This window comes from Nonomuraea sp. NPDC049152 (assembly GCF_040648355.1).
Lineage (GTDB): Bacteria > Actinomycetota > Actinomycetes > Streptosporangiales > Streptosporangiaceae > Nonomuraea.
The window spans coordinates 57,158-100,442 of record NZ_JBEZDO010000036.1; the positions used below are offsets into that span (position 1 = coordinate 57,158).

Below are 43,285 nucleotides of genomic sequence, written 5' to 3' on the forward strand. Positions count from 1 at the left end.
GCGCGTCGACGGCACCTCGCCCATCAGCAGGGACGGCGCGCAGCTCGGCGGGCGGTTCTTCGGCCAGTCCTCGTTCTCCGAGCTGGCGATCGCCGACCAGCGCAGCGTGGTCAAGGTCGTCGACGACCTGCCCTTCGAGCTGCTCGCGCCGCTCGGCTGCAGCATCCAGACCGGCACCGGCGCGGTGTGGAACACGCTCAAACCCGAGCCCGGCTCCTCCATCGCGGTCATCGGCACCGGCTCGGTGGGCCTGGCGGCCGTCATGGGCGCGGCGCTCATGCCCGTCGCCGAGATCATCGCCGTCGGCCGCAGGCAGGACCAGCTCGAACTGGCGACCAAGTTCGGCGCCACCCACACCGTCGACAGCAGCCAGGCCGACCTCGCCACCGCCCTGCGCGAGATCACCGGCGGCGCGGGCGTGGACTACGTCGTCGAGGCCGTCGGCAACCCCGACGTGCTGCGCGGCGGCATCGAGGCGCTGGCCCCGCGCGGCGCGGTCGCCGTCGTCGGCGCGCCGCCGTACGGGGTGGAGGTCTCCATCGACGTGCACCGCCTGCTGCCGGGGCGGCGCATCCTCGGCGTCTGCGAGGGCGACAGCGACCCCGACAGGCTGATCCCCCTGCTGGCCAGGCTGATCAAGGCAGGCCGCCTGCCGATCGAGCCGCTCGTCAAGGAGTACCGCTTCGCCGACATCCAGTCGGCCGTGGACGACTTCAAGGCCGGCAAGAACCTCAAAACGATCCTGCGATTCGGCTGAGAGGCAACCATGGAGATATTCGAGCTCGGCGACTTCCAGCTCATCTCGGGAACCACGATTCCCGGAGCGCGCCTGGCCTACCAGACCTTCGGCGAGCTCAACGCCGCCAAGGACAACGTGATCGTCTTCCCGACCTTCCTCGGCGCCCCCGCCGAGGTGCTCAACGGGTGGATCGGCGAGGGCAGGCCGCTCGACCCGAGCAAGTACTTCATCGTGCTGCCCGGCCACTTCGGCCTCGCCCCCTCCTCCGCGCCCAGCACCACGCCCGCGCCGTTCGCGGGCTCCGCCTTCCCCGAGGTCACCATCGGCGACGACGTCATCGCCCAGCACAGGCTGCTGGCCGAGAAGTTCGACGTGCACGAGGTCCGCCTGGTGCTCGGCTGGTCGATCGGCGCCATCCAGGTCTACGAGTGGGCGCTCAGGTTCGGCGACGTCGTGCGGCGCATCGCGCCGATCGCGGGCGCGCCGACCCCGCCCCCGTGGACCAAGCTGTGGCTCAAGACCGTCGTGGAGGAGCCCATCACCGCCGACCCCAACTGGAACGGCGGCGACTACCAGGACGCGACCGCCGTCAGCGGCGGCCTGGCCAGGGTCGCGCACGGCTCGGCGCTCACCGCGCCCCCGCGCACCTTCTACTACGGCAGCGCGGAGGTGTGGCGCACGCTCGGCTTCGAGAGCGTCGACGGCTTCGTCCAGGGCTTCTGGGAGGGCTTCTGGCTGCCACAGGACCCCAACGACGTGGTCGTCCAGGCGCGCAAGGCCCGCACCTCGTGGCCCGGCGCCGACGGCGAGACCCTGCAGGAGGTGCTCGGCCGGATCACCGCCAGGACCACCGTGGCGGTGCTCACCGGCGACTCGCTGTTCCCGCCCGCCGAGTGCAGGCAGTACGCGAGCTGGATCCCCGGCGCGCAGTTCAGGGAGATCGACAGCGTCTACGGTCACCTGGCCACGTTCGGGCTCAGCGAGCAGGACGTGAAGGCGATCGACGACGTCATCAGGCACGCCCTCGAAGGCTGAAGGGAGGCCCACCTTGTCCCAGGCAGAGTTCGTCAGGTTCCTGCGGGCCGCTCGCGACAGCCCCGCCATGCTCGAACGCTACGCGCCCATGGACATGTCGCGGATGATGTTCCACGCGCGCGGCGACGGGTTCACCTTCACCATCAGCGAGGTCGGCCAGGTCGTGGGCAGGCTGGAGGTCGACGTCGTCGTCGGGAAGGACGGCGAGCCCTTCGACGGCTCCAGCGCCCTGTGGCGGCAGATGTGGGGCAGGCGCTACCTCGACTACCTGGTCCACGACGTCGTCTCCCGCTTCACCGACGAGGAGCTCTCGTGAGCACATCAGGCCTCATCGACTTCCTGCGCGGGCTGGCCGACCGGCCCGAGCTGCTGGACCGGCTCAAGGACAAGCCGAAGAGCGCAGTGATCGCCGCCGCGGGCGGATCCTTCACCGAGGAGGAGTTCAACTCCTTCGTATGGGACCTCGAGGAGCGCCTGGCCAAGTCGCGCGGCGAGGCCTTCGACGCGGAGTTCTCGCTCTGGCACCTGCTGTGGGGCCAGTACTACCTCGAGTTCCTCGTCCACGACCTCGTGCCCACCCTCGACAGGGAGCATCAGCTATGAACGGGTTGTACCTCGGGCGTGAATGGAACGTCGAGCACGACAGGCGCGCCAAGGTGAGCGACGCCGAACTCCGCTACACGGTGCTCGGCGAGGGCGAACCCGTGCTGTGCATCCACGGCACCAGCATCGCCGACAGCCTCATCACCCCGTTGCGGTTCCACCAGCCGCTGCTGGACGACTACCAGTTCATCAGCTACTACCGGGCCGGCTACAACGGGAGCACGCTGGAGAAGGACGCGCTCAGCATCGAGGAGGGCGCCGAGCACGTCAGGGAGCTCCTCGACCACCTGGGCATCGAGAAGGCGCACATCATGGCCTTCTCCTTCGGCGGCGTGATCGCCTTCCAGTTCCTGCTGTCGCACCCCGAGCGGGTGCGCAGCGCGATCCTGCTGGAGCCGTACCTGCCGCGCGAGGAACCCCAGGCGATCCAGGCCAACATCGACGCCTTCATGGGCGCGATGAAGCTCTACGAGAGCGGCGACAAGCTCGGCGCGGCGCAGCGGTACATGGAGTCGGTGTGCGGGCCGAACTTCCTGTCCGCCGTGGAGATGACGGGGCCGCTGAACGTGTGGGAGAGGGTCGAGGAGTGCGTCGACACGACGTTCACCGTCGACTTCCCCGCGATCTCCCAGTGGGGTTTCAAGCCGTCCGAGGCGGACCGGCTCGTCGACGTCAAACCGGCCATGCCCGTGCTGGCCATGATGGGCCTGGACAGCGAGTCGGCGATGCCGGGGTTCAGGGAGACGCAGCGCTTCCTGATGAACTGGCTGCCCCAGGCCGAGCGGTGCGGGATCCCCAACGCGACGCACGGGATGCAGAGCATGAACCCCGTCGCCGTCGCCGAGGCGGCCCACGCGTTCCTGCGTCGCGTCAGCGCCTCCTAGTCAGGTGCGCGACAGCCGGTCGGCGAGCCTGATCGGTTCGGGCAGGCGGTAGGCGGGCGTCATGCGCAGGACGTGGGCGCAGGCGTTGTCGAGGCCGACCCGGTGGCCCTGGGACACGTAGACCGGTTTCACACCGTGCCGCGTCCGCAGCGCACGGCCGACGACCTCGCCGTCGAGCAGGATCGGGCTCCACGATCCGCGCTCGGCGGCGGGGTCGTCGTGCGTTCCCACGAAGGCGGTCTTGGCCACGCCGATCACCGGCAGGCCGGTCAGCACGCCCAGGTGGCAGGCCAGGCCGAAGCGGCGGGGGTGCGCCAGGCCGTACCCATCGCAGACGAGCAGCCCCGGCGTCACCGTGAGCCTCTCCATGGCGGCCAGCAGCGGCGGCAGCTCGCGGAAGGCGAACAGGCCGGGCACGTAAGGGAAGGCCGCGCGCCTGCGGACGACCGCGCTGTCCACGACCCGCAGCGTGCCGGCCTCAAGGACGACGACGGCCCCTGTCACCTCGTCGCGGTCGGTGGCGTAGCCGACATCGAGCCCGGCCACGAACTCGACCCGCTCGGGCCCCTGGTCGTCCAGGTCGACCAGCGGGCGCAGCCGCTCCTGTACGGCCTCGGCCTCGGCGATCGTGGTGGGCCACGGGTGTGCTGACGTCATCCCGCCATCCAACCGCCTCCCCTGCCCTCCCGCACCTCGCCATGGGTGGTGGCCGCCGGGGACCTCAGCCCGGAGGAGCGGCCAGGCCTTCGGCGAGCGGGCCGTGCGCAGGCTTCCACCGCGGCGGCGGACGAGGGGGAGCCCGATGACTCCGGTCGTGCCTGCCAGCCTTCATCGCGTTCCCGCCTTCGGCGCGGCCTCGTTCGTACGGCGGGCGGCGGCCAGAGCCGGCACCCCGATGACCAGAAGCGCCCAACTGCCCGTGACGGGGAAGTAGAGCACGCACAGCGGGATGCCCATGGCCAGCAGGTACCACCCGATCTGCGCGGGCACCCGCCCCGTCGTCCGTACGGCGTGCAGGGTCAGCGTGCCGAGGGCCGGCAGCGCGATGCCGGACACCATGAACCACACCGTGGACTCACGGGCCCAGAAGTCGGGCGCCTCGGTGTCGGCGACGCTGCCCAAGAAGCCGTCGCCGGCGATGGCGGCCCAGGCGTTGGGCTGGGCGAAGGCCCAGTACGAAGTGGAGATCGCGGCAGCGGGTCAGTCCGTTCATCCGTTCCCTCTCCGATGGTGCGGCGCCAGGCGCAGGGCCAGCGCGTAGATCTCTCGAAGGTCCTCCGCGACCACAGGAGGCACGACCTGCTGGGCCCCGACCAGCACCAGGTAGAGCAGGTGCGCCATCGGCTCGACATCGGCCTCGGGCCCGCCCAGCTCTCGCCACAGGGACTTGACGTAGTCGACGCGCAACCGGTCGACGCGCTGCTGGAGGGCCTGGACCTCGGAGTCCTGCAACGCCCACGCGCGCATGGCGATCTCCAGCTCCTGGTTGCCGCCCTTGTCCTCGAGGATCAGGTTCATGAGGCGGTGCAGCCTGGTGGCCGCGGGACCGCCCCCGATCTCCGCGCCCGCGATGTAGCGGCTGGTGTGCTCGGCCTCGAAGTGTTCGAGCAGATCGGTCTTGAACCCGGACATGCCTTTGAAGTGGTGGTAGAAGGACCCTTTGGTCAGGCCGAGCTCGGCGCACAGCCGCTCGATGGTCAGCGCGGGGGCGCCACCCTCGCTCAGCACCAGGAGCCCTGCTTCCAGCCAGTCACGCTTGCTCGCCATACGTGAACCGTACCATACGGAATGGTGTGGATTTACGTTACGAAAGCGTAATATCTCACCGGGTTGCGTGCATCGAGGAGCCCGGCCTTTAATTCGGCGAGCCATCCAAACTAACTCAGGGGAGTGGCGTGGGTCGCATCGGGAACGGCGCGTACGGCGGGCCTGCCGACCAGGCGACGGTCCGCCGCGCCAACCTCTCGCTCGTCCTGCGCCACGTCAGCGGCAGGGGCCCGCGCTCCCGATCGGCCGTGGCCGCCGAGACGGGCCTGAACAAGACCACCGTCACCAGCCTGGTGGCCGAGCTCCAGGCCGGGCGCCTTCACCGCGACCCTGACCGTCAGGGACCCCCAGGGTCTGACCGGCACCGCCAGCGTGGTGATCAACGCGGGCAACACCGCGCCGACCGTCTCGCTCACCTCGCCCGCCGACGGCCGGCTGTTCTCCTTCGGCGACACCGTGCCCTTCCAGGTGACGGTCACCGACCCCGAGGACGGCACGATCGACTGCGCCAAGGTGAAGGTGAACTACCTGCTCGGCCATGACATCCACGACCATCTGATCACCTCGAGGAACGGCTGCTCCGGCTCCATCGCGGTGCCCGCCGACGGCGAGCACGACACCGCCGCCAACATCTACGGCGTCTTCGACGCCGAGTACACCGACGCGGGCGGTCTGACCGGCCACAGCAGGCGCGTCCTTCAGCCGCGTCACCGGCAGGGCGAGCACTTCGGCGCCCAGCAGGGCGTGCAGGCCGCCGACTTCACCACGGCCAACCTGGCCCAGTACAAGGCGGTGGTCTTCCTCAGCACCACGGGTGACGTGCTGAACGACGCCCAGCAGAACGCGTTCGCGAGCTACGTGGACACGCCGCCGCCGACACCGAGTACGGCTGGCCGTACTACGAGCGCCTCGTGGGCGCCTACTTCGCCAGCCACTCCAACATCCAGCAGGCCACCGTGAAGACCGAGGACCGCGCCCACCCCGCGACCGCTCACCTGGGCCCGACCTGGTCGCGCACCGACGAGTGGTACAACTACCGCACCAACCCGCGCGGCTCGGCCCGCGTCCTGCAGAGCCTCGACGAGGGCAGCTACAGCGGCGTCTCCATGGGCGGCGACCACCCGATCACCTGGTGCCACCCGCAGTCCGCCGGCAGGGCCGTCTACACGGGCCTCGGCCACACCCAGGAGTCCTACGCCGACCCCGCCTTCAGGAGCCTCCTGCTCGGCGGCATCCGCTACGCGGCGGGCGCGATCAAGGCCGGGAGACCGGATACACGCCGATCTACAACGGCTCCACCGGCGGCTGGTCGCAGGCAGGACCCGGCTCGTTCGCCAACGCCGACGGCACCCTCACCTCCCAAGGCGGGATGGGCCTGCTGTGGTGCTCGGCGAAGGAGTACCGCTCCTACTCGCTCAAGCTCGACTGGCGGATGGCGGGCGACGACAACTCGGGCGTCTTCGTCGGCTTCCCCCCGTCGAGCGACCCGTGGTCGGCGGTCAACAACGGGTACGAGGTGCAGATCGACGCCACCGACACCCCCGACAGGACCACGGGCTCGGTCTACGGCTTAAAGTCGGCCGACCTCGCCGCCCGCGACGCCGCGCTGAACCCGCCGGGCCAGTGGAACACCTACGAACTGCTCGTCCAGGGCGAGCGGCTGCAGGTCTTCCTCAACGGTGTGAAGATCAACGACTTCACCAACACCGACCCGGCCCGCAGCCTCGTCCAGGGGCACATCGGCATCCAGAACCACGGCGACGGCGACGACGTCTCCTTCCGCAACATCCGGATCAAGGAACTCGGCGGTGGCGGCCCGATCACCGTGGAGGGAGAGGCATACACCGCGCAGTCCGGCGTCCAGCCCGCCGACCACGCTCCCGCCAGCGGCGGCCGTACCGTCGGCTACATCAACAACGGCGACTGGGCGGCCTACGGCGGCGTCGACAGCGCCGGAGCCACCGGCTTGTCCGCGCGCGTCTCCTCCGCCGGCTCGGGCGGCACGATCCAGATCCGCGCAGGCTCGCCCACGGGCCCGCTGCTCGGCTCGGTGGCCGTCCCCGTCACCGGCAGCTGGGACACCTTCCAGACCGTCTCCACCACGCTGACCGGCTCGGCCTCGGGGCCGGTCCACCTCGTCTTCACCGGCGGCGGCGGCGGCTTCCTGTTCGACGTCGACACCTTCACGCTGGTGCGCTCGTGAGGCGCGCCCTGGCGGTGCTCGTGGCCGTCGTCCTGGCCGTCCTCCTGGCTACGACTCCGCCGACCCCGGTGAGCGCGGTCACCGCCCGCCACGTGCGGCTGAACGTCATCACCTCGACGAACGACTCCGACCACGCGGCCCGCGTCTTCGAACTGGAGGTGCGCGGCCGCTGACCGGATCGCCCTGCGCGGGACATCCTCCACCCCGCGCAGGGCGGTCACCCCGTCCCATCCCTCACGACGCCGCGGCGCTCGGCGAAGGCGTGAGGCTCGACAGGTAGCCCACCTTGTCCTTGATCGGCACCTGTACCCGCACCGTGCCCGCCCTGCTGAAGGTGAACGTCATCGGGACCCACCCCGTCTCGCGCACCCCCGTGACGGTGGCGATCGGCTGGCTGGTCCCGACCGGCTGCTGGGACGGCACCTCGAGCGGTGCGGCCAGCCGTACGGACCCGCCCCCTTCGACGCTGATCCGCTCCAGACGATCGGGCTGTGACTGATCGTTGACGAGCACCGCGTACAGGTGTAGCTCGGCGGGTGGCGGCTGCCCTGGCACGCCGCCGAGCAGGAAGGCGTTGAGCAGGTGCAGGCCGCGCTGGTAGGCGTTGGCCCCCTCGTTCGCCGGCTCGTAGAGGTAGGTGCCCTTGGCGTTGTCGATCGTGTCGCCGGCGCACGCGGCGGTGGCGAGGGCGAGACAGAACGCGGTGGCCCCGATGACGCGAAATCTCGACACGGCAGCCCTCCTGTCACGAGGAGTCGGAACTGTCGCGCTACCCCCGCCGACCCACCTGTAACCCGCCATTCCCGCAGGTCGCACGGGGAAACCGGCCGCCAAGGGGATCCCCGTCGGGATGTTCGCCCGCCTCGACCGCTGATCGGCCGCACCGGTCCGGTGGATGGTGTTCAGTGCGTCGCCGGCGGTCCACCGGTAGTGGGCCTCGAACACATGAGCCGCCCGGCCGCGGCGATCGCGTCGCCCGGCATGCTCGCGTTGACCTGCACCACGACGACGCGGCGGCCGTCCTCGGTGCTCATGGCGGCGCCGCCGTACCCGAGGATCAGGCCGGAGTGGGTGAGCACGTCCACGCCGCAGTAGAGACGCTCGGAGAAGACGCCGTACCCGCCCTCGCGCATCACTCGCCCTTCCAGCCGCGCGCCGCCGAAGAGCGAACGGTAGAAGGCGGCCACGTCCGCGACGGTCGATACGAGCCCGCCTGCGGTCCAGAAGATCGACGCGTCCACTCTGGTGGCGCCGTCCCGCCCGTGTGCGAGGCCGTCGGGTTGCAGGGAGGACGGCAGTTCGGTCGAGGGCAGGGCGATCCGATCGCGAACCAGCTTCTCGTACGGCTCGCGCCGCAGCCTCTCCAGGATCATGCCCAGGAGGATGTAGTTGGTGTTGGAGTAGGAGTAGGTACCGGGTGGACCCGCGGGGCCCGCCTGGGCGACGAGTTCGCGTGGCTGCCACCTCCTCAGGTGCCCGCCGTCCTCCAGCTCCTTGGTGAAGCCGGGAGCGGTCAGGTAGTCGGGGATGCCGCTGGTGTGCGTGAGCAGGTCGGCCACGGTGGCCCTGGTGCTGATCACGCCGGGTAACAGGCTCTCGACCCGGTCGGTGACCGCCAGCCGCCCCTCGCGGACGAGCTGGAGCACGAGCGCCGCGGTGAAGGTCTTGGTGATGCTGGCGATCCTGAACCGGTGATCGGTCCGCATCGGTACCCGCTTCCTGGCGGCGCCCGCGGCGGCCTGCCACACGCGTTCGCCGTCCAGCACGTAGGCGACCGCTCCCGGCGCCCCCGCCCGCACCAGCCGCTCGACCTCCGCCCGCGCATCGGGAGACCCCGCCGGAACCCTGGTGGGGGCGGCCGGGGGAGTGGCCGGAGCGGGCTTGGCGGAGGGAGGGGCCGAGGTCTCGGTCATGGCGGCCGGGGTTCCGATCGGGGTGGGTGTTCCGGAGGCGCAGGCCGATAGCCCCAGCAGCAGGGCGACGGCCGCGGCACGTAATCCCATCCGACGACGATACGTCATTCCACGAAGAAGATCGGCTCTCTGCTAGCAACCTGTGTTGACTAACTTGGGATTAGTCAACTACGGTTGCTTGTATGCCCGCTGATGACATTCCAGCCTCCCAGGAGCCCGCCGACGCGCTGGCGGCGGTGGCGGCGTTGCGGCGCCTGGCCGATCAGATCGAGGACGCCGCCGTCGAGCAGGCGATGCGAGCGGGCTGGAGCTGGCCGCAGGTCGCCGAGGCGCTCGGAGTGACGCGCCAGGCGGTCCACAAGAAGCATGCCCAGCGGCTCATCGCCGCCGGCGTCAAGCTGAGGAGGCGCTGACGATGACCGCCTTCGACGCCCGCTGGCGGTCCATCCGCTCGGCAACCGCTGCCGTGACGTCATCGATTTGGACGCCCTGACGGATGCGGACCTGCTGCAGGACTGTGGTGGTAAACCCGGCAGTCTGAATCAAGCCGGGGAAGGTCCTGGACTGGTAAGCCCGAACGAGGGAGGTGCGATCGTAGATAGGCCGAACCGAAGCTCGCGCCTGGCGAAGGCCCGCGCGGTTCAGCCGTTGGTACGTGACCCACATTCCAGCCGTGGACTGCTGCTCGGCGAGCAGCTCGTTCGTGCGCTGTGGAGAAACACCGCACACCTGACCAGGTACGAACGTCTTCAGCGGACGGTGGGCGGGTACTGTGCTCAATCTTGCTGACCTTCGTGTTGCCATGCCAACCGGCGCGGGCCGCCAGCTCTTGATGTGCTCCGATCTTGCGGTTGCCCGCCCTTGCCCTGACGTGATGAGCTTCAATGCCAGGGGCGAGACGGTCAAGAGGTCCGAGTCAACGGCAGCCATCTCGGGTCAGCACGACGTCAGCACGTGTGCTGGCAGCAGCCACGAAAGTCCATAAACAACAAGAAGCCCCAGACTCGCGGCACTGGCCGTGAGCTGGGGCTCTGTCTCATGTTCGACCAGGTCAGACCCGGTCTGCTCTAGAGCGTGGTGGACGATACTGGGATTGAACCAGTGACCTCTTCCGTGTCAGGGAAGCGCTCTCCCGCTGAGCTAATCGTCCTTGTTGAGTTGGAACTCAGAGCGGAAGACGGGATTCGAACCCGCGACCCTCACCTTGGCAAGGTGATGCTCTACCACTGAGCCACTTCCGCATGTCGCTCGAACTACTTTAGCGGATCCGGGAGGTTCCGCGTGACGCACGAGGTGGAGACGGGATTTGAACCCGTGTGGACGGCTTTGCAGGCCGCTGCCTCGCCTCTCGGCCACTCCACCAGGAGATCTTGCTCCGAGCGGAAGACGGGATTCGAACCCGCGACCCTCACCTTGGCAAGGTGATGCTCTACCACTGAGCCACTTCCGCGTGTTATCCAGCGATTTGCTCGCCGACCACGGGAAAACCATATCGCCTTTGGCGAGTGCACGTGCGCAACGTGCCGCCGTGGGGGGCGATTTTCACGACACCACGCGCACGTCGTCCGCCTTGACGAACATCACCCTGTGCCCGAGCTGGATCTGGTGGTAGCGGAGCCTGCCGCGGACCATGACGTGCTTGTCCGGGTTGAAGTGCGACGCCGCCAGATACGACCCCCGCAGCGTCTGCCCGAGCGAGTAGTACTGCCCTCGGTGCAGCGTGTACGGCAGCGCCGCGTGCTCCTGGAACTTCACCCCTCGCGGGTAGGCCGACCTCTCCGGGTACGCCCTGCCGTACACCTCGACCTTGTCGCGGATGGGGGTGACCAGCGGGCCCGAGGCGCGCACGGCGGTGGGCTGGGAGGGCGGGTTGCGGAACCACGCCTTCTGGCCGAGGTACCAGATGGCCGTCCAGTCGCCCGAGGTGCCGGCGAGGGCGTAGCGCTGGCCGACGGAGGCGCGGGCGCTCTGGTCGTAGACGCTGAAGGTGGAGGCCCCGTTGGGCCGCTTGCCGATGTCGTCGACCAGGGGGGCGTCGTCGCGCGGCTCGGTGTGGAGCCAGACGGTGGTGGCGCCGTGCGGTTCGCACGGCTTGCCGGGGCGCTTGCGCACGCAGCCGACGAAGGCGGGCTGGTGCAGGTCGTAGTCAGGCTTGATGATCACGGACCGGCCGCTCGTCTTGCCCTCGATGGGCGCGTCCATCATGGCGAAGAACCGCGCCCAGTCCCAGTAGGGCCCGGGGTCGTCGTGCATGCCGGGAACGCTGTCGGCGTTGGAGCCGGGCACGTTGTCGTGGCCGATGATGTGCGCCCTGTCGAGCGGCACGTCGTACCGGGTGGCCAGGTAGCGGACCAGGCTGGCGGACGAGCGATACATCGCCTCGGTGTACCAGGTGCCGCCCTGGGCCAGGTAGCCCTCGTGCTCGATGCCGATGGAGCGGGTGTTGACGTCCCAGTTGCCCGCGTGCCACGCCACGTCCTTGGTGAGGACGTGCTGGGCGACGTGCCCGTCGACGGAGCGGATCGTGTAGTGCCAGCTGACGTACTTCGGGTTCTTGACCAGCGAGGGGATGCCGCCGTAGGAGCCCTCGGTGTCGTGGATCACGATGTAGTCGATCTCCCGTTTGGACCTGAGCCTGTCGTGGTTGCCGTAGTCGTCCTTGCCGAAGCGCTTGTAGGCGGCGGGCATCCACTCGCACTCCAGCGTGGCGGGGCACTCGGTGTCCGAGGCGGGCGCGACTCTGAGGGCGGGCACAGGGGTGGCTGGCAGCCGTACGAGCGACCCGTCGTCGGTGCGGCGCTCGACGCCGTCGCGCATCACGTCGAACACCTCGTTCGCGAAGGACGCGCTGGCGTAGCGGACGATGGCCTCGTGCCAGGCGAGGGGGTCGGGGCTGAGCGGGGAGCCGAGCCTGCGCTGCTGGTCGGCCAGGAGGGCGGCGCCGCCCCTGAGATTGGCGGCCCTGTCCTGCCGCAGACGCTCGACCGGCAGTCCGGTCAGCCGCGCGGCCAGCTGCAACGTCTGCTCGTCTTGCCGGATCATCGTCAGGGGCGGGTGGGTGATGCTCATCGGCCGTGAGTCGTCGCCCCGCGGGTCGCCCGTGTGGTGCTGTCCCGCCTCGGGTACGGCCTCGGCGTCCACCAGGTGCATCGGCCCGTACCCGCCCGACACGCTGGGCCGCCAGTCGTGGGAGTCCCAGCGCGACTCGAGATAGGAGACGCCGAGCAGCACGCTCTCCGGCACGCCGTACTCCTTGGCCGCGGCCTGGAAGTCCTCCTGAGCCCCGCCCGATGCGAGCACGGACAGAAGTGCGGCGGCGGCCCAGAGCAGCATGAGAACCCCCTGCTAAACGAGATCAGTCAATTACGTAGCGTAACGGGCGAGTTTCTCGCGGCTTTCGCGCGATATGGCGATCTCTGTGCGCATGTCGGCCTCCCAGGGGTGTGCAAGCACTCCATCCATGGGCGTGTCGCCTTTGAGAGAGTGATTCCTGCCCGATTTCGGGCAGGAATGTTGGCATGCCGTGTGATCCCTGCGTAGGGTCCTCCCCTGTGCATCCTTACGAGGACCTCATCGCGCACCTGACCAGGACGAGCCAGCTCGCCCCCGGTGAGGCTGCGCGCGTGGTGGCCGAGGTGGTGGCGTACTTCTCCGAGCCTGTCGAGGAGTTCGTACGGCGCCGCCACGGTGAGCTGAAATCTCGCGGCCTCACCAACGACGAGATCTTCCCCAGGATCGCGGCGGAACTACCGGCGCGGCGCGTGGCGGCACCCGAGTTGTCGCTGCGTCAGCTGCGCAGGCTCGTCTACGGATAAGAAAGGTTGGCCCATGTGCGGAATCGTCGCCTATGTCGGCAGCAAGGATGCCGCGCCCATCCTGCTGGAAGGGCTGCAGCGCCTGGAGTACCGCGGCTACGACTCGGCCGGGGTGGTGGTGTCCAACAAGGGGCTCAAGCTGCGTAAGGTCAAGGGCCGCGTGGCCGACCTCGCGAAGGCCGTACCCGCCAGGTTCAAGGGAACGCTCGGCATCGGGCACACCCGCTGGGCCACCCACGGCGTGCCGAGCGACGAGAACGCCCATCCGCACCTGTCGTCCGACGAGCGCATCGCCGTCGTCCACAACGGCATCATCGAGAACGCCGACGAGCTGCGCGCCAGGCTCGTCGCCGAGGGCGTGACCTTCGTCTCCGAGACCGACACCGAGGTGCTCGCGCACCTGATCGCCCGGACGGTGACCGAAACCGACACCCTCGAGGAGGCGGTCAGGAAGGCGCTCAAGAGCATCGTCGGCACCTACGGCATCGCGGTCGTCGACTCCGAGCGGCCCAAGGAGATCGTGGTCGCCCGCAACGGCAGCCCGATCGTGCTCGGCCTCGGTGAGAAGGAGATGTTCGCCGCCTCCGACGTGGCCGCCCTCGTCCGCTACACCCGCCAGGTCGTCCACCTGGAGGACGGCGAGCTGGCGGTGCTGACCGCCGACGGCTTCCACACCTTCGCCAGCGGAGGGCGCGAGACCGCCAAGGAGCCGCTGACCGTCGACTGGGACGCCGGCCACTACGACACCGGCGGCTACGAGCACTACCTGCTCAAGGAGATCTCCGAGCAGCCCGAGTCGATCGCCCGCACCCTGCGCGGCCGCCTCGACGAGCGCTTCCACATCGCCCACCTGGGCGGGCTCAACATGGACGCCCGCGAGACCCGCTCCTTCCGCCGCGTGAAGATCATCGGGTGCGGCAGCGCCTACTATTCCGGCCAGATCGGCGCCCAGCTGATCGAGGAGCTGGCCCGCATCCCCGCGGACGCCGAGCCCGCCAGCGAGTTCCGCTACCGCAACCCGGTCGTCGACCCCGACACCCTCTACGTCGCGATCAGCCAGTCGGGCGAGACCTACGACACGCTGGCGGCCGTGCAGGAGCTCAAGCGCAAGGGCGGCCGGGTCATCGGCATCGTCAACGCCGTGGGCAGCGCGATCGCCAGGGAGGTCGACGGCGGCATCTACCTGCACGCGGGCCCCGAGGTGTCGGTGGCCTCCACCAAGGCGTTCACCTCGACCGCGGTCGCCTTCGCCCTGCTCGCCCTGCACTTCGGGCGGGTGCACGACCTGTCGCCCGCCGACGGCCGCCGCATCGTCGAAGGACTGCGCGAGCTGCCGACGCAGATCGAGAAGATCCTCAAGCAGGGCGACCGCATCGCCGAACTGGCCAGGAAGTACGCGGTGCACCCGAGCATGATGTTCGTCGGCAGGGTGCGGGGCTACCCGGTGGCCCGCGAGGGTGCGCAGAAGCTCAAGGAGATCTCCTACATCCACGCCGAGGCCTACCCGGCCAGCGAGCTCAAGCACGGGCCGCTCGCGCTGATCGGGCCCGAGCTGCCGACCGTGGCGATCGTCCCGGACGACGAGCTGCTCGACAAGAACCTCACCACGCTGGGCGAGATCAGGGCGCGCGGCGGGCGGGTGCTCATGATCGGCCATCGCGAGCCCGACGCCAAGCTGGCCGACGACGTGATCGTGATTCCGAAGAACGAGATCGAGCTTGACCCGATCCTGCTCACGATCCCGCTGCAGCTGCTGGCCTACCACGCGGCCGTGGCCCTGGAGCGCGACGTCGACAAGCCGCGCAACCTGGCCAAGAGCGTCACCGTGGAGTAGGCGGAACGAGAGGGAGGCCCTCAGGGGAGCAGCAGGCCCCAGTAGAGGGCCCAGGGGATCATGACCGCGCCCGCCGTGACGAGCAGGCCGAGCCGTACCCGCTCGGAGCGCCGCTCGGCCCTCCGCCAGGCGCGCGCGGTCAGCACGGTGGCGACGGCGACGGCGACCGTCAGCGCCTGCAGCAGCAGCCAGAGCACGGGCCGTCCCGCCAGGACCGGTCCGGGCTCGGCCAGCTTGCCGCCCGTCCTCATCAGGAACATCAGGTAGCCGAAGCCACCGGCCACCACGGCCAGCCCCGAGCCCGCCAGCAGCCTGGGCGCGGCGCTCGACGCCACCCCCGTGCCCCTGATCCGGCGGACGCCGGCGGCGAGCGGATAGCCGAGGAAGGCGACCAGGAACAGCAGGAGCGCGGCGGTCTGCACGGGCGCCGACTCCCACCAGGACGGCGTCGGCACCGCGATGGTCGCCGACGCCTGCTGCGCCCGCGTGGTCGCCTCCGGCGGGCTCGACAGGGGCGCGCGCCCCGCGGCGACGTCCGACACCCATGAGCCCACCAGGTCGGGGTAGCCGGGGGCCAGCTCGGGCAGCCTGGTGACGCCGCCGTCGGGGCTCTGATGGGCGGCATGGTCCGCGCCGGGGAACAGGCGCAGCGTCACGTGCTCGTTGCCGCCCTCCGCCAGGGTCCCCGCCATCAGCGGAGGGCTCTCCTTGGGCGGGGTGAGCAGGTCGTTCGTGCCCCAGATCGCCAGTACAGGCTGCCGGACCCTCCGCAGCACGGGCAGCGGGTCGTACCAGGGCTCGGGGTACAGCCCGCCGTCGGCGATCGCCCGGTACAACGTCGGCACCGCCCTGTCGGGCAGCGAGCCCGACACGCCCGCCTTGCGCAGGCCCGCCGACACCGCCCACGCCTGCTGGCGCAGCGGCTGGTGGGAGTTGGCGCCGACCAGCACCGCGAACGCGACGTCCGCGGAGCGGGAGGCGGCCAGCGGCACCACCCATCCGCCCTCGCTCAGCCCCCACAGCCCGACCCCGGCCGGATTCACACTCGGCTGGCGGCGCAGCGCCGCCACCGCGCCGAGGGCGTCGTCGGCCAGCTGCGAGTAGGACCGCACGAACATCGAGTAGCCCACGCTGCGCTTGTCGTAGACCAGCACCGCCATGCCGCGCCTGGCGAACTCCACGGCCTCGGTCATGAGCTTGGTCCTGGGCGTGCCCTCGCCCGCGCCGTGCACGAGCACCATCCCGGGCCGTGCGCCGCGTCCGTCCTTGGGGGACAGGACCGTCCCGTGCAGGGTGAGACCTCCGCTGCCCGCGAAGCTCACCTCCGTCGCGGCCAGGTCGGCGGGCACCGGCACGGGAGGCGCCGGTGCTCCGGTCGGCGCGGCCTGCGCCGCCGCCGGTACGGCCAGCGCCATCAGCACGGCCATCGCTGTGATCACGAATCGCTTCATGTCGCCGAACATACTCTGCAGAGACTTATCGGCAAAGAGGTGTCTGCAGAAATCCTTCTGGAGGACTAGGGTGATCGTCATGAAGGATGAGGAGCCATGGGTTCTTGACGATCCAGGCAAGCTGAAGGCGCTGGCCCACCCGATGCGCCGGGCCATGCTCCGTCACCTGGGCCTGCACGGTCCGGCCACGTCCACGACGCTCGGCTCGCTGCTCGACGCCAAGACCGGCACGACCAGCTACCACCTGCGCCAGCTCGAGAAGTACGGGTTCATCGAGGAGATCCCCGAGCGGTCGGCCGGACGCGAGCGGTGGTGGCGGAAGGCGGAGACGGGGGACATCAGGCTGCCCCACCCCGCCCAGCTCGCGCCCGAGGACCGCCCGGTCCTGGCCGAGTTCCATCGGATCGGGCTAGAGGAGGACAAGGGGATCCTCCTGGAGCTCCTGCCCGCCGCCTACCAGGCCGACCCGGCGTGGGTGAAGGTGTCGCGCGGCCTCGGCCGAATGACGCTGAGCGAGCTGGAGGCCTTCTTCGAGGAGTACATGCTGCTACTGAAGAAGTACAGCCGTCGCGCCGCCGACGCCCCCCAGGAGGCCAGGCCCCTCCACCTCCGCCTGCTCGCCGTCCCCGCCGACCTTTCCACCCCCGAGGCGTGACTCTCTGTGCCCTGTCAATAACATGGTGTAGCAGTGGTTGGAGGAGACGGGGGAGGGGCCGCGCATGCGCCGTCGGGAGTTCGTGGCGGGAGCGCTGGCCACGCTGGCATGCCTGGCGGGCTGCGGTACGGCCACGCGACAGGCCCCGAGCTTCTCCGTCGTGCCCGGCGGCGAGGCCTGGATCCCCATCGCCAGGGCTCTCGCCGGCCAGCTCAAGCGCGACGGCGTGGTGGCCGGCGGGACCCAGCTCACGGTGACGGGCCTGTCCACGCTCGCCGCCGCAGAGATGGCCAGGTCGAAGACGACGGGAACCCCGCTGGCCAGGCTGGTCGGAGACGTCGAGGTCCTGGTCGTCGCGAGTGCCTCCCTCTTTCGCGCATTCGACGACTTCGCGCGGCGGCTGATCGCCGAGCCCGGCGGCACCGTGCTGGGCGGCAGGCCGCAGGGGGAGTCCGACCACCTGCTGTTCGGGCTGGTCGCGCGCGGTCTCGGCGCGGACGCCAGAGTGCTCGACTACGCGGGCTACCCGACCACGGCCGACGCGGCCGAGGCGCTGCTGGCGGGCAGGGTGGGCGTCGCCGCGGGCCCGCTCGGCGAGTGGCGCAAGCGCCTCGACAAGGGGCGGGTCAGGGCGCTGGCCGTCTCCTCGGCCGAACGGGTCGAGGGTCTCGAGGCGCCGACCCTGCTGGAGTCGGGCGTGCGGGTCGACTTCGCCGACTGGTGCGGGGTGCTCGGGCCCCCGGAGATGGGCGAGCGCGAACGCGCCCAGGCGGTCGAGGTGCTCGACGAGATCGCCGAGTCGGCGCAGTGGCTGGACGCCTGCCGTACGAGGGGATGGAAGCCCCTCCCGCTCAGCGGCGACGACTTCGGGGTGTGGCTCGCGTCCGAGATCTCGAGGACCCGCGAAGTGCTCAAGGACCTCGGCCTGATCGACACAACTTGTTGGGGTAGTTGCGTCCGCGGCCACTAGATGTAGGATCCTGGTCGTCGCTGGTTCGCCCGAGCAGGGCGAAGCAAAAGGGAAGCCGGTGAGATTCCGGCGCTGCCCCGCAGCGGTGAGCGGGAACGACCGCCGTCACGAAGCACTGGGCCCATGGTCTGGGAAGCGACGGCCAGTAGGAAGCTGACGTACGCCCGCGAGTCCGAAGACCTGCCAGCGGTGTGACCTGTCCAAGGCCTCGAGGGAGGGCCAGGGGGCCTCGCGGCATGCCCGCGTGCTCTCCTCGCCTGCCCTCACGGGGGCGAGCTCGCGAGGAGAGAGCGTGACGCAGATCGTAGAGGTGGATCGCCGGCTGGCCATCGAGGAGGCCGCCGCGAGAGTGATCGCCGATCCGGAGAACTCCAGGGTCGCCGCCAGGTTGCTGGCCGAGGAGATCGCGGACGAGGCGGCCGCGCACGGCGTGCGGACCTTCTCCGAGTCGATCGCGGCCACCCACGCCGCGGGCCTGCTCCAGGACGGCCTCGCCGCCTTCGTGGCGGCCAACGCCGCGGCCCTCGACGCGCTGGTGGACGAGAGCGCCGACGACAGGTTCGAGTACTTCGGCCTGCGCACCGTCTACGACCGCTACCTGCTGCGCCACCCCGAGACGCGCGACGTGCTCGAACGCCCGCAGCACTTCATGCTGCGCGTCGCGTGCGGCCTTGTCGTATCGGTGGCCGAGGCCGCAGAGCTGTACGCGCTGATGTCCACGCTGTCGTACCTGCCCAGCTCGCCCACCCTGTTCAACTCGGGCTCCCGCCGCGCCCAGCTGTCGTCCTGCTTCCTGCTGGACTCGCCGCGTGACGAGCTGGAAGGGATCTACGAGCGCTACGGCCAGGTCGCCAGGCTGTCGAAGTACGCCGGCGGCATCGGCATCGCCTGGACCAGGGTCCGCTCGCGCGGCTCGCTGATCCGCGGCACGAACGGCCACTCCAACGGCATCGTCCCTTGGCTGCGCACGCTCGACTCCAGCGTCGCCGCCGTCAACCAGGGCGGCCGCCGCAAGGGCGCGGCCTGCGTCTACCTGGAGACCTGGCACGCCGACATCGAGGAGTTCCTCGAACTGCGCGACAACACCGGCGAGGAGGCCCGCCGCGCCCACAACCTCAACCTCGCCAACTGGGTGCCCGACGAGTTCATGCGCCGCGTCGAGGCCGACCAGCCGTGGTCGCTGTTCGACCCGAAGCAGGTGCCGCACCTCACCGACCTGTACGGCGAGGCCTTCGACGACGCCTACCGGGCCGCGGAGGCGGCGGGCCTCCACACCCGTCAGATCCCCGCGCGCACCCTCTACGGCCGGATGATGCGTACGCTCGCGCAGACCGGCAACGGCTGGATGACCTTCAAGGACGCCGCCAACCGCGCCTCCAACCAGACGGCGCGCCCGGAGAACGTCATCCACCTGTCCAACCTCTGCACCGAGATCCTCGAGGTCACCAGCGACGGCGAGACCGCCGTCTGCAACCTCGGCTCGATCAACCTGGCCGCCCACCTGGCGGGCGGCACCATGGACTGGGTCCGGCTGCGCGCCACCGTCAGGACCGCCGTGCGCTTCCTGGACAAGACGATCGACCTGGGCTTCTACCCGACGCCTGAGGCCGAGACCGCCAACCTGCGCTGGCGGCCCATCGGGCTCGGCGTGATGGGTCTGGCCGACGTGTTCTTCTCGCTGCGCCTGCCGTTCGACTCCCCTGAGGCGCTGGCGCTGTCGACGCGCATCGCCGAGGAGATCGCGCTGGCCGCCTACGACACCTCCGCCGACCTGGCCGTCGAGCGCGGGCGCCACCCCTCCTACGGCGACACCAGGGCTGCGCAGGGCGTGCTGCACCCCGACCACTACGGCGTCGGCGGCACGCCCGAGTGGACGGCCCTGCGCGCCAAGATCGACAGGACGGGACTGCGCAACTCCCTCATGATCGCCATCGCGCCGACGGCGACGATCGCCTCCATCGCGGGCTGCTACGAGTGCATCGAGCCACAGGTGTCGAACATCTTCAAGCGCGAGACCCTGTCGGGTGAGTTCCTGCAGGTCAACCGGTATCTGGTCGCGGACCTGCAGCGCCTCGGCCTCTGGACGCAGGAGATGCGCGACGCGGTGAAGCGCGCCGACGGCTCGATCCAGGACATCCAGGGGATTCCGGCGGAGCTCAAGACGCTGTACCGGACGGCGTGGGAGCTGCCGCAGAAGGCGCTCATCGACCTGGCGGCGGCGCGGACGCCGTACATCGACCAGTCGCAGTCACTGAACCTCTTCATGGCGACGCCGACGATCGGGAAGCTGTCGTCGATGTACGCCTACGCGTGGAAGCAGGGGCTGAAGACCACCTACTACCTGCGCTCACGCCCGGCCACCAGGATCGCGCAGACGACCGTGCAGGCGGCGCCCGAGCAGGCGTTCACGGTGAGCGAGGCGGTCGCCTGCTCGCTGGAGAACCCCGAGGTCTGCGAAGCCTGCCAGTAGGACCCGCGTCGCCGCACGACAGACGATCCGTTCGCAAGGAGAACACATGCTGCTCGACCCCGGTATGGACCTGACGCTGCGCCCGATGCGCTACCCCGACTTCTACGAGCGCTATCGGGCCGCGATCCGCAACACCTGGACGGTCGAGGAGGTGGACCTGCACAACGACCTGGCCGACCTGGCCAAGATGTCGCCCCAGGAACGCCACCTCATCAACCGCCTGGTCGCCTTCTTCGCCACCGGCGACTCCATTGTCGCCAACAACCTCGTCCTCAACCTCTACCAGCACGTCAACGCCCCCGAGGCCCGCCTGTACCTGTCCAGGCAGCTGTTCGAGGAGGCGGTGCACGTGCAGTTCTACCTGACGCTGCTCGACACCTACCTGCCCGACCCCGACGAGCGCGTCAAGGCGTTCGCCGCCGTCGACAACATCCCCTCCATCCGGGACAAGGCCGAGTTCTGCTTCCGCTGGATCGACTCCCTGTCCGACCTGCAACGGCTGGAGACGAAGGAGGACCGCAGGACCTTCCTGCTCAACCTCATCTGCTTCGCCGCGTGCATCGAGGGCCTGTTCTTCTACGGCGCCTTCGCCTACGTCTACTGGTTCCGCTCCCGGGGCCTGCTCGGCGGCCTGGCCACCGGCACCAACTGGGTCTTCCGCGACGAGTCGATGCACATGGAGTTCGCCTTCAGCGTCGTCGACACCGTCAGGGCGGAGGAGCCCGACCTGTTCGACGACAAGCTCGCCGAGCAGGTCACCACGATGCTGGAGGAGGCCGTCGCGGCCGAGCTGGCCTTCGCGAGCGACCTGTGCGGCGACGGCATGTCGGGTATGACCGTCGAGCAGATGCGCGAGTACCTTGAATACGTCGCCGACCAGCGGTTGCGCCGCCTCGGCATGCCGATCAGGTATGGCACCGCCAACCCCTTCGCGTTCATGGAACTGCAGGACGTGCAGGAGCTGGCGAACTTCTTCGAACGTAGGGTTTCCGCATACCAGGTAGCCGTTGAGGGCAATGTGACCTTCGACGAGACATTCTGAGACATTAGGGGGCATGATTGTGTCGCCGGTGAACTGGCTCATCCTGATCGGTTCCGTCGTCGGAGCGATCATCGGTGTCGAGCTGGTTCGCAGGCTCCTCCTCAAAGCGGGCCACACCTGGGACTTCCTCGGGCACCTGGTTCGCAGGTGCACCTGGCCCGGGTTCGCCGTGGCGGCGGTGGTGGCCTTCAACGCCGCCTTCGCCCCCACCATGGTCAGCAGCACGGCGGGCCCCATCGTCGAGCGTCTCACCGGCGTCGTCACCATCGCCGCGTTCACCTGGCTGCTCATCCAGGCCGCCTACGCGGTCACCGACGTCGTCCTCGACCAGCTCGAACGGGTCGAGGAGAACAACCGCAGAGCCAGGCGAGCCAGAACCCAGATCACGCTGGTCCGCAGGGCCGCCGCCGCGGTGATCATCGTGATCTCGTTCGGCGCCGCGCTCTTCACCTTCCCCGAGGTGCGGGCGCTCGGCGCGGGACTGCTCGCCTCGGCCGGCATTGCGGGCGCGATCGTCGGCATCGCGGCCCAGTCGACGATCGGCAACATGCTCGCCGGACTGCAGCTCGTCTTCAGCGACGCGCTGCGGCTCGACGACGTGGTCGTGGTCAACAACGAGTGGGGCAGGATCGAGGAGCTCACGCTGACCTACGTCGTGGTCCGCTCGTGGGACGAACGGCGCCTGGTCTTCCCCGTCTCCTACTTCACCCAGAACCCCTTCGAGAACTGGACCAGGCACGGCAGCAGGGTCATCGGCCACGTCTACATCCGCGTCGACTGGTCGGTGCCGGTGGACGAGGTACGCGAGGAGCTGCACCGCTTCATCAAGGACCACCCGCTGTGGGACCAGAAGGACTGGACGCTCCAGGTCACCGACATCCAGCACAACGGCCTGGTGGAACTGCGCGCGCTGATGAGCGCGGCCGACTCGGCCTCGGTCTGGGATCTGAAGTGCGACGCCCGCGAGCACCTCGTGACCTACCTGAGGGCCCACCACCCGCACGCGCTGCCGCGCTTCAGGGTGGAGGGCTCCTCCCTCGGCGCGTTCGCCGACTCAGGCCCCGGGAGCTGGCCGAAGGACCCGCGTGGCGCCCGCGATCAGCGCGGTGGCCAGGATCCATCCTGACACCACCAGCGTCCACGCCACCCACGCCGTCCACCCGGCGGGCTCGTACGCGCCGCGCACCTCGAACACGCTCACCGGCACCAGCAGATCGAGCGAGTAGACGAACGCGTCGAACGTGCGCACCTCGTCCGGGTCGACCTGGACGGGCGGGACCTGGCCGAAGATGACCGTTCCCGCGGCCAGCAGGACCACCGCCCACAGGCCCGCCAGCCACGAGCGGTAGCCGTACCCGACCATGAGGTCGAGCAGCCGCCCCCACATCCTGCCTGGCACGCGCAGGGTGCCGCGCCGCTCGCGCTGCTTGGCCAGCAGCACCCGCCGCGCGTCAGGCTCGTGCCCGATGCGCCGGTACCACGAGGCCAGCTGCTCGTACGGCTGCGGCCGGTAACCGTCGGGATCGTGGCACAGCCAGCCGAGCCGTTCGGCGAGCGTCCACGGGCCGCGCAGCGACTCGTAGGTCAGGCCGTTGAGCTGCACGGTCTCCGGATAGGCGTCGGGGGAGTCGAGCAGCACCCCGAAGCGGGAGTAGCCGAAGTTCACCCCGCCCTCGACCACGTCGGGACGCATGATCACCTCGTCGGCCTGCATGTGGCTCAGGTGCAGCGCCCTGTCCGGCGACCTCAGCTCGGCGTGGTGGAAGGACAGGACCCCGTCGACGCGCGCGCCGCGCATCCTGATCGTGCCGTCGGCCCTGAACCCGTTGCTGAGCTCCGCGGTGGCCGCGGTCATGAAGTCGGCGTTGATCGCGCCGACGTGCGCCTGCTCGAGATAGAGGCCGCCGGGGAACTCGCCGCCGATCAGCCGCAGCCCGCCGTGGGCGCGCAGGCCGCGCAGGAACGTGCCGCCGCCCACCGACAGGCCGCCCGCCCACAGCGCCCACTCGTGCATGGTGCCGCCCCGGTTGTCCTCCGGCTCGCGCACGTCGCCGTGGGCCGACTCGGACGTGGTCGTGCGCGGCGGCGGCGCGGTGAGCGTCGTCCTGGACAGGCGGCACTGGCCCTCGACGCGGGCGTTGTCCAGGCGCACCCCGGCATGGACGGTCGAGCCGTCCAGCTCCAGCAGGCCGTCCACCTTCATCCGCGAGCCCTTGAACCTGCTCAGCTCGCAGCCGCGCAGCCGGACGCCCTTGGCGGTGGCGTCGGACAGGTCGACGGGCTCGGCGAGGTGGCAGTTGAGCAGGTAGAGCGTGGCGTCGATGGCCGCGCCCGACAGGTCGAGGGAGCCGACCACGCGGGCGCCGGCCAGCCGTACCCCTGGCACCTGCCCGGGGGTGCGCTCGACGGCCCCGAGAAGCAGCGCGGCGATCACCTCGGCCCGCACCTCGCGCTCGCGCCCCCACCGGCCGGCCTGCGAGGGATCGTCGAGTTCCTTGTCGCCCGCGCGCAGATCGACCCACGCACCGCTGGGAAAGGCGCGCCACAGGCGGCGTTCGGCCGGAGATAATCTGCGCACGGGTGAGATTTTAATCTGTGGCGCCCACGCGAATTGCCTTTTACCTTTGTGGTGTTCGCGAGAAAGAAAGCGGTCCAAGCCGTCAGGCTTTTTCTTTCTCAGGTCTGACCGGCGGGAATGGCGCCCCCCGGATGGATGTGAACGCCACTCGCCCCGGGCATGGATCCACGCCGCCCACGCCCGGGGTCACACCGCAGGCGGTACGGCGGGCCGGACCCCGAGCTCGGTGAGGAGCCCGGCGATCTTGCGGGCGCGCAGCGGGTCGACGGGCAGGACATGGCTCGTCCACCAGCGCGCGGCCTCGGGGTTCGGCCCCGCCGGCACCAGATCGAGGTAGTCGTTCAGCGGCGGGTCGTAGATGAACCCGGGGACGACGCCCCGCTGTTCGAGCCGGGCGACGACCGCGTCCCTGTCCTCGACCACGAGCGGGACCCGCAGCAGCGGCTGGGGCTCGGCGTGGCGCACCCCTTCGGCCGCCCACGGAGTGTCGCGCAGCAGCCGAACTCCCGTCAGGCGCGGCTCCCTCTCCCGGTCGATCACGCGGAACCTGGAGTCCTGATACCGGCGCACGAGCGGGCCATGGCGCATCCGCCAGTCGGCCTGGTCGATCGAGAGCCAGTAGTCGAGAGCCGACAGCAGCTCGCCGTCCGCCGCCCGCGCGTCGCCTTTCTGCGACGCCGCCGGTGTCAGCGCGGCCAGCGCCGCCTTGAGCTCGGGCTCGCGGGAGGGCAGGCGGTGCCCCGTCCACCGCATCAGGCCCAGCCGCTTGAGCGCGAGCCAGATCGGGCGCACCAGCCCGGTGCGATAGATCGTCTCCCTGATGACGGGCCGCACGACGGCCGCGAGCTGGCGCCCGGGGACGAGCAGCTCGTCCCTCGCCTCGGTCAGCGCCCGAAGGTCGGCGGGATCTGCGCAGGTGAGGAAGGCGCCGGACATCGCGCGGCCGTGCTTGGCCAGGCTGTAGACGCCCGCCGCCCCGAACGTGCCGGCGAGCCGCCCGCCGACCGTGGTCAGCATGGCGTGGGCGGCGTCGTCGATGAGCGTCACCCCGTGGCGCGAGCAGGCCTCCCGCAGTTCGGCGATCCGGTCGGGCTGGCCGTACAGGTGGGTGGTGAGGACGCCCGACACGCCCGCCCAGTCGACGGCCGGCACGTCGATGTTGCCGTCGCGCCACGAGACCGGCGCCAGCACGGGGGTCAGCCCCGCCGCCAGCACCATGAACAGCACGATCTCGCAGTTGGTCGGCGCGAGCAGCACCTTGTCGCCCGGCTTGAACCAGTGGCGCAGCGCCAGGTAGAGGGCGAACCTGCCCGAGGGCACGTGGAGGCAGTCCTGTCCCACCCTGTCGCGCATCACCGGCGCCTGCCGTACGCGCGCAGCATCTTGTCCACGGCGCCGTAGAGCGCGGGGGTCTCCAGGATGAGCCTGCGCGCGCGGCGGACCGGCTCGTGGCGCAGCTTGTGCAGGGTGGCGCCCAGCGTACGGCGGCGCACGACCCCCTCGGTGACCGGCGCGCCCGTGCTCCGTAACGCGTCCTTGTACTCCGAGCCCGTGCCGATGCCCAGGTCGAGGGCGCGGATACCGATCCCCGCGGCGGCCTCCGCCATGTGCAGATGCTGGATGAGGCCGGGGGAGTACTTCGCGAACTCGGGATCGTAGGCGGGGAACCAGCCGATCAGCACCGAGTCGGAGCGCAGCCCGAAGTGCCCGGCGACCGGGCGGCCGTCGACGTACATCATCGACAGCGGGCCGGCGAAGGCGGGCGCGTCGATGGCGTGCAGCCGGTCGGCCAGCTCCACGACCCATGGCTGCCCGAACCTGTCAGCGCGGCCCATCCGCCGGTACTGCGAGGACTTCCACTCGCGCAGCACGCGGAAGTCGTCGGCGCTGCGCGAGGCGAAGTCGAAGGTGACTTCGCCGAAGTCCCTGCCGAGCTTGCGCTCCTTGTACAGCGTGCTCTTGTAGAACTTCGACGAGCGCTTGGCCAGTTCGGCCGCGTAGTCGGCATAGCCGGACGACAGGTCGAGCACCACGCTCTGCTGCGAGAGGGTCTCATAGGGCTGGAACCACGGCTGGCCCTCCACCAGGCAGCCGAACGCCCAGACGTGCAGTCCCAATCCCTTGAGCAGCGCTTCGGCGTCGAAGCGGGCGCCGGGCCGGTGGATCACGCCCTGGCATAACGAGACCCACGAGCCGATCGCGGCCCCCACGCCGCCCCCTCCGACCTCGAACGGCAGGAAGCCGGCGATGCCTTCCTCGTCGCTGATGATCCCGACGCGTGCCGCCCTGCTCACCTCGCCCATCGCGATCGTGAACTCGGGGCTCAGGAAGGGGTTGGCGAGGTGAGGTTGGGCTGCCTGCATGTCACGCCAGGCAGTGAGCTCGCTGTCGCCGAGCTCGCGGGGTCTGACGACGGCGAAGGTTGAACGTTTCATATCAAGCCGGAACATACCCATCCTCGTTAAGAAACAGCAGCAACCTTACGTAGGTGTGGCAACACGGTCAGAGCGATGATCGCATTGGCAGCCAGCACCGCGTAGCCCACACCGGTGATCCCTGCCAGGGGGAAGAGGACGGCGATCATGCCCAGCATCAGCACGGCCAGCCCGATCTGCACGATCGCCAGCCGCCTGGCCTGGTTCATCGCCCTGAGCGTGCTGAGGTGGATCTCGATCAGCATGCCGGGCAGCACCGACAGCGCCATCAGCCGCAGCAGGGGCGAGGCGGCCTCGGCCATCTCGCCGCTGAACACCGACAGGATCAGCGGCGCGCCCAGCACGGCGATCGCGACGATCGGCACGATGATCAGCACGATTCGGCGCAGCGCGTTGCGGACGCTTCGGGCCAGCTCGGAGGCCTTGAAGGAGCCCTCAACGGTGAGCGAGACGGCCATGTTGGAGGCCAGGAGCCCGATCATGCAGCCCAGCGTGTGAGTGACGGAGAAGTAGCCGAAGACGGTGGCGTCGTTGAGCCAGGCGGCCACCAGGACCGGGACCAGGTAGAGGGTCAGCATTAACGACAGCGCGCCGGGGAAGTCGCCGGCGAGGAACCTGCCGACCTGGCTGAGCGGGGGCGGGTCGCCCGCGTTCTCCTTGACATGCCGGGGGATGGCGACCTTGAAGATGAACCAGTTGATCGGGATCAACGCCATCGCGGTCGGGATGATCCACGACAGGAAGATGCCTCCGGACAGGCCGCCCGTGGGCAGCGCGAAGGCCAGGCCCACCAGCATCGCCATCTTCACCAGGCCGAAGGCCAGGCTGTTGGCCGGCACCCAGACCGCCTTGCGCAGGCCGGCCAGCGTCACGTCCTGGAGCGTGAAGATCGTCCAGACCAGCACGGAGGCCAGGAAGAACAGCCCAGGGCCGAAACCGCCGAGGCCGGCGTAGGCCGGACCCCACAGCGGGAGCGTCAGCAGGAAGGCCAGCGCCCCGACCACACCCGTCGCCCCGGCCACGGCATAGCCGCGCAGCACGAACTCGGAGGTGCGCCGGCCCGCCACCGGGATGAACCTCGCCATGGCCCCCGCGAGCGCCAGACCGGTCAGCGAGGAGAACAGGCGCATGGCGCTGATCATCGTCTGCCCCTCGCCGAAGGCGGTGGGCGTGTAGAGCTTGGTGGCCAGGAACCAGTAGCCGAGCCCCAGTACCGCGGTGATCGCGGTGTTGATCATGAGCGCGTAGGCCTGGAGGAACAGGGGGTTGCGAAGGTCCTTGCGCAGACGGTCGGCAAGGGTGGGGGCGGCCACGGCGGTTGGCATGGCCCCATCATCGGCCGGGCCGCTTGCAGCGGTCTTACCGGTAACTTTCACCCGGTCGTCCGAGTCAGGCGCCTCACTTGTCACATTGACCATCATGTCCGATGGCTGGGGTGACCCGGCATGTCGTGAGTCACTCGTTATGGGTGACGAACCGGGGGCTCGGCCTCGGGTCATGACATGTCACGACCCGAGGGATGCCGATACTCGTCGCGGTACGGCTAGCGATCCACGATCTCGTTCTTGCCGATCACCACGACGCCTTCCCTGGTGACGGCGAAGCGGGTCCTGTCGTAGTCGAGGTCGAAGCCGATCCTGGCCCCGTCGGGGATGACGACGTTCTTGTCGATGATCGCCTTGCGAACGATGGCGCCCCTGCCGATCTTGACGTTGTCCATCAGCACCGAGTCCTCCACCAGGGAGTGGGAGTGCAGGACCACGCGCGGCGACAGGATCGAGCGCTGTGCCGTACCGCCGGAGATGATCACGCCGGGGGAGACCAGCGAGTCGATGGCGCGGCCCACCCTGTCGCCCTCGTTGTGCACGAACTTGGCGGGCGGCAGCGGGTCGTGCCCGGTGTAGATCGGCCACCTGTCGTTGTAGAGGTTGAAGACCGGGTGCGCGGAGATCAGGTCCATGTGCGCCTCGTAGTAGGCGTCGAGCGTCCCCACGTCGCGCCAGTAGCCCCTGTCGCGCTCGGTCGAGCCGGGCACGAGGTTGTTGGCGAAGTCGTAGACCTCGGCGCCGCCCGACTTGACCAGCATCGGGATGATGTTGCCGCCGAGGTCGTGCTTGCTGGTCGGGTCGAGCGCGTCCTCGCGCAGAGCGTCGATCATCGACTGCGTCTTGAAGACGTAGTTGCCCATCGAGGCGTAGACCTCGTCGGGGTGGTCGGGCAGGCCCACCGCGTCCTTCGGCTTCTCCCTGAACGCCACGATCCTCCGCCCCGAAGGGTCGGTCTCGATGACGCCGAACTGGTCGGCCAGCGACAGCGGCTGCCTGATCGCCGCCACCGTCACCTCCGCCCCGGAGTCGACGTGCTGGGCCACCATCTGCCGCGGGTCCATCCGGTAGATGTGGTCGGCGCCGAACACGATCACGTGCTCGGGCAGCTCGTCGTAGATCAGGTTGAGGTTCTGGAACAGCGCGTCGGCCGAGCCGGAGAACCAGCGCGGCCCCAGGCGCTGTTGCGCGGGAACGGGTGTCACGTAGTTGCCCAGCATGGCCGACAACCGCCAGGTCCGTGAGACATGGCGGTCGAGGCTGTGGTTCTTGTACTGCGTCAGCACCACGATCTGCAGGTAGTGGCCGTTGGCGAGATTCGACAACACGAAGTCGATCAGCCGGTACATCCCGCCGAACGGCACCGCTGGTTTGGCGCGGTCAGCCGTCAGCGGCATCAATCTCTTGCCTTCTCCACCAGCCAGCACGACTGCGAGCACCTTGGGCGACGTCATGGCGTGACGCTACCCTGAAACGCGCCGCCGAAGCAGGTCCACCTGCCCACCATCCGGGCGGCGAGTCGCGCCTCGCCGTGATCGCGATCGTCCGGGGCGCCTCCACGCCTCGGAACATCGTATTCGCGGGCGATGACCGTCGTCACCACGTCGTAGGCTTGGGCGCCTACTGGTGATGGCAGCTGCTGAAGGACTTGTCGTAGCCGACCTTGAATCCCCGGTCGTACCACTTCACGCCCGTGGGAGAGATGGAGTAGGACATGCCCTTCTCGCAGTGAAGCTTTCCGGCCGTGAACCCCTTGTCGTAGCCCTTGTTGTAGAGCTTCTTCTGCCGATCGGTCTGCGGCGCCGGGTCCTGCGTGACGGCCTGGATGCTCGTCGAGCCCACGGCGGTGCTCGCCGCGCTCGCGACCGGCGTACCCGCCAGTCCGGCGGCCAGAGCCATTCCGAGGAGCATCACACGGTGCTTTCCGCGCATTCTCCCGCCCTCCTTCCAGTGCCGCGGACACTTGTCGGCAAGGCCGCGGAGTTCATGGTTGCGGGACATTTTCTTCGGCGAATGCCGACGGGTGAGTGACGTGCGTATTCGCTGGGGTCGCAGCACGGCGAGGAGCGGTGGGGCGCACGATCGGCAGGCCCTTTTCCTTTTTGCTCCCGCTGACATCCTGCGCATATCGGCGGAGAAAAGTACACCAAACCCATCTAATCAACGCTTTTACTCGGGGGTTTTCCTGCGGGTACGGGAGCGCGGGCGTGCGTTAGGGTCGGCGGTGTGCGCGTGGATCTGCTGAGTCGTGAATACCCGCCCGAGGTGTACGGCGGCGCCGGTGTGCATGTCGAGTACCTCGCCCGAGAGCTCAGACGCCTGGCCGACGTGCGGGTGCGCTGCTTCGGCGCGGCAAGGGACGAGCCCGGCGTCTCGGCCTACCGGGTGCCCGGCGGCCTGGAGACGGCCAACGCCGCCCTGCAGGTGCTCGGCGTCGACCTGGAGATGGCCGCCGCGTGCGAGGGCGCCGACCTGGTGCACAGCCACACCTGGTACGCCAACTTCGCCGGTCACGTGGCCAAGATGCTGTACGGCACGCCCCACGTCGTCACCACCCACAGCCTCGAGCCGCTCAGGCCGTGGAAGGCCGAGCAGCTGGGTGGCGGCTACACGCTCTCCTCGTGGGCCGAGCGCACCGCGCTCGCCGCGGCCGACGCGATCGTCGCGGTGTCGGAGGGCATGCGGCGCGACGTCCTGGCTGCCTACCCCGAGATCGCGCCCGCCAGGGTGAGCGTGATCCACAACGGGATCGACACCGTCGAGTACGCGCCCGACCACGGGCTCGAGGTGCTGAAGAAGCACGGCATCGACCCCGGCAGGCCGTACGTCGTCTTCGTCGGCCGGATCACCAGGCAGAAGGGGCTCGTCCACCTGCTGCGCGCGGCCCGCGACCTCGACCCGGGGGCGCAGCTCGTGCTCTGCGCTGGAGCGCCCGACACGCCGGAGATCGCCGCCGAGGTGAGCGGCCTGGTCGGAGGGCTGGGGCGCGACGGGGTGTTCTGGATCTCCGAGATGCTGCCCAAGCCCGAGGTCATCCAGCTGCTCACGCACGCGACCGTGTTCGTGTGCCCCTCGGTGTACGAGCCGATGGGCATCGTGAACCTGGAGGCGATGGCGTGCGAGACGGCCGTCGTCGCCACCGCGACGGGCGGGATTCCCGAGGTGGTGGCCGACGGCTCGACGGGGCTGCTGGTGCCGATCGAGCAGGGGGCCGACGGCACGCCGGACGATCCTGAGCGGTTCGCCGCCGACCTGGCCGAGCGGGTCAACGCGCTGCTGGGCGACCCCGGCAGGGCCCGCGCGTTCGGGGAGGCCGGCCGGGCGCGGGCGATCGAGCACTTCTCGTGGGAGCGCATCGCCGAGCGCACCATGGACCTCTACCGCACGCTGACGGGCTGACCGCCGAACGTCAGCCCGTGGTGCGCCAGAGGGCGGCGAAGGCGGGATGGTCGGCGCCCTCGGGGCTGAAGGCGCCGACCGCGTAGACCTCGGCCGTGCCCGGCCGGCGGGCCAGCGCGGTCAGCGTCGGCACCCTTCCACCCGGTACGGGCGGGCTCTGCACGGTCCACCTGTCGTCCGACAGGCGCCACAGCCTTCCACGCGTCGAGTCCAGCGCCCACAGGCCGCCCGTCCCGTCCGGCTCGGCCTCGGTGAACACGGTCCCCACCGCGCCCCAGTGGCACCGCCACGCCGACCCGTCCCAGCGCAGCGCCACGGGACGCGACAGTTCGAGCGGCTCGTTCTCCTCGTTGTAGGCGCCCGGCACCAGCCAGGACACCCCGCCCACCACCCACACCTCGCGGGGGGAGAGCACGACGACGTCGGCCAGCGACACCCGCGGCGACTGCGCCTTCGCCGGGGTGCCCAGCGCGGGCAGGCCGACCTGGCGCCAGCCGCTGCCCTCCCAGCGCAGCGCCGCCGTCCCGCCGGCCGCCCACAGCTCGTCGCCCTCGCCGTCCACGGCCGAGGCCTCGGAGGGAAGCGCGTAGGAGCGCCACGCGCCGTCCGCGCCCAGCAGCCCGACCCGCCCGTTCACCGTCCAGAGCCGGTCGGGCGCGAGGGCCTTGGCCGCCGTGCCGCCCCAGCCGATGCTCTCGGCGCTGAGCCCCGACAGCGGCTCCACCTGCCACCCGGCTCCCTCGAAGGCGGCGACGTAGCCGGTCTTCACCGAGATCCCCACTGCCCACGCCCGCTCCTTCGAGGCCGCGGCCAGTGCCACGACCTGGATGTCGGGACGCGACGGCAGCGGGACGGCCGTCCACGCCGTGCCGTCCCACCGGCGTGGCCCGCCGTCGGTGTACTCGACGACGCCGTGCCCCTTGGCGGTCTGCCTGGTGAAGGTGGCCCACAGCGTGCCGTCGGGAGCGGCGGCCAGCTCGTCCATGCTGCCGGTCGCCTCGTCGGTGAAGATCCGCTTCCAGCTCGACGCCGCGCGGGCGGGCCTGAGGTCGTCGCGCCCGGCGGGCGGTTGCTCGCACGTCGAGGGCCGCGCGGGGATAGCCGTGAGCTGGGCCGCCGGCACCGGCTCAGGGGAGATGACCCCGACCGGCGTCCCGGAGGGCGCGGTGGTCGCGGTGGTCGCGGTGGGGGAGGATGCCCCGCCCGATCGGGTCGGAGCCGCCCCGGGGGACGGCGGGCCCGCGCAGGCGCCGGCCGCCAGCGCGGTCACCAGGATCGCGGCACGAACGGCAAACCCAGCCATGCCCGCAAGTCTCGCAGATCGATCATCGATTGGCCGCCCCGCCCGGTTGAGCCGACCGCGGTTCCACCCCCGGAAGGCGGCGGCGCGCTCGCCGCCCGAGTGGCTGTCGTAGGCTTCATGAGCCGACGATCGAAGGGAAGCCCGTGCTGCTGGCCGAGGGTGTCCACGTTGTCATCACCGACAGGAGCGGGGGCGGCAGCGCACCGCCGTACGACGGCAGGAACCTCGGCGGCGCGGTCGGCGACGAGCGCGACAGCGTGCTGGCCAACCGCCATGACACCGCCAAGGAGCTGGGGCTCGACCCCGACAATGTGGTGTTCATGCGTCAGGTGCACAGCGCGGACGTCGCCTACGTCCGCGAGCCGTTCGGCGACGAGCCTCCCGCGCTCGACGCGATCTTCACCGACCGGCCGGGCGTCGGCCTCGCGGTGCTGGTGGCCGACTGCGTGCCCGTGGTGGTGGCCGACCCCGGCGCGGGGCTGGTCGGCGTGGCCCACTCGGGGCGCGAGGGCACGTTCAAGGGCGTGGTCCCCGCGCTGGTGGAAGCGATGACGGGGCACGGGGCGCGGCCGGGCACCATGGTCGCCCTGGTCGGGCCGTCCGCCTGCGGCCTGTGCTACGAAGTCTCTCCCGAACTGCGCGAATCCGCGCCGCCCGAGATGCGCTCCACCACCCGCCTCGGCACCCCCGCCCTCGACGTCCGCGCGGGCGTGACCGCGCAGCTGCGCGCGGCGGGCGTCCTTGACGTACGGCACGACGAGCGCTGCACGATCGAGTCGCCCGAGCTGTTCTCCTACCGTCGTGAACGCGTGACGGGCCGCTTCGCCGCCTACGCATGGCTGGCGGGCTGAGGGCCCTATCGGGCGATGTAGTGCAGGATCACGTTGTGCACGTGGTGGGCCTTGTTCTCGCCGCGGAACTCCACCTCGTAGGTGTGCGTCCCGACATGGATGGCGATCGCCCCCGAGGAGAAGAACGACCCGGCGAACGACTTGTTGCTCACCACGCTGACTGCGGAGATCTTCGAGTAGGGGATGCTGGTGATCGCGAGCTTCTTGCCGACGAACGACTTGTCCTGCACGATCACGCGCCGGTCGGTGAGACCGAGGAAGCCCGTGCCCGCGCCGATGGCGTCGTAGACCGCTATGACCTGCTCTCCGGGTAGCAGCCCGCTCTGGATCTGCTGCAGCTGTTCCTGGCGGTCGAACGCGATGTCCATATTCTAGAAATGGGCCTTGCCGCGAGGTTTGTTACAGAACACCCTGATATTGAGAGGGGTGTGAGGACATGTCCCATCCACTCGGAGTGAGCCGCCCAGACCTCGTCGTCACCGACCTGCCGCAACCCGAGGAGGTCTTCGGCGTCCGGCGCATCGGGGCAAAGGAACTGGTCAAGTACGCCGTGGGCCCGAGCCTGATCGCTCTGGGCATCTCCATCGGCAGCGGCGAATGGCTGCTCGGGCCGCAGGCCGTGGGCCAGTACGGGTTCGTCGGCGTCGGCTGGGTGATCACCGTCTCGGCGCTCCTGCAGACCTTCTACAACGTCGAGTGCTCCCGCTACGTGCTGGCCACGGGCGAGGCGCCGGTCGTCGGATGGGGCAGGGTGCCACCCGGCTACATGTTCTGGGTGCCCCTGTCCGTCTTCGTGGTCATCTTCGCCTTCATCGCAGGAGGCTGGGCAGCGTCGGCGGGACAGGGCGTCTACGCGCTGGTCCACGGCACGGTCGCGCCGGCCGGCGCGGAGGAGCCCAGGCTGTGGGCCATCGGCCTGCTCGTGCTGGTCTTCCTCATCACCGCCGCGGCCCGCCGCATCAGCAGAGCGCTGGAACTGGCCAACTGGGTGATGGTCAGCGCGATCCTCGTCACGCTGCTGCTCATCGACCTGTTCGTGGTGCCCTTCGCCCAGTGGTGGGACGCCATCCGCGGCTTCGTGACGCCCGCCGCCCCGCCACCCGGCATCACCGCCACCCAGCTCGGCGGACTGGCGGGCTTCACCGCCCTCGCCTCCGGCCTGAACTGGTACGTCATGGGCCACTACCGCGACAAGGGCTACGGGATGGGCTTCCGCACGGGCTTCATCTCGGGCCTGCGCGGCGGCCGCAGCGAGCTGCTGGACAGCGGCGTGACCTTCCCCGACGACGAGAAGAACGCCGCCACCTGGAAGCGGTGGTACCGCCTGCTGATTGTCGACATGTGGGGCGTCTTCTTCGTCGGGGCGATCCTCGGCATGCTGCTGCCCACCATCCTGATGGCCCGCGCGGTCGAGGTCTCGGGCCAGAAGCCGACCGCCGCCAACGTGCCGACCTTCGTGGCCAGCGTGCTCGACCAGGAGTACGGCAGGCCGATGTTCATCCTCGTGCTGATCGTCGGGGTGCTGATCCTCTTCTCCACCCAGCTCGGCATCTTCGAGGCGATGGTCCGCGTCACCACCGACGCGGCCCATGCCACCAGCCCCCGCCTGCGCGCCCTCATCGAAGGCGATCCCAGGCGGTTCTACTACCCGTTCATGCTGACGCTGCTGGTCGTCATCGCGATCGTGCTGCACCTGGCGGTGCCCATCGAGCTGGTGCAGTGGTCGGCCAACATGTCAAACCTGGGCGCGCTGTTCTACCCGTTCCTGCTGATGTACCTCAACAGCAGGCTGCCGCGCGCGGCCCGACCGCGCTGGTGGCACTACGTGGTCCTGGTGCTGAACTTCCTGTTCTTCGGCTTCTTCTTCGTCAACTTCATCGCCGACTTCGTCGGAGAGCCCCTGGTAACGTTCTAAAAGTGATCATTCGTCCCGCCGACAGGAAGGCGGACGCCGTCAGGATCGGCGCCGTCCTGGCCCTCGCCTTCCACGACGACCCCGTCGTCCGCTGGATGCTGCCGTCGGGCGAGAGAACCGACCGCATGTTCGCCACCCTCGCCCGCCATGTGCACGCCCTCGGCGACCTGGCGTTCGACGGCGAGGACCTGGTCGGCGCCACCCTGTGGGACCCGCCGGGCCACAAGCAGCCGGCGCTCGACATGATGCGATCGCTGCCGGGGTTCGTCGCGGCCATGGGGCGGCGCGTCTCCTACGGCCGGCTGCTCGAGACGACCTTCCACAAGGCGCGGCCCTCACGGCCCCACTGGTATCTGGCGGAGATCGGCACCGACCCCGCCGCACAGGGGCGCGGGGCGGGCAGCGCGCTGCTGCGCACCAGGCTCGACCGGTGCGACGCCGACGGGGTCGCGGCCTACCTGGAGAGCAGCAAGGAGACCAACATCCCCTTCTACGAGAAGCACGGCTTCCAGGTCACCCGCGAGATCCTCCTGCCGGAGAACGGGCCCACGGTGTGGGCGATGCTCAGGGAACCCGTCAGTTGAGCGGCTCGACCGGCTCGAGGACCACCACAGGGATCTCGCGGTCGGTCTTGGTCTGGTAGTTGTCGTAGTCGGGCCAGACCCTGGTCATCACGCCCCACAGCTCGGGCTTCTCGTCGGGCTTGGCCGTACGGGCGCGGGCCTTGAACTTCCGGTCCTTGACCTGAACCTCGACCGCCGGATCGGCCTGCAGGTTGAGGTACCACTCGGGGTGGCGCGGGTCGCCGCCCTTGGAGGCGACGACCACGTAGTCGTCGCCCTGCTGCTGGTAGATCAGCGGAGTGGTGTATTTCTCGCCTGACTTGCGGCCGGTCGTCGTCAGGAGCAGCGTCGTCGTGCCGTTCCAGTCGTGACCCTCGGCGCCGTCGGTCTGCTGATAGCGCTGGACGTGTTCTTTACCGAAGAGCATGTGCACCCCCTACCCGGGATTCGGTAATGACAGCGCCACGGTTGCGGCCGTTCCGCGACCGCCGCTCGCCGTCGCCATGGTTAGAATCCGAGCATGACCTGGCGACATTGATCCAGCACCAGAGGTCGCGGGGCGCGCGAGCGCGGACCCCCGGGCACGTCACCACGCCCGACGTCCGTACCGCCCCCCGACAGGAAAGACCTCATGCTGCCGAAGCTCTACGCTTTCTCGTTCCTCGGTGACTTCATCCTGCTCTACCCGGTTTACACGCTGCTGTTCTCCGACAGCGGGCTGACCGTTCCCGAGATCACCTCGCTGTTCGTCATCTGGGCGGTCGCCGCGCTGCTGCTCGAGGTGCCCACCGGCGCGCTGGCCGACTCGCTCTCCCGCAAGGCGCTGCTGGTCGCGGGCCCGCTGCTGGGCGCCGCCGGCTTCGCGTTGTGGACGGCGGTGCCCTCCTACTGGGCCTTCGCCGCAGGCTTCGTGCTGTGGGGCGCCCGCGAGGCCCTGGAATCGGGCGCGTTCGAGGCGCTCGTCCACGACAACCTCTCCCACACCGGCAGGGGCGAGCGGTACGCCGAGGTCATGGGGCGCGCCCGCTCCATCGGCCTGGTCGCCACCGCCCTCGCCATGGCCATTGCGAGCCCTGCCTTCGCCGCAGGGGGCTACGTCGCGGTGGGCGTGGGCAGCGTGCTCGCCTGCCTGTTGTGCGCGGCCATCGCCGTCACACTGCCCGAACACCGCGCCGAACCCGAGGACGACGACCCGACCGGTTACCTCGACACGCTCAAGGAGGGCCTGGCCGAGGCGCGCCGCTCTCCCCGGGTACGGCACGCGCTGCTGCTGGTACCCGCGGTGACCGCCGTGTGGGGCGAACTGGAGGAGTACGTGCCGCTGCTGGCACAGGAGAGCGGCACGGCGGTGCCTGCCGTACCGCTGCTGGTGCTGCTGGTGTGGGTGGGCGCCACCTCGGGCGGCCTGCTCGCCAAGCGGGCCGCGCGGCTGCGGACGCGCGGCCTGGCCGCCGTCCTCGCCGTCGGCGGCCTCGCGCTCGGCGTGGGCGCCGCCACCGGGCACCCGGCGGGGTTCGTGGGCCTCGCGGTCGCCTTCGCGATGTTCCAGCTCGGCGAGGTGCTGGCCGACGCGCGGCTGCAGAAGCGCATCACCGGGCCGAGCCGCGCCACCGTCACCTCGCTGGCGGGCCTGCTCACCGACGTCTGCACCATCGTGGCCCTCGTCCTGTACGGCGCCGCCTCGCTCGTGTTCTCGCACAGCGTGCTGTTCGTGCTGTTCAGCGTGCCGTACCTGGTGACGGCCCTGGTGATGTCGAGAAGGACGAGTCCGCTCCGACTCCGTGGGGAGGTTTCCGGCACGTAGAACCTGCGACCATTCATCGTGCTCGCCAGGCGGCCGGCCACCCTCGACCGGCTCTCCCGCGGACGGCTCGACGCGGGGCTCGGCCAGGAGTGGCTGCCGGGCCTCGCGTGGTCGACCTCACGGCAGATCCGGCCGGCGGTGTCAGGGGGTGGCGTCGGTGTTCAGGGCAGGAGCAGCATCAAACCCATGCCTGCCGACAGCGCCGCGTGACAGAGCCGGTGGGTACGGCGCCGCCGTACCGCTCCGGCCAGCCAGGGCACGGCGGCCAGGACGAAGTAGCCCGCCAGCGCCATGACCGCGGCCCGCGGTGGCGGCAGCGCGACCAGGCCCGCGCTCGCGGTGCTGAGGGCTCCGTGATGCGACATCATGACCATGCGCTCCCCGTGCCCGTGCAGGGTGACGACCATCCACGTCATCGCCACCGCCATGGAGGCATGGTGCAGGTTGGCCAACCGCCTCGCCGTCCCACGCATGGCCGCGTCCATGGGGTGATCGCCCGCCACGGCCCGGTGCGCCGCCTCCGGTGCGGCGGCGAGCATGAGGAACCAGAGCGTGACGACCGCGAACGCCATCCCCTGAAGCCAGCTCGGGACGACCTCCCACGGCCACACCATGACGGCCATCCCCACCGCCATCAGCGCATGGGCGACGTCGCAGGCCCGGCCGGTCCCACGCGCCGGGCTTGTCTCGGTGGGGCCCTCGCCGCGCCGCACGCTCGCGGCCACGAACCAGGCCGCGACCAGGACGAAGACGGCGGTGAGCGCCACGCGCGGCAGTTCGGCGGAAGTCATGGCGGCCTCTCAGCGGGGGGAAGGTCCACCTGTACTGATCCCCGAAGAGGTCAGAACTCATCGATGAATTCGCAAACTGCCGAAAATCAGCAGGAACGAGCGGCCACCCGCCGCCTCGATGGGAGTCGACGCACGACACCTGCACGGCGCCGCCCCCGCTGGACGACGTGCGCCAGAGCACCTGTGATCCACGGAGATCGGTTCACCGGACGTGACCGGGTGGTGTCACTCGTCCGGGTGCCGGGACGTCGGCGCTCCGGCTTCGGTCGAGGCGGTCCGTTAGTCGGCGAGAGATGGCATCGGTCGGCGGACCGCGGCGAACAGGCGGGACAGCGTGGCCGACCGGCCGCCGTCGGCCGCCTGGGGCGCGATGGCGGCGACGCCTTCCTCCAGCCACGCCTCCCACGCGCCACGATCCGCCCGCTCGAGGCGGCCGTGCGCGATGGCCAGGTCGAGGATCGCGGTGCCGATCTCGCGGGCCATCGTCCCGCCGGTGGGGCGGAACCTGCTCCCGATGACACCCAGATGGCGAACGTCCGTTCGCGCGCCCGCGACCGCGAGGGTGATGTTGAGGAAGGACTCGACCCCGAAGTCGGCGGGAAGCGGCGCGGTGAGCAGCGATCGGTGAATCGCCCGGTAGCCGGTCAGCGCGTTGGCGCCCATGAAGCCTGTCTCGGGGAAGAACCTGTCGGTCAGCGGCTCGTAGATGGTGAAGGTGGAGCTGAGGATCGTGCCCGGGTAGTCGTATTCGTAGTCGCCCACCACGTGGCCCGCGGCTCCCGAGGACGCCGCGGAACGGAGCTCGGCGGCGATGTTGACCTCCGACGAGACCAGGTCGGCGTCGAGGAAGCACACCCATTCCGTACGGACGAGGTCGAGTGCGGCGTTCATGGCGGCACCCTTGCCCTTCGGCCCGCGCAGGACCTCCGCGCCTGCCGCGGCCGCCCGGTCGGCGGTGGCGTCGGTCGAGGCACTGTCGACGACCAGAACGCGGTCGCCCTGCTGGGCGGCGGCGCGCGCCTGGCCGACGATGGTGGCCACGGTGGACTCTTCGTTGTGTGCGGGGATGACGAAGGTGAACAAGACCGTGATCTCCTGGGGTCGACTCGATCGTCACCCTAACGGGCCACGATCACTCGCAGCGGCGCGGCGAGGGATGTGGGCTGGCCGGAGTGACTCTGGGCAGCGTTACTCCGGGCGGGGTCCTGGAAGCTTGGGCTGCCGGGAACTGGGCGGGCCGGAGGGAGGCCGAAAGGCCGCGTGGCTCACCGAAGGGTTGCGGCAGGGGAGATGCGCAAGGGGAATCGGCCCGGTCAGGTGTAAGGCTTGGTGACGGCGACCAGTTCGGGCAGGGCGTCGGCCGTCTCGACGAACAGTGCGGGTGAAGGGGTGCGCTCCCGCACGTCGGTGGCCCGGATGGCCATGACGGCCGGAGTCGCCGCCCCGAGGTCGCCGTAGCGAGCGTCGACGGCGGCGCTGATGGCCTTGCGCGCGTCGGCGACCACGTTCCTGGCCACGTGCTCGGAGCCGGAAGCGGCCAGGTAGCCGAGCAGCGCGGCGAACCTGAGATCGCCCTGCGCCTCGGCCGAACCGGGCTGATCGAGCCAGAACACCTTGCCCGCGAGGAACGCCGGATAGCTCGACCCCTCGCGATCGAGGGTCCGCGCGGCATCGGTGAGCAGGTCACCGAACTCGGCCAGATCCGCCTCGGGCGGCAGATCGGTGGTGACCAGTAGCGGCACGATCAGCGAGTCGAGCATCTGTGAACATCCCTCCGTGAGGTCGCTCATCGTAGAGGCTGCCACCGACAATTCGCGGCCTGATGCCCCTGTGTCGTGATCGGCTGCCGCACAAGCCCGATCACGGAACACCGGGACAGGGGAGGGGATGGGGTTGACCGGACCCTCCGCCAGTGCATTCGCTTCCCAGGTGATCGGTGTGTACAGGGGGTGTCGCCATAGACGGCTTCCGCACACGCGGGAGGGCGGTCGACGCTCTTCGCGTCGACCGCCCATGCGCTGGTCAGTTCTGCCTGTATCAACGGCGCCCGGGGCCGAAGTTGATCGAGGCGCGGCTGCCGCGTACCTTGCCACCCTTGGCGCGCTTGCCGTTGGCGCAGGCGGCGCCGACGCAGCTGTCGATGATGAAGATGTTCTGGACCACCCTCTTGGCCTTCTTGGGGCCCCTATGCCACCGCGGCTTGTGGTGGTCCACTGCGGTGTGCATGTCGACGGAGGCGACTTCGGTCACCGTGGCCGCGCTGGCGGGCTGGGCTGACATCGTCATCGGGACGACCATGGCGGACGCGGCGATCGTCGCGGCTGCGAGCGTCTTCTTGATGGCAATCATGAAGGGTTCTCCAATGGTGCGGGTTTCGGGAAGTTGTATGGCTATTTCTAGCCGAAGCTACTTGCATATCCCTTTCATGCAAATAACAGATCGTTTGAGCTATATGTCGAGATTGTGTGGCTGACTGCAAGGCTCTGCCCTGAAAGACCCTTGCCACTTCCGTGCGCTGTTCTGACGGCTCTCGCAGGCGGCAGGGAGATCTGATGTCGAAGCCGCGCCCAGATCTGGAGGGCGGTCCAGTCGGACAGTGGGGTCTGGAGCGTTCCGGCGCAGGGCCCTTGGGTGGAAAGCGGACCCGCGAGCGTTGAGTGGCGTCATGGCGTGCAGGAAGGCGAGTGTCGCCGGAGCTGGTGTGTCGTCCTTGGTGCATGTTCGGGGGCGTCTGGAGCGGCCTCGTTATCGATGTGGAGGGAGGCTGCTTTCCTTGGCGGCGTTGTGCATGCGGAAGGCGGTCGACGCGACAGCGTCGACCGCCCATGCCCTGGGTCACTGATCGTTACGATCAACGACGTCGGGGTCGATCATTGAGTTGAGGTTAGAAGTTGACGCTGGCGTCGCTGTTGGTGACGGTGCCTCCGGTGCTGCCGTTGTTGGCGGAGCCGGCGCCGACGCTGCTGTTGTTGATCTCGATCTTCTTGCGGCCCCTGCCCTCGCCGTCGCCCTTGGCGTTGAAGTTGACGCTGGCGTCGCTACCTGTGACGGTGCCCCCGGTGCTGCCGTTGTTGGCGGAGCCGGCGCCGACGCTGCTGTTGTTGATCTCGATCTTCTTGCCGCGGCCCCTGCCCTCGCCGTCGCCGTTGCCGCCGCCGCAGCCGGTGTTGAAGCCGACGGCGGAGACGTCGGTCGCGTGGGCCTGGGCGGCTACGGGGGCCGCGGCGGCGGGCTGGGCTGACAGTGCCATGGGGATGACCATGGCGGAGGCTGCGAGGGTGGCGGCGGCGAGGGTCTTCTTGAGGTCGAGCATGTTGGTTTCTCCTGTGATTGGGCTCCGGGGAGCTATGTGGTGGTGCGAGCTCGTTTGAGCTATGAGTGATTTCTACCGGAGTCGACTTGCATATCCCTTTCATGCCAATAGCAGTGTGTATGGGTGATTTGTCGGAATCCCGTATCCGTGGGGAAAACCGCGCCCCATTGCGGGGTGGCCGGGCGTCTGGACAGGTCGCTGATCCGCCCTTGCGAGCGCCCCATGGGCGGTCCTGGAGCGCGGGTGGCACGCCGTCCCGGTGTTCCTGGAAGCCGCGGGATCTGACCTACGGCGAAGAGCGGCTGGTCGTGCGCCGGCACCAGCGCCAGTTTGCGAGCGTCGAGCCACTGGGCTCGCGAAAAGCGTTCACCGAGTCGGTGGCGGAGATTCCGACCATGGGCGCGGGTGACGGGCCGGTTGTGCCGGGCGACTACCCGCCGGGTGGCCTCGTCGGTGGCGTCGGCCTGCCACGAATCCCGGCTGGCCCGGTCGCTGGTGCATCGGCGTCTCAGCAGGCTGGCTTATGAGCTGCAGGCTGAGCCGGAGCCGGTCGAGGTCTTGGCATCGATGGGACCCACCCGAAGCTGGCGGCTCCGCTGGCGTAAGCGGCCGATGCGACTGGGAGAAACCGAAGGGCTTGGAGACCGACTTCGTTGACCTGTCGGGCGTCGGTGGGCTGCTGGGTCAGGCCGCCGGCCGTACCGGGGCCGCCGTGATCGACTGGCTGGCGGCCCGCGGAGCTGAGTGGACGGCAGTGGTGCGTATCGTGGCGATCTACCCGGCCGTCTGCTCCCCCTTCGCCGTCGGCCGCGCCCTGCCGTACGCCACGATCGTCGTGGACCACTTCCGCCTCGTCGCCCTGGCCAACACGGCCGTCAGCGCGTCACCCACGATGGACTGCGGCGTGCCGTTCACGTGTCCGCTTGGCAGGCGGCCGGTGCGGACCTGATGCTCGAGTTCTTGAGTCGGGCTGGAGACGATGGGGGCGCCGGGTTCGGACAGGTCGCTCTGGTGGCCTGGAGGCGGAAGGGCGGGCAGGGCGGTGCGCTGCCGGGGAACGATACGTTCGACGATCTCACCGAGGTTTCGCCATAGGTGCCGGCGGTTGGCCACTTGGATCACCTGCGGGCGCCGCGGGCCGCATGGCAACCGGCTCGATCTCGGCAGATGATCTGTCCGCCGGGATGGTCGGCCGGCCAGGTGGTCATTGCGCCGGCGGAGCGTTCGGGCAGCAGATCGATCGGCCTGCGCGAACCGATGTTTCGTGGATGAGGTCGGGGTCGGGTAGTGCGCGGATGGTCGGGATATCACGAAATTCGCGCCAGAAGCAGGTTTCATGCGTCGTCGACAAGGCTCAGGCCGGTTTGCCATTCGAGGGCGGACCGGTGAGAAGTGGCGCGGGCGGCAATGCTGTGCTGACCAGGTCGGAGTGAGCGGTGGGCCATTCGTTGGAGAGTGCGGAATGGACGATGGAGTTGGTGCATGTTCGGGGGCGTCTGGAGCGGCCTCGTTATCGATGTGGAGGGAGGCCGCTTTCCTTGGCGGCGTTGTGCATGCGGAAGGGGGGGGGAGCGCAAAAGCGGTCACGACACCGCCAACGGGAAATATACGTAAAAAAAAAAAAACA

General features: G+C 69.7%; 43 protein-coding genes, 4 tRNA genes, 1 pseudogene and 1 riboswitch (1 of these 49 only partly in view). Of the genes and pseudogenes, 22 read left to right on the top strand and 26 right to left on the bottom strand.

Annotated features, from left to right (window positions below; translation table 11 throughout):
* The 5 genes in view from AB0B45_RS42940 to AB0B45_RS42960 are tightly spaced (at most 13 nt apart) and all read left to right on the top strand, a layout consistent with a single transcriptional unit that may run on beyond the window.
* On the top strand, positions 1-757 hold the 3' portion of the coding sequence (locus AB0B45_RS42940; protein WP_358143380.1) for an NAD(P)-dependent alcohol dehydrogenase. It extends 350 nt beyond the left edge of the window; only the last 757 of its 1,107 coding nucleotides appear in the window; the start codon falls outside the window, past its left edge; the stop codon is at positions 755-757.
* Positions 758-766: 9 nt separating this feature from the next.
* Complete coding sequence (locus AB0B45_RS42945; protein WP_358143382.1) at positions 767-1,774, top strand: alpha/beta fold hydrolase; 1,008 nt, start codon at positions 767-769, stop codon at positions 1,772-1,774.
* Between the two features lie 13 nt (positions 1,775-1,787).
* Positions 1,788-2,090, top strand: a complete 303-nt coding sequence (locus tag AB0B45_RS42950) for a hypothetical protein (RefSeq protein ID WP_358143384.1) — start codon at positions 1,788-1,790, stop codon at positions 2,088-2,090.
* Positions 2,087-2,377: a hypothetical protein gene (locus tag AB0B45_RS42955; protein ID WP_358143386.1), complete on the top strand. Its 291-nt coding sequence runs from the start codon at positions 2,087-2,089 to the stop codon at positions 2,375-2,377. The genes AB0B45_RS42950 and AB0B45_RS42955 overlap by 4 nt, the downstream gene beginning before the upstream one ends.
* Positions 2,374-3,261 carry an alpha/beta hydrolase gene (locus AB0B45_RS42960; RefSeq protein WP_358143388.1) on the top strand — a complete coding sequence of 296 codons (888 nt, stop codon included), beginning with the start codon at positions 2,374-2,376 and terminating at the stop codon, positions 3,259-3,261. The genes AB0B45_RS42955 and AB0B45_RS42960 overlap by 4 nt, the downstream gene beginning before the upstream one ends.
* Here the strand turns inward: AB0B45_RS42960 and nfi are convergent, their stop codons facing one another.
* The 3 genes from nfi to AB0B45_RS42975 form a co-directional block, all read right to left on the bottom strand.
* Positions 3,262-3,918, bottom strand: coding sequence for a deoxyribonuclease V (gene nfi, locus AB0B45_RS42965; RefSeq protein WP_358143390.1), 657 nt, complete (start codon positions 3,916-3,918; stop codon positions 3,262-3,264).
* 171 nt (positions 3,919-4,089) lie between these two features.
* Positions 4,090-4,449, bottom strand: a complete 360-nt coding sequence (locus AB0B45_RS42970; RefSeq protein ID WP_358143465.1) for a DUF6463 family protein — start codon at positions 4,447-4,449, stop codon at positions 4,090-4,092.
* A gap of 21 nt (positions 4,450-4,470) precedes the next feature.
* A complete protein-coding gene (locus AB0B45_RS42975; RefSeq protein ID WP_358143392.1) occupies positions 4,471-5,028 on the bottom strand; it encodes a TetR/AcrR family transcriptional regulator in 558 nt (185 codons plus the stop codon).
* 375 nt (positions 5,029-5,403) lie between these two features.
* Here AB0B45_RS42975 and AB0B45_RS42980 point away from each other — a divergent pair.
* The 3 genes and pseudogenes from AB0B45_RS42980 to AB0B45_RS42990 all read left to right on the top strand — a co-directional run.
* Positions 5,404-6,212: pseudogene (locus AB0B45_RS42980) on the top strand (ThuA domain-containing protein); the annotation flags it as partial.
* Positions 6,161-7,231, top strand: coding sequence for a family 16 glycoside hydrolase (locus tag AB0B45_RS42985; RefSeq protein WP_358143394.1), 1,071 nt, complete (start codon positions 6,161-6,163; stop codon positions 7,229-7,231). The pseudogene AB0B45_RS42980 and the gene AB0B45_RS42985, both read left to right, overlap by 52 nt.
* Positions 7,228-7,404, top strand: coding sequence for a hypothetical protein (locus AB0B45_RS42990; protein ID WP_358143396.1), 177 nt, complete (start codon positions 7,228-7,230; stop codon positions 7,402-7,404). Before AB0B45_RS42985 ends, AB0B45_RS42990 begins: the two co-directional genes overlap by 4 nt.
* A gap of 61 nt (positions 7,405-7,465) precedes the next feature.
* On the opposite strand, the gene AB0B45_RS42995 is transcribed toward AB0B45_RS42990, so the two are convergent.
* Both AB0B45_RS42995 and AB0B45_RS43000 read right to left on the bottom strand, forming a co-directional pair.
* Entirely contained in the window at positions 7,466-7,963 is a 498-nt protein-coding gene (locus AB0B45_RS42995) for a hypothetical protein (RefSeq protein ID WP_358143398.1), read from the bottom strand.
* Between the two features lie 170 nt (positions 7,964-8,133).
* A complete protein-coding gene (locus tag AB0B45_RS43000) occupies positions 8,134-9,234 on the bottom strand; it encodes a serine hydrolase domain-containing protein (protein ID WP_358143400.1) in 1,101 nt (366 codons plus the stop codon).
* A 92-nt stretch (positions 9,235-9,326) separates the two neighbouring features.
* Here AB0B45_RS43000 and AB0B45_RS43005 point away from each other — a divergent pair, with 92 nt between their 5' ends.
* Positions 9,327-9,557 (top strand): hypothetical protein, encoded by a 231-nt coding sequence (locus tag AB0B45_RS43005; protein ID WP_358143402.1) that lies wholly within the window; start codon positions 9,327-9,329, stop codon positions 9,555-9,557.
* Here the strand turns inward: AB0B45_RS43005 and AB0B45_RS43010 are convergent.
* The 6 genes from AB0B45_RS43010 to AB0B45_RS43035 form a co-directional block, all read right to left on the bottom strand.
* Positions 9,538-9,924, bottom strand: coding sequence for a Scr1 family TA system antitoxin-like transcriptional regulator (locus AB0B45_RS43010; protein WP_358143404.1), 387 nt, complete (start codon positions 9,922-9,924; stop codon positions 9,538-9,540). The genes AB0B45_RS43005 and AB0B45_RS43010 overlap by 20 nt on opposite strands.
* Positions 9,925-10,219: 295 nt before the next feature.
* Positions 10,220-10,294: transfer RNA gene (locus AB0B45_RS43015), tRNA-Val, on the bottom strand.
* A gap of 19 nt (positions 10,295-10,313) precedes the next feature.
* A tRNA-Gly gene (locus tag AB0B45_RS43020) sits at positions 10,314-10,385 on the bottom strand.
* Between the two features lie 50 nt (positions 10,386-10,435).
* Positions 10,436-10,506: transfer RNA gene (locus tag AB0B45_RS43025), tRNA-Cys, on the bottom strand.
* A 16-nt stretch (positions 10,507-10,522) separates the two neighbouring features.
* Positions 10,523-10,594 (bottom strand) — tRNA-Gly (locus AB0B45_RS43030).
* Between the two features lie 92 nt (positions 10,595-10,686).
* Positions 10,687-12,477 carry an N-acetylmuramoyl-L-alanine amidase gene (locus AB0B45_RS43035; RefSeq protein WP_358143406.1) on the bottom strand — a complete coding sequence of 597 codons (1,791 nt, stop codon included), beginning with the start codon at positions 12,475-12,477 and terminating at the stop codon, positions 10,687-10,689.
* A gap of 185 nt (positions 12,478-12,662) precedes the next feature.
* Here AB0B45_RS43035 and AB0B45_RS43040 point away from each other — a divergent pair, with 185 nt between their 5' ends.
* Positions 12,663-12,959, top strand: a complete 297-nt coding sequence (locus tag AB0B45_RS43040; RefSeq protein WP_358143408.1) for a hypothetical protein — start codon at positions 12,663-12,665, stop codon at positions 12,957-12,959.
* A gap of 13 nt (positions 12,960-12,972) precedes the next feature.
* A complete protein-coding gene (glmS, locus tag AB0B45_RS43045; RefSeq protein ID WP_358143410.1) occupies positions 12,973-14,793 on the top strand; it encodes a glutamine--fructose-6-phosphate transaminase (isomerizing) in 1,821 nt (606 codons plus the stop codon).
* A 20-nt stretch (positions 14,794-14,813) separates the two neighbouring features.
* Here the strand turns inward: glmS and AB0B45_RS43050 are convergent, their stop codons facing one another.
* Positions 14,814-16,244: an alpha/beta hydrolase gene (locus tag AB0B45_RS43050; RefSeq protein WP_358143412.1), complete on the bottom strand. Its 1,431-nt coding sequence runs from the start codon at positions 16,242-16,244 to the stop codon at positions 14,814-14,816.
* Between the two features lie 79 nt (positions 16,245-16,323).
* Between AB0B45_RS43050 and AB0B45_RS43055 the strand changes: the two genes are divergently transcribed.
* The 5 genes from AB0B45_RS43055 to AB0B45_RS43075 all read left to right on the top strand — a co-directional run bounded on the left by AB0B45_RS43055 (position 16,324) and on the right by AB0B45_RS43075 (position 22,507).
* Entirely contained in the window at positions 16,324-16,899 is a 576-nt protein-coding gene (locus AB0B45_RS43055; RefSeq protein ID WP_358143414.1) for a helix-turn-helix domain-containing protein, read from the top strand.
* Positions 16,900-16,963: 64 nt separating this feature from the next.
* Positions 16,964-17,869 (top strand): tripartite tricarboxylate transporter substrate-binding protein, encoded by a 906-nt coding sequence (locus tag AB0B45_RS43060; RefSeq protein WP_358143416.1) that lies wholly within the window; start codon positions 16,964-16,966, stop codon positions 17,867-17,869.
* A gap of 4 nt (positions 17,870-17,873) precedes the next feature.
* A riboswitch (cobalamin riboswitch) is annotated at positions 17,874-18,072 on the top strand.
* Positions 18,073-18,161: 89 nt separating this feature from the next.
* Positions 18,162-20,339, top strand: a complete 2,178-nt coding sequence (locus AB0B45_RS43065; RefSeq protein ID WP_358143418.1) for a ribonucleoside-diphosphate reductase subunit alpha — start codon at positions 18,162-18,164, stop codon at positions 20,337-20,339.
* A 46-nt stretch (positions 20,340-20,385) separates the two neighbouring features.
* Positions 20,386-21,381 carry a ribonucleotide-diphosphate reductase subunit beta gene (locus AB0B45_RS43070; protein WP_358143420.1) on the top strand — a complete coding sequence of 332 codons (996 nt, stop codon included), beginning with the start codon at positions 20,386-20,388 and terminating at the stop codon, positions 21,379-21,381.
* Positions 21,382-21,409: 28 nt separating this feature from the next.
* A complete protein-coding gene (locus AB0B45_RS43075; protein ID WP_358143422.1) occupies positions 21,410-22,507 on the top strand; it encodes a mechanosensitive ion channel domain-containing protein in 1,098 nt (365 codons plus the stop codon).
* Here AB0B45_RS43075 and AB0B45_RS43080 read toward each other — a convergent pair.
* The 6 genes from AB0B45_RS43080 to AB0B45_RS43105 form a co-directional block, all read right to left on the bottom strand.
* The gene (locus AB0B45_RS43080; protein ID WP_358143424.1) at positions 22,436-23,959 is read right to left on the bottom strand and encodes a hypothetical protein; all 1,524 of its coding nucleotides are present in this window, start codon (positions 23,957-23,959) and stop codon (positions 22,436-22,438) included. The two genes, AB0B45_RS43075 and AB0B45_RS43080, sit on opposite strands and share 72 nt — an antisense overlap.
* A gap of 186 nt (positions 23,960-24,145) precedes the next feature.
* Positions 24,146-25,312: a DegT/DnrJ/EryC1/StrS family aminotransferase gene (locus AB0B45_RS43085; protein WP_358143426.1), complete on the bottom strand. Its 1,167-nt coding sequence runs from the start codon at positions 25,310-25,312 to the stop codon at positions 24,146-24,148.
* Positions 25,312-26,394: a GNAT family N-acetyltransferase gene (locus AB0B45_RS43090; protein WP_358143428.1), complete on the bottom strand. Its 1,083-nt coding sequence runs from the start codon at positions 26,392-26,394 to the stop codon at positions 25,312-25,314. The genes AB0B45_RS43085 and AB0B45_RS43090 overlap by 1 nt, the downstream gene beginning before the upstream one ends.
* Positions 26,395-26,420: 26 nt before the next feature.
* Complete coding sequence (locus tag AB0B45_RS43095; RefSeq protein WP_358143430.1) at positions 26,421-27,719, bottom strand: hypothetical protein; 1,299 nt, start codon at positions 27,717-27,719, stop codon at positions 26,421-26,423.
* Between the two features lie 218 nt (positions 27,720-27,937).
* Positions 27,938-29,173 (bottom strand): glucose-1-phosphate adenylyltransferase, encoded by a 1,236-nt coding sequence (gene glgC, locus AB0B45_RS43100; RefSeq protein ID WP_358143432.1) that lies wholly within the window; start codon positions 29,171-29,173, stop codon positions 27,938-27,940.
* A 166-nt stretch (positions 29,174-29,339) separates the two neighbouring features.
* A complete protein-coding gene (locus tag AB0B45_RS43105) occupies positions 29,340-29,630 on the bottom strand; it encodes a hypothetical protein (RefSeq protein ID WP_358143434.1) in 291 nt (96 codons plus the stop codon).
* A 321-nt stretch (positions 29,631-29,951) separates the two neighbouring features.
* Between AB0B45_RS43105 and glgA the strand changes: the two genes are divergently transcribed.
* Positions 29,952-31,118 (top strand): glycogen synthase, encoded by a 1,167-nt coding sequence (gene glgA / locus AB0B45_RS43110; protein WP_358143436.1) that lies wholly within the window; start codon positions 29,952-29,954, stop codon positions 31,116-31,118.
* Between the two features lie 10 nt (positions 31,119-31,128).
* Here the strand turns inward: glgA and AB0B45_RS43115 are convergent, their stop codons facing one another.
* A complete protein-coding gene (locus tag AB0B45_RS43115; protein ID WP_358143438.1) occupies positions 31,129-32,421 on the bottom strand; it encodes a hypothetical protein in 1,293 nt (430 codons plus the stop codon).
* A 143-nt stretch (positions 32,422-32,564) separates the two neighbouring features.
* Between AB0B45_RS43115 and pgeF the strand changes: the two genes are divergently transcribed.
* Positions 32,565-33,272 (top strand): peptidoglycan editing factor PgeF, encoded by a 708-nt coding sequence (pgeF, locus tag AB0B45_RS43120; protein ID WP_358143440.1) that lies wholly within the window; start codon positions 32,565-32,567, stop codon positions 33,270-33,272.
* 5 nt (positions 33,273-33,277) lie between these two features.
* Here pgeF and AB0B45_RS43125 read toward each other — a convergent pair whose 3' ends face one another.
* The gene (locus tag AB0B45_RS43125) at positions 33,278-33,640 is read right to left on the bottom strand and encodes a PH domain-containing protein (RefSeq protein ID WP_358143442.1); all 363 of its coding nucleotides are present in this window, start codon (positions 33,638-33,640) and stop codon (positions 33,278-33,280) included.
* A 68-nt stretch (positions 33,641-33,708) separates the two neighbouring features.
* On the opposite strand from AB0B45_RS43125, the gene AB0B45_RS43130 reads away from it, so the two are divergent.
* Together AB0B45_RS43130 and AB0B45_RS43135 are read left to right on the top strand one after the other, a co-directional pair.
* Positions 33,709-35,187, top strand: a complete 1,479-nt coding sequence (locus AB0B45_RS43130) for an Nramp family divalent metal transporter (RefSeq protein ID WP_358143444.1) — start codon at positions 33,709-33,711, stop codon at positions 35,185-35,187.
* Between the two features lie 2 nt (positions 35,188-35,189).
* A complete protein-coding gene (locus tag AB0B45_RS43135; RefSeq protein ID WP_358143446.1) occupies positions 35,190-35,771 on the top strand; it encodes a GNAT family N-acetyltransferase in 582 nt (193 codons plus the stop codon).
* On the opposite strand, the gene AB0B45_RS43140 is transcribed toward AB0B45_RS43135, so the two are convergent.
* Entirely contained in the window at positions 35,764-36,177 is a 414-nt protein-coding gene (locus AB0B45_RS43140) for a nitroreductase family deazaflavin-dependent oxidoreductase (RefSeq protein WP_358143448.1), read from the bottom strand. The genes AB0B45_RS43135 and AB0B45_RS43140 overlap by 8 nt on opposite strands.
* Before the next feature lie 204 nt (positions 36,178-36,381).
* Between AB0B45_RS43140 and AB0B45_RS43145 the strand changes: the two genes are divergently transcribed.
* A complete protein-coding gene (locus AB0B45_RS43145; RefSeq protein ID WP_358143450.1) occupies positions 36,382-37,554 on the top strand; it encodes an MFS transporter in 1,173 nt (390 codons plus the stop codon).
* Between the two features lie 161 nt (positions 37,555-37,715).
* On the opposite strand, the gene AB0B45_RS43150 is transcribed toward AB0B45_RS43145, so the two are convergent.
* The 5 genes from AB0B45_RS43150 to AB0B45_RS43170 all read right to left on the bottom strand — a co-directional run bounded on the left by AB0B45_RS43150 (position 37,716) and on the right by AB0B45_RS43170 (position 41,658).
* Positions 37,716-38,345 (bottom strand): DUF5134 domain-containing protein, encoded by a 630-nt coding sequence (locus tag AB0B45_RS43150; protein ID WP_358143451.1) that lies wholly within the window; start codon positions 38,343-38,345, stop codon positions 37,716-37,718.
* Between the two features lie 279 nt (positions 38,346-38,624).
* Complete coding sequence (locus AB0B45_RS43155; protein ID WP_358143453.1) at positions 38,625-39,428, bottom strand: glycosyltransferase; 804 nt, start codon at positions 39,426-39,428, stop codon at positions 38,625-38,627.
* 230 nt (positions 39,429-39,658) lie between these two features.
* The gene (locus AB0B45_RS43160) at positions 39,659-40,105 is read right to left on the bottom strand and encodes a hypothetical protein (protein ID WP_358143455.1); all 447 of its coding nucleotides are present in this window, start codon (positions 40,103-40,105) and stop codon (positions 39,659-39,661) included.
* A 277-nt stretch (positions 40,106-40,382) separates the two neighbouring features.
* Positions 40,383-40,694: a hypothetical protein gene (locus tag AB0B45_RS43165; RefSeq protein WP_358143457.1), complete on the bottom strand. Its 312-nt coding sequence runs from the start codon at positions 40,692-40,694 to the stop codon at positions 40,383-40,385.
* A 535-nt stretch (positions 40,695-41,229) separates the two neighbouring features.
* Positions 41,230-41,658: a hypothetical protein gene (locus tag AB0B45_RS43170; protein WP_358143459.1), complete on the bottom strand. Its 429-nt coding sequence runs from the start codon at positions 41,656-41,658 to the stop codon at positions 41,230-41,232.
* A gap of 637 nt (positions 41,659-42,295) precedes the next feature.
* Here AB0B45_RS43170 and AB0B45_RS43175 point away from each other — a divergent pair.
* Positions 42,296-42,607, top strand: coding sequence for a transposase (locus AB0B45_RS43175; protein ID WP_358143461.1), 312 nt, complete (start codon positions 42,296-42,298; stop codon positions 42,605-42,607).
* The last annotated feature ends 678 nt before the right edge of the window (positions 42,608-43,285 follow it).

What these genes read in the sequence shown, in the direction of transcription:
- AB0B45_RS42945 (WP_358143382.1), top strand. Translation starts at nt 767, where the DNA reads ATGGAGATATTCGAGCTCGGCGACTTCCAGCTCATCTCGGGAACCACG.
- AB0B45_RS42960 (WP_358143388.1), top strand. Translation starts at nt 2,374, where the DNA reads ATGAACGGGTTGTACCTCGGGCGTGAATGGAACGTCGAGCACGACAGG.
- nfi (WP_358143390.1), bottom strand. Translation starts at nt 3,918, where the DNA reads ATGACGTCAGCACACCCGTGGCCCACCACGATCGCCGAGGCCGAGGCC.
- AB0B45_RS42975 (WP_358143392.1), bottom strand. Translation starts at nt 5,028, where the DNA reads ATGGCGAGCAAGCGTGACTGGCTGGAAGCAGGGCTCCTGGTGCTGAGC.
- AB0B45_RS43000 (WP_358143400.1), bottom strand. Translation starts at nt 9,234, where the DNA reads ATGGGATTACGTGCCGCGGCCGTCGCCCTGCTGCTGGGGCTATCGGCC.
- AB0B45_RS43005 (WP_358143402.1), top strand. Translation starts at nt 9,327, where the DNA reads ATGCCCGCTGATGACATTCCAGCCTCCCAGGAGCCCGCCGACGCGCTG.
- AB0B45_RS43035 (WP_358143406.1), bottom strand. Translation starts at nt 12,477, where the DNA reads ATGCTGCTCTGGGCCGCCGCCGCACTTCTGTCCGTGCTCGCATCGGGC.
- AB0B45_RS43040 (WP_358143408.1), top strand. Translation starts at nt 12,663, where the DNA reads ATGCCGTGTGATCCCTGCGTAGGGTCCTCCCCTGTGCATCCTTACGAG.
- glmS (WP_358143410.1), top strand. Translation starts at nt 12,973, where the DNA reads ATGTGCGGAATCGTCGCCTATGTCGGCAGCAAGGATGCCGCGCCCATC.
- AB0B45_RS43050 (WP_358143412.1), bottom strand. Translation starts at nt 16,244, where the DNA reads ATGAAGCGATTCGTGATCACAGCGATGGCCGTGCTGATGGCGCTGGCC.
- AB0B45_RS43055 (WP_358143414.1), top strand. Translation starts at nt 16,324, where the DNA reads ATGAAGGATGAGGAGCCATGGGTTCTTGACGATCCAGGCAAGCTGAAG.
- AB0B45_RS43060 (WP_358143416.1), top strand. Translation starts at nt 16,964, where the DNA reads ATGCGCCGTCGGGAGTTCGTGGCGGGAGCGCTGGCCACGCTGGCATGC.
- AB0B45_RS43070 (WP_358143420.1), top strand. Translation starts at nt 20,386, where the DNA reads ATGCTGCTCGACCCCGGTATGGACCTGACGCTGCGCCCGATGCGCTAC.
- AB0B45_RS43085 (WP_358143426.1), bottom strand. Translation starts at nt 25,312, where the DNA reads ATGCGCGACAGGGTGGGACAGGACTGCCTCCACGTGCCCTCGGGCAGG.
- AB0B45_RS43090 (WP_358143428.1), bottom strand. Translation starts at nt 26,394, where the DNA reads ATGAAACGTTCAACCTTCGCCGTCGTCAGACCCCGCGAGCTCGGCGAC.
- AB0B45_RS43095 (WP_358143430.1), bottom strand. Translation starts at nt 27,719, where the DNA reads ATGCCAACCGCCGTGGCCGCCCCCACCCTTGCCGACCGTCTGCGCAAG.
- glgC (WP_358143432.1), bottom strand. Translation starts at nt 29,173, where the DNA reads ATGACGTCGCCCAAGGTGCTCGCAGTCGTGCTGGCTGGTGGAGAAGGC.
- AB0B45_RS43105 (WP_358143434.1), bottom strand. Translation starts at nt 29,630, where the DNA reads ATGCTCCTCGGAATGGCTCTGGCCGCCGGACTGGCGGGTACGCCGGTC.
- AB0B45_RS43115 (WP_358143438.1), bottom strand. Translation starts at nt 32,421, where the DNA reads ATGGCTGGGTTTGCCGTTCGTGCCGCGATCCTGGTGACCGCGCTGGCG.
- AB0B45_RS43125 (WP_358143442.1), bottom strand. Translation starts at nt 33,640, where the DNA reads ATGGACATCGCGTTCGACCGCCAGGAACAGCTGCAGCAGATCCAGAGC.
- AB0B45_RS43130 (WP_358143444.1), top strand. Translation starts at nt 33,709, where the DNA reads ATGTCCCATCCACTCGGAGTGAGCCGCCCAGACCTCGTCGTCACCGAC.
- AB0B45_RS43140 (WP_358143448.1), bottom strand. Translation starts at nt 36,177, where the DNA reads ATGCTCTTCGGTAAAGAACACGTCCAGCGCTATCAGCAGACCGACGGC.
- AB0B45_RS43145 (WP_358143450.1), top strand. Translation starts at nt 36,382, where the DNA reads ATGCTGCCGAAGCTCTACGCTTTCTCGTTCCTCGGTGACTTCATCCTG.
- AB0B45_RS43150 (WP_358143451.1), bottom strand. Translation starts at nt 38,345, where the DNA reads ATGACTTCCGCCGAACTGCCGCGCGTGGCGCTCACCGCCGTCTTCGTC.
- AB0B45_RS43160 (WP_358143455.1), bottom strand. Translation starts at nt 40,105, where the DNA reads ATGCTCGACTCGCTGATCGTGCCGCTACTGGTCACCACCGATCTGCCG.
- AB0B45_RS43165 (WP_358143457.1), bottom strand. Translation starts at nt 40,694, where the DNA reads ATGATTGCCATCAAGAAGACGCTCGCAGCCGCGACGATCGCCGCGTCC.
- AB0B45_RS43170 (WP_358143459.1), bottom strand. Translation starts at nt 41,658, where the DNA reads ATGCTCGACCTCAAGAAGACCCTCGCCGCCGCCACCCTCGCAGCCTCC.